This is a genomic window from Nocardia implantans (genome assembly GCF_035544775.1).
GTDB lineage: Bacteria > Actinomycetota > Actinomycetes > Mycobacteriales > Mycobacteriaceae > Nocardia > Nocardia implantans.
This window is the reverse complement of sequence record NZ_JAYKYQ010000004.1, coordinates 284,102-340,470: the sequence shown is the minus strand read 5'-3', so window position 1 is coordinate 340,470 and position 56,369 is coordinate 284,102. Positions and strand designations below refer to the sequence as shown.

Annotated in this window: 52 protein-coding genes, 2 tRNA genes and 1 riboswitch (2 of these 55 running past the window's edge); of the genes, 24 read left to right on the top strand and 30 right to left on the bottom strand. The window is 69.4% G+C overall.

Going from position 1 to position 56,369, the window contains the following annotated elements; genetic code table 11:
* From U3653_RS12110 to U3653_RS12075, 8 genes are all read left to right on the top strand, one after another.
* A protein-coding gene (locus tag U3653_RS12110; protein WP_195078693.1) for a hypothetical protein crosses the window boundary here: on the top strand, positions 1–123 show its 3' portion. Its footprint begins 21 nt before the window's first position; only the last 123 of its 144 coding nucleotides appear in the window; its start codon lies off the left edge, out of view; it ends in the stop codon at positions 121–123.
* A 10-nt stretch (positions 124–133) separates the two neighbouring features.
* Positions 134–2,719, top strand: a complete 2,586-nt coding sequence (locus tag U3653_RS12105; protein WP_195078692.1) for an ATP-binding protein — start codon at positions 134–136, stop codon at positions 2,717–2,719.
* Positions 2,720–2,750: 31 nt separating this feature from the next.
* Positions 2,751–3,455, top strand: a complete 705-nt coding sequence (locus U3653_RS12100; RefSeq protein WP_323124206.1) for a response regulator — start codon at positions 2,751–2,753, stop codon at positions 3,453–3,455.
* Positions 3,456–3,553: 98 nt separating this feature from the next.
* Positions 3,554–4,021, top strand: a complete 468-nt coding sequence (locus tag U3653_RS12095) for an OsmC family protein (RefSeq protein ID WP_195078691.1) — start codon at positions 3,554–3,556, stop codon at positions 4,019–4,021.
* Complete coding sequence (locus U3653_RS12090; protein ID WP_195078690.1) at positions 4,021–4,299, top strand: acylphosphatase; 279 nt, start codon at positions 4,021–4,023, stop codon at positions 4,297–4,299. The genes U3653_RS12095 and U3653_RS12090 overlap by 1 nt, the downstream gene beginning before the upstream one ends.
* A 31-nt stretch (positions 4,300–4,330) precedes the next feature.
* Positions 4,331–5,101, top strand: coding sequence for a hypothetical protein (locus tag U3653_RS12085; protein ID WP_323124205.1), 771 nt, complete (start codon positions 4,331–4,333; stop codon positions 5,099–5,101).
* Positions 5,102–6,268 (top strand): glutathionylspermidine synthase family protein, encoded by a 1,167-nt coding sequence (locus U3653_RS12080; protein WP_195078689.1) that lies wholly within the window; start codon positions 5,102–5,104, stop codon positions 6,266–6,268.
* A gap of 64 nt (positions 6,269–6,332) precedes the next feature.
* Positions 6,333–6,788, top strand: coding sequence for a DUF350 domain-containing protein (locus U3653_RS12075; RefSeq protein ID WP_067798388.1), 456 nt, complete (start codon positions 6,333–6,335; stop codon positions 6,786–6,788).
* Between the two features lie 349 nt (positions 6,789–7,137).
* Here the strand turns inward: U3653_RS12075 and U3653_RS12070 are convergent, their stop codons facing one another.
* From U3653_RS12070 to U3653_RS12025, 10 genes are all read right to left on the bottom strand, one after another.
* Positions 7,138–9,249 (bottom strand): amylo-alpha-1,6-glucosidase, encoded by a 2,112-nt coding sequence (locus U3653_RS12070; RefSeq protein WP_195078687.1) that lies wholly within the window; start codon positions 9,247–9,249, stop codon positions 7,138–7,140.
* Positions 9,250–9,269: 20 nt separating this feature from the next.
* Positions 9,270–10,457: a glycosyltransferase family 4 protein gene (locus tag U3653_RS12065; protein ID WP_195078923.1), complete on the bottom strand. Its 1,188-nt coding sequence runs from the start codon at positions 10,455–10,457 to the stop codon at positions 9,270–9,272.
* 333 nt (positions 10,458–10,790) lie between these two features.
* Positions 10,791–12,317, bottom strand: coding sequence for a PstS family phosphate ABC transporter substrate-binding protein (locus U3653_RS12060; protein WP_195078686.1), 1,527 nt, complete (start codon positions 12,315–12,317; stop codon positions 10,791–10,793).
* A gap of 100 nt (positions 12,318–12,417) precedes the next feature.
* Positions 12,418–13,455: a PHP domain-containing protein gene (locus U3653_RS12055; protein ID WP_195078922.1), complete on the bottom strand. Its 1,038-nt coding sequence runs from the start codon at positions 13,453–13,455 to the stop codon at positions 12,418–12,420.
* 28 nt (positions 13,456–13,483) lie between these two features.
* A complete protein-coding gene (locus U3653_RS12050; RefSeq protein ID WP_195078685.1) occupies positions 13,484–14,065 on the bottom strand; it encodes a dihydrofolate reductase family protein in 582 nt (193 codons plus the stop codon).
* A 65-nt stretch (positions 14,066–14,130) separates the two neighbouring features.
* On the bottom strand, positions 14,131–14,991 hold the full coding sequence (gene mutM / locus U3653_RS12045) for a bifunctional DNA-formamidopyrimidine glycosylase/DNA-(apurinic or apyrimidinic site) lyase (RefSeq protein WP_195078684.1): 861 nt from the start codon (positions 14,989–14,991) through the stop codon (positions 14,131–14,133).
* A 1-nt stretch (position 14,992) separates the two neighbouring features.
* Positions 14,993–15,706 (bottom strand): ribonuclease III, encoded by a 714-nt coding sequence (gene rnc, locus U3653_RS12040; RefSeq protein WP_067797422.1) that lies wholly within the window; start codon positions 15,704–15,706, stop codon positions 14,993–14,995.
* 22 nt (positions 15,707–15,728) lie between these two features.
* Complete coding sequence (gene rpmF, locus U3653_RS12035; RefSeq protein WP_039799574.1) at positions 15,729–15,911, bottom strand: 50S ribosomal protein L32; 183 nt, start codon at positions 15,909–15,911, stop codon at positions 15,729–15,731.
* A gap of 52 nt (positions 15,912–15,963) precedes the next feature.
* Entirely contained in the window at positions 15,964–16,593 is a 630-nt protein-coding gene (locus U3653_RS12030; protein ID WP_195078921.1) for a YceD family protein, read from the bottom strand.
* An 88-nt stretch (positions 16,594–16,681) separates the two neighbouring features.
* A complete protein-coding gene (locus U3653_RS12025; protein ID WP_195078683.1) occupies positions 16,682–17,428 on the bottom strand; it encodes a DivIVA domain-containing protein in 747 nt (248 codons plus the stop codon).
* Positions 17,429–17,814: 386 nt separating this feature from the next.
* Here U3653_RS12025 and U3653_RS12020 point away from each other — a divergent pair, with 386 nt between their 5' ends.
* Positions 17,815–18,333: a GtrA family protein gene (locus U3653_RS12020; RefSeq protein WP_195078682.1), complete on the top strand. Its 519-nt coding sequence runs from the start codon at positions 17,815–17,817 to the stop codon at positions 18,331–18,333.
* A 16-nt stretch (positions 18,334–18,349) separates the two neighbouring features.
* On the opposite strand, the gene coaD is transcribed toward U3653_RS12020, so the two are convergent.
* Genes coaD through U3653_RS12005 form a run of 3 tightly spaced genes read right to left on the bottom strand, consistent with a single transcriptional unit; the run spans position 18,350 to position 22,853 of the window.
* Positions 18,350–18,835, bottom strand: a complete 486-nt coding sequence (gene coaD / locus U3653_RS12015) for a pantetheine-phosphate adenylyltransferase (protein WP_195078681.1) — start codon at positions 18,833–18,835, stop codon at positions 18,350–18,352.
* Between the two features lie 53 nt (positions 18,836–18,888).
* A complete protein-coding gene (gene rsmD / locus U3653_RS12010) occupies positions 18,889–19,452 on the bottom strand; it encodes a 16S rRNA (guanine(966)-N(2))-methyltransferase RsmD (protein ID WP_195078680.1) in 564 nt (187 codons plus the stop codon).
* Positions 19,449–22,853, bottom strand: a complete 3,405-nt coding sequence (locus tag U3653_RS12005; protein ID WP_195078679.1) for a pyruvate carboxylase — start codon at positions 22,851–22,853, stop codon at positions 19,449–19,451. Before U3653_RS12005 ends, rsmD begins: the two co-directional genes overlap by 4 nt.
* Before the next feature lie 528 nt (positions 22,854–23,381).
* A riboswitch (cobalamin riboswitch) is annotated at positions 23,382–23,611 on the top strand.
* Between the two features lie 147 nt (positions 23,612–23,758).
* Between U3653_RS12005 and metE the strand changes: the two genes are divergently transcribed.
* From metE to U3653_RS11990, 3 genes are all read left to right on the top strand, one after another.
* Entirely contained in the window at positions 23,759–26,020 is a 2,262-nt protein-coding gene (metE, locus tag U3653_RS12000) for a 5-methyltetrahydropteroyltriglutamate--homocysteine S-methyltransferase (protein WP_195078920.1), read from the top strand.
* A gap of 362 nt (positions 26,021–26,382) precedes the next feature.
* Positions 26,383–26,760 (top strand): hypothetical protein, encoded by a 378-nt coding sequence (locus tag U3653_RS11995; protein WP_323124204.1) that lies wholly within the window; start codon positions 26,383–26,385, stop codon positions 26,758–26,760.
* Between the two features lie 76 nt (positions 26,761–26,836).
* Complete coding sequence (locus U3653_RS11990) at positions 26,837–27,079, top strand: hypothetical protein (RefSeq protein WP_323124203.1); 243 nt, start codon at positions 26,837–26,839, stop codon at positions 27,077–27,079.
* Between the two features lie 5 nt (positions 27,080–27,084).
* Here the strand turns inward: U3653_RS11990 and U3653_RS11985 are convergent, their stop codons facing one another.
* Positions 27,085–27,456 carry a nuclear transport factor 2 family protein gene (locus U3653_RS11985; RefSeq protein WP_195078678.1) on the bottom strand — a complete coding sequence of 124 codons (372 nt, stop codon included), beginning with the start codon at positions 27,454–27,456 and terminating at the stop codon, positions 27,085–27,087.
* Between the two features lie 227 nt (positions 27,457–27,683).
* Between U3653_RS11985 and U3653_RS11980 the strand changes: the two genes are divergently transcribed.
* Entirely contained in the window at positions 27,684–29,105 is a 1,422-nt protein-coding gene (locus U3653_RS11980) for a short-chain fatty acyl-CoA regulator family protein (protein ID WP_195078677.1), read from the top strand.
* A 737-nt stretch (positions 29,106–29,842) separates the two neighbouring features.
* Here U3653_RS11980 and recG read toward each other — a convergent pair.
* Both recG and U3653_RS11970 read right to left on the bottom strand, forming a co-directional pair.
* Positions 29,843–32,125: an ATP-dependent DNA helicase RecG gene (recG, locus tag U3653_RS11975; RefSeq protein ID WP_195078676.1), complete on the bottom strand. Its 2,283-nt coding sequence runs from the start codon at positions 32,123–32,125 to the stop codon at positions 29,843–29,845.
* Between the two features lie 3 nt (positions 32,126–32,128).
* Complete coding sequence (locus tag U3653_RS11970) at positions 32,129–33,880, bottom strand: DAK2 domain-containing protein (RefSeq protein ID WP_195078919.1); 1,752 nt, start codon at positions 33,878–33,880, stop codon at positions 32,129–32,131.
* Between the two features lie 333 nt (positions 33,881–34,213).
* Between U3653_RS11970 and rpmB the strand changes: the two genes are divergently transcribed.
* The 3 genes from rpmB to U3653_RS11955 all read left to right on the top strand — a co-directional run bounded on the left by rpmB (position 34,214) and on the right by U3653_RS11955 (position 35,917).
* Positions 34,214–34,405: a 50S ribosomal protein L28 gene (gene rpmB, locus U3653_RS11965; RefSeq protein ID WP_039799620.1), complete on the top strand. Its 192-nt coding sequence runs from the start codon at positions 34,214–34,216 to the stop codon at positions 34,403–34,405.
* An 88-nt stretch (positions 34,406–34,493) separates the two neighbouring features.
* Positions 34,494–35,030: a GNAT family N-acetyltransferase gene (locus U3653_RS11960; protein WP_323124202.1), complete on the top strand. Its 537-nt coding sequence runs from the start codon at positions 34,494–34,496 to the stop codon at positions 35,028–35,030.
* Between the two features lie 98 nt (positions 35,031–35,128).
* Complete coding sequence (locus U3653_RS11955; protein WP_195078675.1) at positions 35,129–35,917, top strand: enoyl-CoA hydratase/isomerase family protein; 789 nt, start codon at positions 35,129–35,131, stop codon at positions 35,915–35,917.
* A 7-nt stretch (positions 35,918–35,924) separates the two neighbouring features.
* Here U3653_RS11955 and U3653_RS11950 read toward each other — a convergent pair whose 3' ends face one another.
* The 4 genes from U3653_RS11950 to thiL are packed head-to-tail and all read right to left on the bottom strand — an operon-like array spanning position 35,925 to position 38,872.
* A complete protein-coding gene (locus tag U3653_RS11950) occupies positions 35,925–36,788 on the bottom strand; it encodes an alpha/beta fold hydrolase (protein WP_195078674.1) in 864 nt (287 codons plus the stop codon).
* Positions 36,789–36,846: 58 nt separating this feature from the next.
* Positions 36,847–37,086: a hypothetical protein gene (locus U3653_RS11945; protein ID WP_195078673.1), complete on the bottom strand. Its 240-nt coding sequence runs from the start codon at positions 37,084–37,086 to the stop codon at positions 36,847–36,849.
* Positions 37,087–37,136: 50 nt separating this feature from the next.
* A complete protein-coding gene (locus tag U3653_RS11940; protein ID WP_067797457.1) occupies positions 37,137–37,820 on the bottom strand; it encodes a uracil-DNA glycosylase in 684 nt (227 codons plus the stop codon).
* A gap of 11 nt (positions 37,821–37,831) precedes the next feature.
* A complete protein-coding gene (gene thiL / locus U3653_RS11935; RefSeq protein WP_195078672.1) occupies positions 37,832–38,872 on the bottom strand; it encodes a thiamine-phosphate kinase in 1,041 nt (346 codons plus the stop codon).
* Between the two features lie 168 nt (positions 38,873–39,040).
* On the opposite strand from thiL, the gene U3653_RS11930 reads away from it, so the two are divergent.
* Positions 39,041–39,784, top strand: coding sequence for a DUF3515 domain-containing protein (locus U3653_RS11930; RefSeq protein ID WP_195078671.1), 744 nt, complete (start codon positions 39,041–39,043; stop codon positions 39,782–39,784).
* Between the two features lie 294 nt (positions 39,785–40,078).
* On the opposite strand, the gene U3653_RS11925 is transcribed toward U3653_RS11930, so the two are convergent.
* Together U3653_RS11925 and U3653_RS11920 are read right to left on the bottom strand one after the other, a co-directional pair.
* Complete coding sequence (locus U3653_RS11925) at positions 40,079–41,182, bottom strand: D-alanine--D-alanine ligase family protein (protein ID WP_195078670.1); 1,104 nt, start codon at positions 41,180–41,182, stop codon at positions 40,079–40,081.
* 76 nt (positions 41,183–41,258) lie between these two features.
* Entirely contained in the window at positions 41,259–42,254 is a 996-nt protein-coding gene (locus U3653_RS11920; RefSeq protein WP_195078669.1) for an NAD(P)H-dependent glycerol-3-phosphate dehydrogenase, read from the bottom strand.
* A 31-nt stretch (positions 42,255–42,285) separates the two neighbouring features.
* On the opposite strand from U3653_RS11920, the gene cofC reads away from it, so the two are divergent.
* From cofC to U3653_RS11905, 3 genes are all read left to right on the top strand, one after another.
* Entirely contained in the window at positions 42,286–42,969 is a 684-nt protein-coding gene (gene cofC, locus U3653_RS11915) for a 2-phospho-L-lactate guanylyltransferase (protein WP_195078668.1), read from the top strand.
* Between the two features lie 71 nt (positions 42,970–43,040).
* Positions 43,041–45,212, top strand: a complete 2,172-nt coding sequence (locus tag U3653_RS11910) for an RNA degradosome polyphosphate kinase (RefSeq protein ID WP_195078667.1) — start codon at positions 43,041–43,043, stop codon at positions 45,210–45,212.
* Positions 45,209–46,174, top strand: a complete 966-nt coding sequence (locus U3653_RS11905) for an NUDIX hydrolase (RefSeq protein ID WP_195078666.1) — start codon at positions 45,209–45,211, stop codon at positions 46,172–46,174. The genes U3653_RS11910 and U3653_RS11905 overlap by 4 nt, the downstream gene beginning before the upstream one ends.
* A gap of 183 nt (positions 46,175–46,357) precedes the next feature.
* On the opposite strand, the gene U3653_RS11900 is transcribed toward U3653_RS11905, so the two are convergent.
* The 3 genes from U3653_RS11900 to leuC form a co-directional block, all read right to left on the bottom strand.
* Positions 46,358–47,011, bottom strand: coding sequence for an HU family DNA-binding protein (locus U3653_RS11900; protein ID WP_195078665.1), 654 nt, complete (start codon positions 47,009–47,011; stop codon positions 46,358–46,360).
* A gap of 156 nt (positions 47,012–47,167) precedes the next feature.
* A complete protein-coding gene (gene leuD, locus U3653_RS11895) occupies positions 47,168–47,776 on the bottom strand; it encodes a 3-isopropylmalate dehydratase small subunit (RefSeq protein ID WP_195078664.1) in 609 nt (202 codons plus the stop codon).
* A 39-nt stretch (positions 47,777–47,815) separates the two neighbouring features.
* Complete coding sequence (gene leuC / locus U3653_RS11890) at positions 47,816–49,237, bottom strand: 3-isopropylmalate dehydratase large subunit (RefSeq protein ID WP_195078663.1); 1,422 nt, start codon at positions 49,235–49,237, stop codon at positions 47,816–47,818.
* A 155-nt stretch (positions 49,238–49,392) separates the two neighbouring features.
* On the opposite strand from leuC, the gene U3653_RS11885 reads away from it, so the two are divergent.
* The 3 genes from U3653_RS11885 (at position 49,393) to U3653_RS11875 (ending at position 50,953) form a co-directional block, all read left to right on the top strand.
* Positions 49,393–50,094: an IclR family transcriptional regulator gene (locus tag U3653_RS11885; protein ID WP_195078662.1), complete on the top strand. Its 702-nt coding sequence runs from the start codon at positions 49,393–49,395 to the stop codon at positions 50,092–50,094.
* 33 nt (positions 50,095–50,127) lie between these two features.
* Positions 50,128–50,628, top strand: a complete 501-nt coding sequence (locus tag U3653_RS11880) for a pyridoxamine 5'-phosphate oxidase family protein (protein WP_195078661.1) — start codon at positions 50,128–50,130, stop codon at positions 50,626–50,628.
* Between the two features lie 145 nt (positions 50,629–50,773).
* Positions 50,774–50,953, top strand: coding sequence for a DUF5302 domain-containing protein (locus U3653_RS11875; protein ID WP_195078660.1), 180 nt, complete (start codon positions 50,774–50,776; stop codon positions 50,951–50,953).
* A 561-nt stretch (positions 50,954–51,514) separates the two neighbouring features.
* Here U3653_RS11875 and U3653_RS11870 read toward each other — a convergent pair.
* The 4 genes from U3653_RS11870 to U3653_RS11855 form a co-directional block, all read right to left on the bottom strand.
* Positions 51,515–51,587, bottom strand: a tRNA-Glu gene (locus U3653_RS11870).
* Positions 51,588–51,733: 146 nt separating this feature from the next.
* Positions 51,734–51,805 (bottom strand) — tRNA-Gln (locus tag U3653_RS11865).
* Positions 51,806–51,920: 115 nt separating this feature from the next.
* On the bottom strand, positions 51,921–53,411 hold the full coding sequence (gene gltX, locus U3653_RS11860; protein WP_195078659.1) for a glutamate--tRNA ligase: 1,491 nt from the start codon (positions 53,409–53,411) through the stop codon (positions 51,921–51,923).
* Between the two features lie 13 nt (positions 53,412–53,424).
* Positions 53,425–54,198: a fumarylacetoacetate hydrolase family protein gene (locus U3653_RS11855; protein ID WP_195078658.1), complete on the bottom strand. Its 774-nt coding sequence runs from the start codon at positions 54,196–54,198 to the stop codon at positions 53,425–53,427.
* A gap of 204 nt (positions 54,199–54,402) precedes the next feature.
* Here U3653_RS11855 and U3653_RS11850 point away from each other — a divergent pair, with 204 nt between their 5' ends.
* Positions 54,403–55,584, top strand: coding sequence for an MFS transporter (locus tag U3653_RS11850; RefSeq protein WP_195078657.1), 1,182 nt, complete (start codon positions 54,403–54,405; stop codon positions 55,582–55,584).
* A 157-nt stretch (positions 55,585–55,741) separates the two neighbouring features.
* Here U3653_RS11850 and U3653_RS11845 read toward each other — a convergent pair whose 3' ends face one another.
* Positions 55,742–56,369: the 3' portion of a 3-isopropylmalate dehydrogenase gene (locus U3653_RS11845; RefSeq protein WP_195078656.1), read on the bottom strand. It continues 380 nt past the right edge of the window; 628 of the gene's 1,008 nt are visible here — the last part of the coding sequence; its start codon lies off the right edge, out of view — the gene reads right to left on this strand; it ends in the stop codon at positions 55,742–55,744.

Sequence of the window (56,369 nt, the reverse complement as noted above, 5' to 3'; positions counted from 1 at the left end):
GTCGCCTTCGTTTGCTGCGCGCTGGTCATCCGCGCGATCGGAACTCGTGCGCGGGCACCGCGGCCGCAACCGGTGGCGCTCGAGGCGGATGATGCGCGGCGGTGGGGCGCCAGCGCGCCGTGACGAACGCGGGATGCTCGGCCGGAGCGGCGCGACGCGCGATGATGAAGGCGTGAAACGCGGTCGGCTGCGGATCTACCTGGGCGCCGCGCCGGGAGTCGGCAAGACCTACGCCATGCTCGGCGAGGCGCACCGGCGACTGGAGCGGGGTCGCGACGTGGTGGCCGCGGTGGTCGAGACGCACGGCAGGGAGAAGACCGCGGAACTGCTCGACGGCATCGAACGCATCCCTCCGAAGCTGATCGAATATCGCGGCAGCACCTTCCAGGAAGTCGACGTCGACGCGGTGCTGCGCCGCGCCCCCGCGGTGGTGCTGGTCGACGAGCTGGCGCATACCAACGCGCCCGGCAGCGCGCACGAGAAGCGCTGGCAGGACGTGGCGGAACTGCTCGACGCGGGCATCGACGTGATCTCCACGGTCAACGTGCAGCATCTGGAGAGCCTCAACGACGTCGTCGAGCAGATCACCGGCATCCGGCAGCGCGAGACCGTGCCGGACGCGGTGGTGCGCGGGGCGGACCAGGTGGAGCTGGTCGACATCACCCCGGAAGCGTTGCGGCGCAGGCTTTCCCACGGCAACGTGTACGCCGCCGAGAAGATCGACGCGGCGCTGCGGAACTATTTCCGCGCGGGGAACCTCACCGCGCTGCGCGAACTGGCGCTGCTGTGGCTGGCCGATCAGGTGGACGCCGCGCTGGCCAGGTACCGGGCCGATCACCGGATCACCGAACTGTGGGAGGCCAGGGAGCGCGTCGTGGTTGCGGTGACCGGCGGGCCGGAATCGGAGACGCTCGTGCGCCGGGCCAGCCGGATCGCCACCAAATCCAGCGCCGATCTGGTGGTCGTGCACGTGGTGCGCGGCGACGGCCTGGCCGGGGTCTCCACCGAACGACTGGCGCGGTTGCGTGAGCTCGCGGCCAGCCTGGACGCCTCCCTGCACACCGTCACCGGGGACGACGTGCCCTCGGCGCTGCTCGAGTTCGCCCGCGAGGTGAACGCCACGCAGTTGGTGCTCGGCACCTCCCGCCGCTCGCGCTGGGCGCGCATGGTCGATGAAGGCATCGGCTCCACAGTGGTGCAGCGCTCCGGCAAGATCGACGTGCACATGGTGACGCACGAACAGGCCCACCGCGGATTCCGGTACGCGGCCCTGCACCCGCGCCGCCCCGTGGCCGCGTGGCTCGCCGCCGTTCTGGTGCCGGCCCTGGTCTGCGCGATCAGCGCCGCCTCCCTCGACGAGGTGCTGGATCTCGGCGGGATCAGCGCCGTGTTCGTGGTCGGCGTGGTCGCGGTGGCGCTGCTCGGCGGCGTGGTGCCCGCGTCGTTCTCGGCGCTGTTGTCCGGGCTGCTGCTGAACTGGTTCTTCGCGCCGCCGCGCTACAGCCTGACCATCGCCGAGCCGAACAGCTTCATCACCGTGGTGGTGCTGCTCATCGTCGCCGTCGCGGTGGCGGCGCTGGTCGACCTGGCCGCGAAGCGAACCGCTCAGGCGCGCAAGGCCTCTCGGCAGGCCGAACTGCTCACCATGTTCTCCGGCGCGATCCTGCACGGCGCGGACCTGCCCCGGCTGCTCGAACAGATCAGAGAAGTCTTCGCGCAACGCGCGGTCGGCCTGGTGGAAGGCGACCACGTGCTCGCCGAAGTGGGTGCCGACCCGCCGCGGCAGCCCTCCGACGCGGACACCGTGGTGGAAGCGGGCGACGCCCGCCACCGGCTGCTGCTGGCCGGTCGCCCGCTGGCGGCCGCCGACCGTCCGGTGCTCAACGCGGTCACCAACCAGGCCGTCGCCCTGGTCCGGCAGGCCCGCCTGGCCGAAGAGGCGAGTGCCGCCGCGGCCCTGCTGGAGGCCGATCGCCTGCGGCGGGCGTTGCTCTCGGCGGTCGGCCACGACCTGCGCACCCCACTGGCCGGCGCCAAAGCGGCGGTTTCCAGCCTGCGCAGCGACGACGTCGAGTTCTCCCCGCAGGACACCGCCGAACTGCTGGAGACCATCGAGGAATCGGTGGATCAGCTCACCGCGCTGGTCGGCAATCTGCTCGACTCCTCCCGGCTCGCGGTCGGAGTCGTCACGCCGCAGCTGCGGCGGGTCTACCTGGACGAGGTGGTGCACCGCGCCCTGGTGAGCGTCGGGATGGGCGCGCGCGGGTTGCGGCGTGCGGCGATGGACCGGGTCCGGGTGGAGGTGGGCGACGTCTCGGTGCGCGCCGACAGCGGCCTGCTGGAACGGGTGCTGGCCAACCTGCTCGACAACGCGCTGCGCCACGCCCCGCGCGCGGGCACGGTCCGCGTCACCGCCGAACGCGCGGGCGACCGGGTCGCGATCGCGGTCATCGACACCGGGCCCGGCATCCCGCACGGCGCCGAGGAGCAACTGTTCGAACCGTTCCAGCGCCTCGGCGACCGGGACAACACCACCGGCGTCGGCCTCGGCCTGTCGGTGGTGCGCGGGTTCGTCGAGGCGATGGGCGGCACCGTGCACGCCGAGCCGACACCCGGCGGAGGATTGACCATGCTGGTCGAGCTGCCCGGCGGCGAGCCGTCCGAGACCGACGGCACGGGCGGCGCCGTGGCACACGAGACGACGAGCGCGGGTGAGTGAGGTGTCCGCGACGACACAGGAGGCGGCGGTTGTGACGAAGACGCCCGATGCGGTGGCGACGAAGGTGCTCGTGATCGACGACGAACCGCAGATCGTGCGCGCGTTGCGGATCAATCTCTCGGTCCGCGGCTACGAGGTGATCACCGCCGCGACCGGCGGCGCGGCCCTGCGGGCGGCGGCCGACCGGCATCCGGACGTCGTGATCCTCGACCTCGGCCTGCCCGACATGGACGGCATCGAGGTGCTCGCCGGATTGCGCGGCTGGACCTCGGCTCCGGTGATCGTGCTGTCGGCGCGGACGGATTCCGCCGACAAGGTCGAAGCGCTCGACGCGGGGGCCGACGACTACGTCACCAAACCGTTCGGCATGGACGAGCTGCTGGCCCGGTTGCGCGCCGCGGTCCGGCGCGGCGCCACCGATCCCGACGCCTCGGCGCCCGTGGTGACCACCGACTCGTTCACCGTCGACCTGGCCGCCAAGAAGGTCACCAAGCGCGGCGAGACCGTCCACCTGACCCCCACCGAGTGGGGCATGCTCGAGATGCTGGTGCGCAATCGGGGCAAGCTGGTGGGGCGGCGGGAGCTGCTGCGCGAAGTGTGGGGCCCCTCCTACGCCACCGAGACCCACTACCTGCGGGTCTACCTGGCGCAATTGCGCCGCAAACTGGAGGACGATCCGTCGCGTCCCAAACACCTGCTCACCGAGGCGGGTATGGGCTACCGGTTCCAGGAGTAATCCCGGCCACGGGCCGCCGACCGTGCGGAATGGCCGGTCCTGGCGCGGCGTTGCCAGGCCCGCGAGCTGATTGCGACGACAATGGCAGGATCGAACCCATGGCTGAACAGACCGCTACATCCGTCACCGCCACCGCGGCGCCGAGCGCGCCGGAGCCCACCACGTTGTGGGTGGAGCGCACCGGAACCAGGGCATACACCGGGCGCAGCTCCCGAGGCGCCGAAGTCCTGATCGGATCGCAGGGCGTTCCCGGTGTGTTCACCCCCGGCGAATTGCTGAAGATCGCGCTGGCCGCCTGCTCCGGCCTCAGCGCGGACTTCCCGCTGTCGCGCAAACTCGGCGACAACTTCGACGCGACCATTCGCGTCTCCGGCGACGCCGATCGGGAGAACGAGGTCTACCCGCACCTGGAGGAGGTGTTCGAGCTCGACCTCAGCGAACTCGACGACGAGGCCCGAGAACGGTTGCTGGTGACCGTGCAGCGTGCCATCGACAAGGTCTGCACGGTGGGACGGACGTTGAAGGCGGGCACGAAGGTGACGCTGTCGTTCGACATCGAGGCCTGATGGACCAGGCCGTTCGGTTGAGCGCCTGGGTGCACGGCCTGGTCCAGGGCGTGGGTTTCCGCTGGTGGACTCGGTCGCGGGCGTTGGAACTGGGACTGGCCGGGCACGCGACGAATGCCAGGGACGGCCGCGTGCACGTGGTGGCCGAGGGGCCCCGACCGGCTTGCGAGCGGTTGCTGAGCCTCTTGCGTTCCGGGGACACACCTGGTCAGGTCAAGTTGGTTGTGGAAAGCTGGGAGCCCGCGCGGGGTGATTTGACCGGTTTCGAGGAGCGGTAGTGGTGGTTCGGGCGAGGAGGGGGTCGCAGCGATGAGCACGCGAGATCCGGGTGACGAGCGCCGGGACGAGCCCGCGCGGCCGTCGGAGCCGCAGCGCCCGGCCGAGGACCGGCCCACGCCGGCGCCCGGCGAGGAACAGGACCGGTCGACGCCCGCGCCCGCTCCGGACGCCGCCGATCAGCCCGGAATCGATTGGTCCGCGCCCACTTCGGCACAGTCCGGCGGCACGAGCGGTCCAGACCGCCCATCCGCCGCGCCGCCGCGCCCCGGCAGCATCCAGCGCCAAGAAGCGGGCGTGACCCGGCCCCGCCCGCCCACGGTGGCCGAGGCGCGGGCGCGGGAGAAGGCGCGCAAGCGCGCCGAGGAAGCGCAGCAGGCGGCCATCGCGGCCGAGGAGGCCAAGAAGCGCACCCGCAAGCGCGTGATGATCGGCGGCGTCGCCATCGTCGGCGTCGCGGCCTTGGTCGGCGGCGGCTATCTGGCCTATCGCGCCCTCGCCGCGCCGGACCGGGTCACGGCCCAGTGCGTGAGAACCGAGAACGGTCAAGAGATCGTGGTCGACGATTCCTATTGCGGCGACGGCCGTCCCGGTTTCGTCAACGACACCGGCCTCAATCCCGGTCTGATCATCCTCGGCGGCGGGCCGCAGTACCGCTACTACTACGGCGGCACCGGTTCCATCGGCAAGCCGCCCACCGGCGGCACCACGATCAGGCCGAAGAGCGCCGAGATCAAGACCAAGAGCGGCACCACCATTCAGCGCGGCGGCCTGGGCAGCAAGAGCACCGGCGGAGGGTCATAGATGCGACGCGTACGGGACACGCCCCGGCCGGGCTGGCAGCAGATCATCGAAAGCCAGGGCCTGGTCTACGGTTCCCCGGGACGGGACGCGAGCGGTCAGCCGCGGCCGTACTGGGACGAATCGGTGCACTACGAGTTCGAGATGTCGGAGATCCTCGCGCTGGAGGCCGACGTCGAACTCCTGCACTCGATGTGCCTGAACGCGGTGGAGCACATCGTGCTCACCGAGCGGTACGCCGATTTCGGCCTGCCCGAGTGGAGCTGGGGCCCGATCGCCGAGTCCTGGCGGCGCTCCGACCCGCACGTGTACGGGCGTTTCGATCTGCGCTACGACGCGCGACGTCCGGCGAAGCTGCTGGAGTACAACGCCGACACCCCGACCTCGCTGCTGGAGGCGGCGATCGTGCAGTGGCACTGGCTGACCGACCGCTACCCCGGCGGCGACCAGTGGAACTCGTTGCACGAGAAGCTGGTCGAGCGGTGGGGCGAACTGCGTGACGCGCTGCCCACCGCGCAACTGCATTTCACCTGGTCCGGCGCCGACGCCACGGGCGAGGACAACGTCACCACCGCCTACCTGCAGGAGACCGCGGCCGAGGCGGGCTTCGACACCGTCGCGCTGCCGATCGAGGAGATCGGATTCGATTCCGAGCTGGAACGTTTCGTCGACCTGGCCGAGGCGCCGATGGAGGCGGTCTTCAAGCTCTACCCCTGGGAATGGGTGCTCGACGACGATTTCGGCAAACGCGTCGTGGACAGCCTGCCGGAGACCATGTGGATCGAGCCGCTGTGGAAGACGCTGCTGAGCAACAAGGCGATCCTCGCGGTGCTGTGGGAGATGTACCCGGGCCACCCGAATCTGCTGCCCGCCTATCTCGACCAGCCCAACGAGCTCACCGAGTACATCCGCAAACCGAAGCTGGGACGCGAGGGCGCCAACATGACGATCGTCGGCGCCGGACTGGAGACCGCGACCGGCGGCGTCTACGGCGAGGAAGGCTACGTGTACCAATTGCTGGACCCGCTGCCGGAATTCGACGACATGCGCCCGGTGCTCGGCGCGTGGATCGTCGGCGACGCCGCGGCCGGGCTCGGCATCCGCGAGACAGCGGGACTGATCACCGACGACGGCTCCGCTTTCGTCCCGCATCGCATCACCAGCGACTGAGCAGCGTCCTCGTCGAGCACCAATCCATCTCGGCCGCACGCCGACCCGTCCCGGAAGGATCAAGATGACCGCAGTCGCCCTGGAATCGGGGTACTGGAACTCGCTCGGCGAGGGTGTGGGAGCGATCGTCCTCTACGCCCTCGTCGGCTTGGTGCTCATGCTCGTCGGCTTCTACGCCATCGACCTGACCACGCCGGGAAAGTTGCGCAAACTGGTGGTCGCGGGGAAGCCGAACGCCATCATCGTCACCGCGGCGGGCATGATCAGCATGGCGTTCATCGTCGTGCTCGCCATCTTCGCCGTCGGCGGTGGCGGCAAGCTCTCCGAGGGCCTGATCGCCGCGCTGGTGTTCGGCCTGGTCGGCATCGTGGCCCAGGTCGTCTCGGTGCGCGTCATCGAACGGGCGCTCGGCATCGACATCGGCACGGCGCTGCACGCGGACACCTACACCACTGAAGTGCTCGTGGTGGCGGCCGCGCATTTCGCGCTCGGGCTCGTGGTGGCCTTCGCGATCCTGTAGACCTCACGCCGAGACCAGGCATCGGGCAGGACGCTCGGTGCTCTTGCGGCGTGCAAGCCGTTGGCTCAGTGCTCGTCCCCGTGGGCGAGGCAGTACGCCGCCGCCGCGAGGTACTGGCGGCACTCCGGGCCGTGACCGGCGTGCACGCTGCGGATGAACAAGGCGCGATCCATGTCGAGATCCGTCGACGGCTCCGCGGAACAATCCCGGTACCGGCTCCGCCACAGATCCTGTGTGTCCAGCGATGTCTGCATCGTGCACCTCCCGTGCTGCGTATCAGTGCGAGAAGGCTTGCAATATCCCTACATCGGGGGCGTACCCGCTTCCGCCGCGCGGCAACCTGTGCGGGTCACCTGGTCACCAACCGCCAGTCGTCGGGCAGGCGCGCCGCGGTGATCTGCGCGCCCTCGGCTTCCAGGTCGACGGTGGTGGCACCGAGCCGCAACGCGCGCAGCGAGAGCCTGCCCCACCGCGCGGGCAGTTGCGGCCGGACCGTGAGCGTCCTGGTGGGCGCGTCGGGGTCGAGCCCGAGGAACGCGCGCACCAGCAACAGCGGCGCCGCGCTCGCCCACGCCTGCGGCGAACAGGAAGTCGGATACGGCACCGGCGTGGCGAAGCGCGACCGGGGAAAGCCGCAGAACAACTCCGGCAGACGCCCGTCGAACACCGCCGCGGCGTCCAGCAGGCCGGTGGCCAGCCGAGTCGCCAGCTCCACCGCGCCGGGCACATGCCGGTAGCGCAGCAGGCCCGCCACCGCGATCGCCGTATCGTGCGGCCACACCGAGCCGCAGTGGTAGCTCATCGGGTTGTAGGCGCCCATGTTCGACGCCAGCGTGCGCAGCCCGAAGCCGGAATCCATCTCCGGAGCCGACATCCGCGCCACCAGCTCAGCCGCGTGCTCGTCGGTGGCGATGCCCGACCACAGGCAGTGCGCCACATTGCTGGTCAGCGCGTCGACCTGCCGCTTGCCGCCGTCCAGCGCCACGGCGTACCACCCGCGGTCGGCCAGCCAGAACTGTTCGGCGAACTTGACGCGCAACTCCGCGGCGCGTTCCCTTAGCTGTCCGGCCAGGCGCGGGTCGTCGAAAGCCTCCGCCAGTTCGGCTCTGGCCAGCATCGCGGCGTGCACATACCCCTGCACCTCGCACAGTGCGATGGGCGCTTCGGCGATGTGGCCGGTGGCGTCGTTGATTCCGTCGAAGCTGTCCTTCCACCCCTGGTTGATCAGGCCGCGGTCGGTCGCGCGGCGGTACTCGACGAAGCCGTCGCCGTCCCGGTCGCCGTAGTCGGTGATCCAGTGCAGCGCGGCGTCGGCGGCAGGCAGCAGTTGCCGGATCGCCTCGGAGTCGGCGCCCCAGCGATGGCATTCGGCCAGCAGCATCACGAACAGCGGTGTGGCGTCGGCCGTTCCGTAGTAGATGTTGCCGCCGAACACTTGCCCGCCCGCGGGCCCGCGGCGCATCTCGTGCATGATGCGGCCGGGTTCCTCCTCGGTCAGCGGGTTCACGTCCTGCCCTTGCAGTTCGGCCAGCTGCTGCAGCGTGCCCAGCGCCAGATCGGCCTCCAGCGGCAGCGCCATCCACGCGGTGAGCAGGCTGTCGCGGCCGAACAGGGTCATGAACCACGGCGCGCCCGCGGCGACGAAAGGCCGCGCGTCGCCGGATTCGTCGCGCATCTGCAACGCACCCAAGTCGCTCTCGGTGCGGCGCAGCACCCGGGTGAGCACGGGGTCGGACGCGGCGATGTCGGTGGCGGTGTCGCGCCAGGCCTCGATCTTTCGGCCCGGCGCGCTGACGTTGTAGTGCTCCCCCGGCGAGATGGCCTGGAAACGCTGGTTGCCCACGGTCGGCTGGGCGATGATCTCGGTCTGCCAGCATTCGCCGACCGGCACGATCACCCTCCACAGCAGCGAACCGGGCATGACCTCGGGTTCCACGGTCGCCGAAATCGAGATGCCCCGGCTGCGGTCGGCGTGATCGTGCAGCACCAACTCCCCGTCGGCTACCGTCACGTCGGCCCGCCCGTGACCGGCGCGGCCTTCCTTCACCGCGAACAGATCGACGAAGTCGGCGTCCACGTGCAATTCCAGCAGCACCGCGGTGGGCTCGCGGCCCATGTTCTCCAGCGTGATCAGCTCGTGCATGCCGTCGGCGACGATCCGTTCGCGCACCACCAGCAGCGTGCTGTCGGCCAGGCCCGCCTGCGGGGGCCTGCGCAACACGAACCTGGCGGCGAACGCCTCGGGACTCAATACCGAAAGCGACTCGGCGGGTTTGCCGTTCACCAGCAACTCCCAGCGCGACAGCACGCGGGCGTCCCGGAAGAACAAGCCGTGCGGCTTGCCCGGTTCGACGTCGCCGAGCCGATTGGACAGGCAGAACGTGCCGCCTTCGACCAGGGTCACCGAGCCGCACCCCCCGAACCCGGCGGGCTCGCCGGAGTTCAGGGGGGCGTGGCTCACGGGCGCGGAATCGGTCACGCCTAGCCGCTCGCCGCGATCCGGATCGGCGAGCCGGACGCCGGGGCGTCGAGCGGCGTGGCCACGGACGCCGTGGTGACCAGCGGCGCGGCGCCGGCCCGCTGCTTCGAGCGCAGCACCCGGCGATACACCTGCTCGTAGCCGAAGCCGAGTGTGTCGGAGCCGAACTTGGCCTGCACGTGCGCCCGGCAGGCGTACGGATCCATCGACCGGACCTCTTCGATGGCCGAGGGCAATTCGGCGGGATCCTCGCAGATGCGGCCGGTCACGCCGTCGACGATCACCTCGGACACCGCCCCGCCGCGCAGCGCGACCACCGGCGTGCCACAGACCATGGATTCGATCATCACCATGCCGAACGGTTCCTCCCAGCGAATCGGGAACAACAGGCAACGCGCGTTCGCAAGCAGCTTACGCTTGGCCGTCGCGTCGGCGAGACCGAACACGTGGTCGTTTTCCGTCAGCAGCGGCCGCACCTTCTCCTCGAAGTAGGCCTGCTCGGGACGTTCGCTGCACTTGCCTGCCAGCACCAGCGGGATGCCTGCGGCGTGCGCGGCTTCCAGCGCCAGATGCGGAGCCTTGCACTCGTTGAACCGGCCGAGGAACAGCGCGTAGTCGTCCTTCTCGACGCGGAACGGCCAATCGTCGACGTGCAGCGCGTTGTGCACCCGCCCGGACCAATTGAGACCCTGCGCGAGTTCGCGCTGACGGTCGCTGATCGCCACCAAGGCGACCTCGTCGCCCAGATCCTGGTAATAGCGGTAGATGTCGTCCTCCACCGGCCCGTGCACGGTCAGCACCGTCGGCAGGCCCATGTTCTGGAAGACGGTCGCGTTCAGCGGCCCCGCGAAGGTGTGGTCGTGCACCAGGTCCACACCCGAAGTGGCCATGAGCTTCTCGATCGCGCGACGCACCCGCAGCGCGTGCACCACCTCGGGGAACGGCTCTCCGAGGCGTTCGGGCAGCGCTCGGTCCCACACCGGCACGAACTTGGCCTTCGTCCCCGGCTCACCCGCGCCCAACAGCGTGACGTCGTGGCCGCGGGCCACCAGCGCGTCGACGAGGTCGGCCACCACGGCCTCGACACCGCCGTACGCCTTGGGCGGGACGTCGAAGTACGGCGGCACGACCATCGCGATGCGGAACGGGCCGCTGGAACGATCTGTCGACAGGTAGTCGGACGACGGCATCTCCAGATCAGACGACGCCTGCGCGGAAATCGGCACGGAAAGCGCGCTCATGACCCTCCTTCCAGGGACAACCAAGTAGCACTCGCATTCACCCAGCACTCGGAGTACCGGGCGCCGAACTGAACTAAGTGGCCGCCGCGGCGGGGGTGAAGACCTAGCTGCACCGCCGTCCATGGGGCTTGGTTGGCCTGGTCACGCCTCCGGCATGATCAGGGGGGCCGAGTGGGAGGTACCTCAGCGGGCGTCGTTCAAACCAAACAGTTCGGGAAAAATCGCCGCACCCAGCGTTCGTTCGGCTACCGATGGGTAGTCCGGTGTCCCCGCCTTGCCGGTTCACTGATCGGGCAGGCAGCGGCCGGGGTCGGGCAGGTCGGCGCACGGCGCGTTGCCGTGTGCGCGCAGCACCTCTTTGCCGGTCCTATCGGTCAGGAAGTGCAGGAAACTCGCGGCGAGCGAACCACCGGGCAACTCGCCGTTACTGTATGCGTACTCCACGCCCCAGAAGGGATAGGCGCGCCGCACGGCGGCGTCCCGGCTCGCGCCGACGCCATCGATCGCGATCGTCGGCAGACCGGCGGCGACGGCCTCGGCGAACTCGGAATAGCCGACCGCCCCTGGTATTTCCGCCACCGCCTTGCGCATGTCTGCGGTGACCTGCACCTCGCACTGCGCGGGCGCGGTGGTGACGGTGCCCTTCAGCGCCGTGCAGCTCACGTGCGGGCGCTCCGGCTGCGCGCCTTCCAGCAGCCTGCGTTCGAAAATGGTGCGCGTTCCGGAGCCGGGGATCCGGTTGACCAGCACCACCGGCAGGTCCGGACCGCCCACCTCGCGCCAGTTGCCGACCTTGCCCCGGTAGAGATCCCGGATCTGGGCGAGGGTGAGATCGCGGACGCCGACGCCGGGATGCGCGATCATGGTGAACAGCGACAACGCCAACGGCCGGTGCACCAGCGCCGGGTAACCGCCGCCCTTGGCGCCGTCGGTGATGGCGATCAGGCCGGAATCGCCCGTACCCTGCTCGGCGAGCCGGTCCAATCCACGCTCGGACCCCTCGAAGCCGTACGCGAAACTGGCTCCGGCGCAACTCTTGCGGTATTGCTCGGCGGCGTCTTTTATCACCTGGGCGAACGCCGTCGACCCGAGCACGGTCAGTTTGCCCGAGGCGCAGTCCAGCGGCGTCGGCGACGGCTCCAAAGCGGCCACCACCAACTGGACGATGATCACCAGCACCAGGAACACGGTCAGCGCGACCATCATCAGGGGAACGCCGGTGCGGCTACGGGTCTCGGTGATCCGCCCGCCTTTGATGCCGCCACGCAGCACGGGCTGCGGGTATTCGCCCATCCCTTCCGAACGCTGCAGGATCGCCAGGATCTTGTAGTGATCGCCGGGGGCGAGCGGCACCTTCGGCAGATCGATCACGCCGATGTGCCCGCCGGTGTCCTCGCGCACCGCGATGCCGGAATCGGCGTCGAGATTGTCGGCCAAGGCCGGATCGCTGAGCTCGTTCACCGCCATGCCGATCACGCGGCGTTGCGGAAAACGCAGGTGCAAACCGATCCGCGCGGCGTCCGGCGCCTTGTAGTCATGACTGTCGATGGTCGTGATGCCGCTGTTCTCGACGCGCACCAGAACGACCGAGATGTCCTTCAGATCCGGGCTCGCGCCGTCCGCTGAGGGGCGCAACTGCGGCAGCACACCGGGGAACACCGATTCGATCTCACCGGTGACCGGCGTGTCCATCTGCACCCGGTAGCCGAGGCGTCTGCGGCCCGCGAGGACGAACTCCCACAGGAACGCGCCGATGGGCACCGCGATACCGATGAGCGCGAGCACGATCTCGAGCGGAAAGTCGCCCACCAGTCAATCCCCCCAGCAATCCGTGTGGCCCTTATTCTCGGCGGCAAGAGCCTTCCGGCACAGGCGAAGTCGCAGTGTTCGGCAACAGTTAACCCGACGGTCACGCTTGCGCGCGAGTCCAGGCCAGCAGATCCGCCAGCGGCCAGGTGTTGATCACCCGTTCCGGCGCGACGCCGTTCGCGAGCGCGCGCTCACAACCGTACCCTTGCCAGTCGAGCTGCCCGGGCGCGTGCGCGTCGGTGTCGATCGAGAAGTGACATCCCATCTCGGCGGCCAGGCGCAGCAATCGCGAAGGCGGATCGAGGCGTTCGGGTCTGCTGTTGATCTCCACGGCGGTGCCGTAGGCGCGGCACGCCTCGAACACCACCTCGGCGTCGAACGTGGATTCCGGCCTGGTGCCGCGTCCTCCCGTGACCAGGCGGCCGGTGCAGTGGCCGAGCACGTCTACGTTGGGGTCGGCGACCGCGTACGCCATGCGCTTGGTCATCGTCGCGCTGTCGTCGCGCAGCCGCGAGTGCACGCTGGCCACCACGATGTCCAGCCGGGCCAGCAGATCCGCCTGCTGATCGAGGGCGCCGTCGTCGAGGATGTCCACCTCGATGCCGGTGAGGATACGGAACGGCGCCATCCGCTCGTTGAGTTCGGCGACCACGTCCAGTTGCCTGCGCAACCGGTCGGCGGACAGGCCGTTGGCCACGGTCAGGCGCGGGGAATGGTCGGTCAGGGCGCAGTATTCGTGCCCGAGCGCGGCCGCGACCCGCATCATCTCCTCGATCGGGCTGCCGCCGTCGGACCAGTTCGAGTGGGTGTGCAGATCGCCGCGCAAGCGCTCCCGCAACGGCTTGCCCGGCGCCCCGATCGGCTGCGCCGCCGCCCGCAACTCGGCCAGGTACCGCGGCACCACGCCGGCGTACGCCTGCTCGATGACGGCGGCGGTCTTGGGGCCGATGCCGGCGAGCTCGGTCCAGGTGCCCGCCGCCCGGCGCGCCGCGCGCTCGTCGGCGGACAACCCCGCGACGACATCGGCGGCGCGCCGGTAGGCCTTCACCCGGTGGGTCTCGGCCCTCGAGCGCTCCAGCCAGAAGCCGATCTCGCGCAGCGCCGCCTCCGGACCGGGCGCCGCGGCGCCGTCCGGCATCCCGGTCGGTTCCTGGCCGGGCACCGGGTCAGTGCACCCGGCTGTATTTGACGAAGGCCACTCCGTCTTCGAACACCGTGCTGGTGATCACCCGGAATTTGGCCGGTTCCGGCAGCCGTGACCCGGCGCCGAACAGCGCGCGACCGCTCCCGAGCACGATCGGATAGAGCTTGAGAAAGATCTGGTCGATCTCCGGCAGCAGCGCCTGCGCCAGCTCACCGCCGCCGCACAGCCAGATGCCGAGCCCGCTTTCCCGCTTCAGGGCACGAACCTTCTCGATCGGGTTCTCCGAGATCAGCTCGACGGCCGGATCGGGACTCTCCGGCAGCGTGGTCGAGACCACGAACTGCCGCAGATGCGCGTAAGGGGTCGAGGTGCCGGTGCGGACGCCGAAGTCGTGCGTCTTGCGTCCCATCAGCACCGTGTCGAAGTAGCGATTGCGCTCCTCCAGCCCGATCGCCTCCCGCACCTTGGTGGGCAGCGTCTCGGGGTACTGCGCGTTGATCGAGGGACCGTGGTCGCCGCCGACCGGGAAGAAATCGACCGAGCCGTCCTCGGTGGCGATGAATCCGTCAATGGTCGACGCGACGTAATAGGTGAGCTTGCGCATGCTTCCCTTCCTCACGGTCGGCTGACAATTCCGAACCGCCCTGAGGAAACGGTAGCTCGCCCGCGCTAACGACGCCGAGGCTTCGGCTGGCAGCGCGGGCAGGAGTAGGACGAGCGGTTCATGAACCGCTCGCGGATGATCGGCGCACCACACCGGCGACACGGCTCGTGCTCCCGACCGTATACGGCGAGAGACCGTTCGAAGTAGCCCGACTGGCCGTTGACATTCACATAGAGCGCGTCGAAGGACGTACCGCCCGCGGCGAGCGCTTCGCCCATCACGGCCGCGACTTCGGCGAGCAACCCGCGCACCGCGGGCCTGGACAGCCCCGATGCGGGCCTCCCACCGTGGATCTTGGCACGCCACAGCGCCTCGTCGGCGTAGATGTTGCCGATGCCGGAGACGACGCCTTGGTCGAGCAGCACGCGTTTGATCTCGCTCTGCTTGCCCCGGATCACGGCGACCACGGATTCGACGTCGAACCGCGGATCCAGCGGGTCACGGGCGATGTGCGCGACCGGCTCCGGCACCAGGGTGCCGTCCACTTCGACCAGCGGAGCGAGCGTCCAACCACCGAACGTGCGCTGGTCGACGAAGCGCAACTGGGTGCCGTCGCCGAGAGTGGCGCGGATGTGGGCGTGCTTCTCCAGCGGCGCGTCGGCGGGCTGCACCAGCATCTGGCCGCTCATGCCGAGATGCACGACCAGCGCCGCTTCCGGATCGTCGAAGGTGAGCCAGAGGAATTTGCCGCGACGCTCGGCCGAGGCGACCTTCAGGCCGGTCAGCCGCGCGGCGAGATCTGCGGCGCCTTCGAGATGGCGACGCACCGAGCGAGGATGGGTGATCGCCACCGATTCGATGATCCGGCCGACCACGTGCTCGGCGAGCCCGCGCCGCACGACCTCGACCTCGGGAAGTTCGGGCACGTCAGGTTTCGGCGGTCAGCGCCTCGTAGGCGGCCCCCGCGGCCTTCTGCTCGGCTTCCTTCTTCGACCGGCCGACGCCCTGCCCGTAGGCCCGGCCGCCGATCACCGTGGTGGCGGTGAACTCCTTGTCGTGGTCCGGCCCGGTCGAGGTGATCTCGTAGCTGGGCACGCCGAGACCACGCTCGGCGGTGAGTTCCTGCAGGCTGGTCTTCCAGTCCAGGCCCGCGCCCATCCGCGGGCCGCGCTCGAGCAGCTCGGCGAACAGGCGAAGCACCACGGAACGAGCCACCTCGATGCCGTGCTCGAGATGCACGGCGCCGAGCAACGACTCCATGCCGTCGGCGAGGATGCTCTCCTTGTCCCGGCCGCCGGTGAGTTCCTCGCCCTTGCCCAGCAGCAGGTGGGCGCCGAGCCCGCCCTCGCCGAGGCCGCGGGCGACCTCGGCCAGCGCGCGCATGTTCACCACGCTCGCGCGCAATTTGGCCAGCTCACCCTCGGTCTTCGAGGGATGCTCGTGATACAGCCGTTCGGTGATGCTCAGCCCGAGCACGGAGTCGCCGAGGAACTCGAGACGCTCGTTCGTCGGCAGGCCGCCGTTCTCGTACGCGTAGGAACGATGGGTCAGTGCGAGACGCAGCAGATCCGGCTGCAGGTCGACGCCCAACGCGGCGAGAAGGCTCGCGTGTTCACCGGACGAGTCGGGTTCGTCGGTCACGTCGCTACGACAGGTCGTACGGTCAGACCGCCGCCGTGACCTGGCGGCCCTTGTAGGTGCCGCAGGACGGGCAGGCGATGTGCGGCAGGGTCTTCTCGCCGCAGGCGCGGTTCGGGCAGGTGATCAGGGTCGGCGCGGCGGCCTTCCACTGGCTGCGCCGCGACCTGGTGTTGGAACGGGACATCCGGCGCTTGGGAACGGCCACGACTACTTCTCCTCTGTCTAATTGCTCTGCCGGTTTCGGCTGACGGTCTTGCTCAGCGGTCTCGGTCGGCCGCACCCTCGTCGGGGCTGCCGGTGCCGGGCGATCCGGAGGCGAATTTAGCCAGTCCGGCCCAGCGAGGGTCAAGTATCTCATGCCGATGGTCGGATCCCGCAATCGCCATCCGTACGCCGCATTCCGGGCACAGTCCCGCGCAATCCGGGGTGCACAGCGGCTGCAGCGGCAACTCGAGCCCGACGGCGTCGATCACCACCGGCTCGAGATCGATGAGGTCGTCGTCCATGCGATAGACCTCGTCGTCCTCGGTGGTCTGCTCGGTGGTGCTGTCCGGGTAGGCGAACAGCTCGGTCACCTGGAGGGTGACGGCATCGGTGAACGGCTCGAGGCAGCGCGAGCACTCGCCTTCCAGCGGCGCCGAGACCGTCCCGGTGACCAGCACTCCCTCGGACACCGCCTGCAACTGCAGGTCGAACTCCACCTGCGCGCCGACGGGAACGCCGATCAGATCCAGACCGATCCGCTCCTCGGTGGTGACGGTGCGGCGCAGCTCGCGCATCGTCCCCGGCCTGCGGCCGAGGCTGCGGGTGTCCAGCACGAAACCCGCGTCCGGCGAGCGGCGCTTGGCCGACTGGGGACGCGAGGCGGAACCGGAACCGGCGGACATCACGAACTCACTCACGATCGGGGGGATACGGGCAACCACTCAACAATACGCGATCACACGGTGCACGCCCAAACGCAGCCCACCGCCGCTACCTGCGGAATTCGGACGCGTAGTCGGGTGCGCCCGCCCCGCTGCGCAGCTGATGGCGGCCCCGCCCGACCGTGCGCAGCGTGCTGGTCAGCGTCTCCTCGAAATCGGCGAGCCTGGAGTCGACGTAGTGATCGCATTCCTCGCGCAGGCGATCCGCCTCGGCGTGCGCGGCGTCGATCACCCTGGCCGATTCTGCGTGCGCGGCGCGGACCACCTCGGTCTGCGTGACCAGCCGCTCCTGTTCGGCGAGCCCGTCGGCGACGGAGCGGTCATAGGCGGCCTTGCCCGCCTCGATCATGCGCTCCGACTCCAGCCGCGCCCGCCCGGTCACCGCCTCGTACTCGGCGTTGCCGTCGGCGACCACCCGGTCGGCCTCCTCCTGGGCGGAGGCGACCAGGCGATCGGCGTGCGCGCTCGCCTCGGCGACCATCCGGTCGGCGTGCGCCTTGGCGTCGGCGAGGATGCGGTCGGCTTCCTCGCGCGCCGAGCTGATGGTGCGCTCGGCCTGCTCGTTGGCCCCGGTCACGGCGGTCTCCGCGGCGGTCCTGGCATCGGAGACGATCTTGTCGCGATGGTCGAGCACGTCCTGGGCGTCGTCGAGTTCGCCGGGCAGCGCGTCGCGGACGTCGTCGAGTAGTTCGAGCACATCGCCGCGCGGCACGATGCAGCTGCGGGTCGGGGGGATGCCGCGCGCCTCTTCGACGATGGCGACCAGTTCGTCGAGCGCTTCGAATACGCGATACATGCTCACTACCCTCCTGCGGACTCACGGCGAAACTCTCCGCCCGACGCCCAGTGTGCCCCTCGTCACCGCTCGTGCCGAGTCACTTTCCGGTGTGTCGTGCAGGTGTCTCGCACGCCACAGAAATCAAGTGGAGACCGCCTCTCCGCTTCGTGTTACATTTTTCTGGAAGGTCTACCAAGATCTTCAGCACCTACCGCGTTCCCCGGATCGCGGACAAGGAAGCCGGAGGTACGGACAACCCGCCGTCGAATGTTGACAGGCGCCGACACGTCAGCCAGTGCCCGATACGGGCCGACGAACGGAACCTGCCAAGAGTCGACGGGGGAAGCCACGCGAGCACCATCGCCGTTGTCCCCGCCGAGGGCTTGTGTTCGATCGGAAAGACGATGACCCTACTGGAACTGCCGCGACCCGGAGGAGTAAGCGCCACCAGCTTCTTCGTGCCCTGGGTCGGCCCCTCCCCGGTACTGCCGACGACCTCGGTGACGGCCGGGTTCGGCCGGCTCGCCCGGTATCTGCGCGGTGATCGCGCCTTCGCCCAGCTGATCCGGTTCGCGCTGGTCGGCGGCTCCAGCAACATCGCCTACGTCCTGTTGTTCCTCGCCATGCACGGCGTCGGACCGCTGATCGCCAACGTCGTCGGCTCGATCGTCAGCACCGTGATCGCCAACGAGCTGCACCGCCAGCTCACCTTCCACGCGGCGGAACGAGTCGGCTGGTTCACCGCGCAATGGGAAGGCGGCGGCCTCGCGCTGGTCGGACTCGGCGTCAGCACGGCGGCGCTGGCCGCGCTGGGCTTGTGGGCTCCCGGGCTCGGGGACACCGCTCAGGCCGTCGCGATCCTGGCGATCACCGCCGCGGTCGGCGGCATGCGCTTCCTGGCCCTCCGCGGTTTGGTGTTCTGAACCGCCTCTCCGTACGTCAGCTCTTTCGTTCGGCCAAGCGGTCGAGGAGGCGCTTGTGTACCGACGGGGGCAGCATGTCGGCGACGTCGCCGCCGTACGTGGCGACCTCCTTGACCAGCGAGCTGGACAGGAAGCTGAAGGCGGGGTTGGTGGCGATGAAGAAGGTGTCCACCCCGGACAGCTTCTTGTTCATCTGCGCCATCTGCAGTTCGTAGCCGAAGTCGCCCGCGTCGCGCAGGCCCTTCACGATCGCGGTGATGCCCTGCTCGCGGGCGAAGTCCACGGTCAGGCCCTGCCACGACTCCACCCGGACGTTGCCCAGGTGCGCGGTCGACTCGCGCAGCATCTCCATGCGCTCATCGACGGTGAACATGCCCTGCTTCTTCGGGTTGATCATGACGGTGATGACGACCTCGTCGAACTGGGCCGCCGCCCGGGTGAAGACGTCGAGGTGTCCGTAGGTCACGGGGTCGAACGACCCGGGGCACAGTGCTCCTGCCATGAGGCGACGCTAGCAGGACACACCCGGCCCGGCACGAGTGGCCGCACCCGCTCCTATTCCTCCGGATCGAACTCGGCCAGCTCGATGCGGGTTTCGCCGTACCGGCGCGACTTGGCCGGGACGAAGCCTGCAGGCCAGGCTGTTTCGGGCGAACGCGCCGAGCGCTCCAGCACGATCAGCGCACCGGGACGCAGCCAACCGCGTTCGGCCAGCGCGCTCAGGTCGGCCAGCACCGCGGCGTTGTCCACCGCGTAGGGCGGGTCGGAGAAGACCAGGTCGAACTCGCCCGCCCCGCCCGATTGCAGCACACTGGCCACCGTCGCCACCCGCAGTTCGGCGCCCGGCAGGCCGAGATCGGCGATATTGCCGCGAACCACGGCCGCCGCCTTGCGATCGGATTCGACGAGCAGCGCGTGCTCGGCGCCGCGCGAGAGCGCCTCCAAGCCCAGCGCGCCGGAACCCGCGTACAGGTCGAGCACCCGCGCGCCCGCGAAGTCCAGCCGGGCGTCCAACGCGCTGAACAGCGCCTCCCGGACGCGATCGGAGGTCGGACGGGTGCCGGACGGCGGCACCCGCAGGCGCCGTCCGCCCGCCGTCCCCGCGACGATCCGCGTCATCCGGCCGACGACTCCCGTACCGCCAGTTCGATGAGCAGGTCACCGCCTTCGACCTGCTGCACGGCGCCGATGGCGACGCGGCCGACGATGCCGGCGCGCGGCGCGGTGATCGCGGCTTCCATCTTCATGGCCTCGATGGTGCCGATGGTGTCGCCCGCCGCGACCGAATCGCCCTCGGACACCGCGAGAGTGACGACACCGGCGAACGGCGCCGCGACATGACCCGGGTTGGCCTTGTCGGCCTTCTCCGCCGCCGGGATCTCGCTGGCGATCGACCGGTCGCGCACCGACACCGGCCGCAGCTGCCCGTTGAGGATGCACATCACCGTGCGCATGCCGCGCTCGTCGGGCTCGGAGATCGCTTCCAGGCCGATGAGCAGGGTGACGCCCTTCTCCAGCTGCACCCGGTGTTCCTCGCCGCGGCGCAGGCCGTAGAAGAACTGGTTGGCCGACAACCCGGAGGTGTCGCCGTACTTCTCGCGGTGGGCGAGGAATTCGGCCGTCGGGCCGGGGAACAGCAACCGGTTCAACGTCGCCCGCCGCTCCTCGGAGCTGCCTGCGAGGCCCTTCTCGTCCGCGGGCGTCAACGGGGTTTCCGGCTTGGCCGCGCCGCGCCCGGCCAGCGCCTTGGTGCGGAACGGTTCGGGCCAGCCACCGGCGGGTGTGCCCAGTTCACCGCGCAGGAAGCCGATCACCGAATCCGGGATGTCGTAGCGGCCCGGGTCGGCGGCGAAGTCCTCGACGTCGACGCCGGTGCCGACCAGGGCCAGCGCCAGGTCGCCGACGACCTTCGAGGACGGGGTGACCTTCACCAAACGGCCCAGCAGCCGGTCTGCGGCGGCGTACTTCGCCTCGACCTCCTCGAACCGGTCGCCCAACCCGAGCGCGATGGCCTGCTGGCGCAGGTTGGACAGCTGCCCGCCGGGGATCTCGTGGGTGTAGACCCGGCCGGTCGGCGCGGGCAGACCGGACTCGAACGGCGCGTACACCTTCCGCAGCGCCTCCCAGTACGGCTCCAGGTCGCACACGTTCTGCAGATTCAACCCGGTGTCGTACTCGCTGTGCGCCGCCGCGGCGACGATCGCCGACAACGCGGGCTGGCTGGTGGTGCCCGCCATCGCCGCGCTGGCGCCGTCGACGGCGTCGGCTCCGGCCTGCCACGCGGCCAAGTAGGTGGCCAGCTGGCCACCGGGGGTGTCGTGGGTGTGCACGTGCACCGGCAGATCGAAATTGCTGCGCAACGCGGTGACCAGCTTGGTCGCGGCCGGGGCGCGCAGCAGTCCGGCCATGTCCTTGATCGCCAGCACGTGCGCGCCGGCGTCCACGATCTGCTCGGCCAGCTTCAGGTAGTAGTCCAGGGTGTAGAGCGACTCGTCCGGATTCGCCAGATCCCCGGTGTAGCTGATCGCGACCTCCGCGATCGCGGTGCCGGTCTCGCGGACCGCGTCGATGGCCGGACGCATCTGGTCCACGTTGTTGAGGGCATCGAAGATACGGAAGATGTCGATGCCCGTGGCGGTCGCCTCCGAGACGAACGCGCGGGTCACCGCCTCCGGGTACGGGGTGTAGCCGACGGTGTTGCGGCCGCGCAGCAGCATCTGCAGACAGATGTTCGGAATCGCCTCCCGCAACGCCGCCAGCCGCTCCCACGGGTCCTCGTACAGGAACCGCAACCCCACGTCGTAGGTGGCACCGCCCCAGCACTCCACCGAAAGCAGCTCCGGCGTCAACCGCGCCACATGCCCCGCCACGCCCAGCAGGCCGTTGGTGCGCACCCGGGTGGCCAGCAGCGACTGGTGCGCGTCGCGGAAGGTGGTGTCGGTGACGCCGACCGCCTTCTGCTCGCGCAACGCCCGCGCGAAACCCTCCGGACCCAGCCGCAGCAGGCGCTGGCGGGAGCCGTCCGGCGGCGGCACGCTCAGATCGATCGCGGGCAGTTTGTCGTGCGGGTACACCGTGGTCGGCCGCTCGCCGTGCGGCTTGTTCACCGTGACGTCGGCCAGGTAGTCGAGGATCTTGGTGCCGCGGTCGGCGGACCTGCGCAGGGTCAGCAGCTGCGGACGCTCGTCGATGAACGAGGTGGTGATCCGCCCCGCCCTGAAGTCGGGATCGTCCAGCACCGCGAGCAGGAACGGAATATTGGTGGCCACGCCGCGAATCCGGAATTCCGCCAGCGCCCGGCTCGCCCGCGCCACCGCGGCGCTGAAGTCGCGGCCCCGGCAGGTGAGCTTGACCAGCATGGAGTCGAAGTAGGCGCCGATCTCTGCGCCCAGGTTCGCGCCGCCGTCCAGGCGGATGCCCGCGCCGCCGGGCGTGCGGTAGGCGGTGATGCGGCCGGTGTCGGGGCGGAATCCGTTGGCCGGGTCCTCGGTCGTGATCCGGCACTGCAAGGCCGCGCCGCGGATCGTCACGGCGTCCTGGCTCAGACCCAGTTGCTCGAGCGTCTCGCCCGCCGCGATGCGCAGCTGCGACTGCACCAGGTCGACGTCGGTGATCTCCTCGGTCACCGTGTGCTCCACCTGGATACGCGGGTTCATCTCGATGAAGACATGGTTGCCGCGCTCGTCCAGCAGGAATTCCACGGTGCCCGCGCACGAGTAGCCGATCTGCCTGGCGAAGGCGACCGCGTCCGCGCAGATCCGCTCGCGTAATGCGGGGTCCAAATTCGGCGCGGGCGCCAGCTCGATCACTTTCTGGTGCCGCCGCTGCACCGAGCAGTCCCGCTCGAACAGGTGCATGACATTCCCGTGCTGATCAGCCAGGATCTGCACCTCGATATGGCGGGGGTTCACCACGGCCTGCTCCAGGAACACCGTCGGATCGCCGAACGCCGACTCCGCTTCCCGCGAGGCCGCCTCGATCGATTCGCGCAGCTGGTCGGGCGCGGCGACCCGGCGCATTCCGCGCCCGCCGCCACCGGCGACCGCCTTGACGAAGATCGGGTATTCCAGTTCCCGCGCCGCCGCCAGCAACTCTTCCACGTCCGACGACGGTGCGCTCGAACGCAACACCGGCAACCCGGCGGCCTTCGCCGCCTCGATCGCCCGCGCCTTGTTACCGGCCAGTTCGAGCACTTCGGCCGACGGTCCGATGAAGGTGATGCCCTCCCGCGCGCACGCCGCCGCCAGATCCGGGTTCTCCGACAGGAACCCGTAGCCCGGGTAGATCGCGTCCGCGCCCGCCGACTTGGCCGCCTCGATGATCGCCTCGATCGACAGGTAGGCCCGCACCGGATGGCCCGGCTCGCCGATCTGGTACGACTCCGCCGCCTTCAACCGATGGACCGAATTGCGGTCCTCGTACGGGAACACGGCGACCGTCCCGATGCCGAGTTCGTAGGCCGCGCGGAAGGCGCGGATGGCGATCTCGCCACGGTTGGCAACCAAGACTTTCGAGAACATTGACCTAAGGTACCCGGCCGCGTGAACCGCACCGACACAGAAGCCCCCTTCGCAAACCTCTTCACAAGACCGACTAGCACCGTTGCGAAGTTGCGTTCACCGGCCCGACACATGGGCGCCGCGGCAGCAACCGATGTGCTGTCCGGAGGCCGGGATCGGTGCGGAGGTCCGAGGGCGTGGGCCGTCGAACAGGTGCCCGATGGCCGAGCGCGGCATCGAGCCGAGTTCGCCTGACCCGCGTCCGCACCTGCGGACCAGGCGAACGGCGAGTTCGAGAAGGTGGTTACCGGATGGCCCGACGTCCGGATGGCCGATGGAGCGATCCGAGTCCGCATGCGCGGGCGGGCCGATAGCCGGAACGGGAAGCAGGCGCCCGATCGCTGCGCGTCGCGCGGGCCGGGCAATTGCCGGCGTGACATCCCTCGCGATCTGCTCGCCTCGCCGCGTCCTATGCTGAGTGGGCAGCTGGTTCACCGCAGCACGACGAGATGGAGCCCCGACGTCGCGCGACGGAGTCGAGCCCGCCCGTGCGGCGACGTCACGGCGGGTGAGAGGGAACCCGGTGGGAATCCGGGACTGTCCCGCAGCGGTATGCAGGAACGACCGCCGTCACCAGGCACTGAGTTCACCGAGCCGGAAGGCTCCGCGACTCGGGAAGCGACGGCCAGTAGGTCGGCCATCGGGAGCTATCCGGCGTATGCCGGCCCGCACGGCCGGTGCCCGCGAGTCCGAAGACCTGCCAGCCGTGCCGGGTACGCCGTATCCGGCGGCCACCGCCTCGTGGATTGGGCGCGCGGATCACCAGCTGACGTGTCGGGCTCCTCGGCCGGGAACATCACCGGCATGTCACCGGGTTCTCCGCCTGCCCGTATGGCGATGGCTTTCGTCCTCAGCAATGGAGAAACATCGTGACTGTTGCACAGCAAAAGCCGTTCACCGCGACGGTTCTCGGGCTTCCACGAGTGGGGCCGCGGCGCGAACTGAAGCGGGCCACCGAGGCCTATTGGGCAGGCAAGATCGACGCCGGTCGGTTGCACGCCGTGGCGCGCGAACTCCGGCACGCCCAGTTCGCCGAATTACAAGCCGCGGGCTTGGACTCCATTCCGGTCGGTACGTTCTCCTACTACGACCAGATGCTCGACACGGCCGAGTTGCTCGGCGCGTTGCCGCCCCGGGTCGCAGGGATCACGGACCCGCTGGAGCGGTACTTCGCCGCCGCACGCGGCACCGACGCCGTCGAACCCTTGGAGATGACCAAGTGGTTCGACACGAATTACCACTACCTGGTACCGGAGATCGGCCCGGACACCTCCTTCTCGCTGCACCCGGACAAGCTGCTGGCGGAACTGCGCGAAGCGCTCGAACTGGGCGTGCCCGCGCGTCCGGTGGTGATCGGGCCGATCACCTTCCTGAAGCTGGCGAAGGCGACCGGCGGTTCGGCGCTGGCCCGGCTGATCGAGTTGCTGCCGTTGTACCGGGAGCTGCTGCGCAGGCTCGCCGTCGCCGGCGCCGAGTGGGTGCAGATCGACGAGCCTGCGCTGGTCACCGACCTCACGGCGGAGGAGATCGGCTTGGTGCAGGTCACCTACGAGGAACTGGCCGACGCCGCCGAGCGCCCTGCGGTGCTCGTCGCGACCTACTTCGGGCAGCCGGGTGCCGCACTGCCGGCGCTGGCGAGCACGGGGATAGAGGGGGTCGCCCTCGACTTCACCGCGGGCGCCGACATCTCCACCATTTCCGCGCTGGCGGGCAAGCTGGTCGTCGCGGGGGTCGTGGACGGTCGCAATGTATGGCGCACCGATCTCGACCGGGCCGTCGCCACACTCGGCGCCTTGTCGGAATCCGCTGCGCCTGTGGCGGTTTCGAGTTCCTGCTCGTTGCTGCACGTACCGTACTCGCTGGCCGCGGAAACCGGGCTGGACGAGCGACTGCGGTCCTGGCTGGCGTTCGGCGCGGAGAAGGTCGCGGAGGTACGCCTGCTCGCGACCGGATTGACCCAGGGCACGGAGGCGATCGCCGCCGAGTTGGCCGAGGTGCGCGCGGCGCTGGCGTCGCGCAGGTCGGATCCGCGGCTGAACGATCCGCGGGTGCGGGCCGCACTGGCCGCGCTCGGGCCGGACGCCGACCGCCGCGCGCCCGCCGAACAACGCCGGGAACTGCAACGGGACCGTTTGCGGCTGCCCGCGCTGCCGACCACGACGATCGGTTCCTACCCGCAGACCTCGGCCATCCGGTTGGCGCGCGCCGCGCTGCGCAAAGGCGAGATCGATCGAGCGGAGTACGTGCGCCGGATGCGCGCGGAGATCGCGGACGTCATCGCGCTGCAGGAGGAGCTGGGGCTGGACGTGCTCGTGCACGGCGAGCCGGAACGCAACGACATGGTGCAGTACTTCGCCGAGCAACTCGACGGGTTCGCGACGACCGAGCAGGGGTGGGTGCAGTCCTACGGGACGCGCTGCGTGCGTCCGCCGATCCTGTTCGGAGACGTCGCGCGGCGCGAGCCGATGACCGTCGAGTGGATCGGCTACGCGCAGTCGCTCACCGCCAAACCGGTGAAAGGCATGCTGACCGGCCCGGTGACGATCCTGGCGTGGTCGTTCGTGCGCGACGATCAGCCGTTGGACGAGTCCGCCCGCCAAGTGGCGCTGGCGATCCGGGAGGAGACCGTGGACCTGGAAGCGGCCGGCATCCGGATCATCCAGGTCGACGAGCCCGCCTTGCGGGAACTGCTCCCCCTGCGCGCGGCCGATCAGCCGGGATACCTCGATTGGTCGGTGCGGGCGTTCCGGCTGGCGACCTCCGGGGTGTCCGACGCGACGCAGATCCACACGCACCTGTGCTATTCGGAGTTCGGCGAGGTGATCGACGCGATCGCCGGGCTGGACGCCGACGTCACCTCCATCGAGGCGGCACGCTCGCGCATGGAGGTGCTCGACGACCTCAACGCGGCGGGATTCGACCTCGGCGTCGGCCCCGGCGTGTACGACATCCATTCTCCGCGTGTGCCCAGCGTGGACGAGATCACCGCATCGTTGCGCGCGGCGCTGAAAGCCATTCCGGCCGAACGACTGTGGGTGAACCCGGACTGCGGCTTGAAGACCAGGGGACGCACCGAGGTGGAAGCCTCGCTCCGCAATATGGTCGCCGCGGCGGCGGCCGTGCGGTGATCCTGCCCGCCGATCGCTGATTCGGTGCCCCCTTCGCCTGTCGAAGGGGGCACCGATCTTCCGCATCTCAGCTGGACTCCGGTTCCGGCCGAGGCGGTTGCCGCCGCCGTCGGGTGTACCGATCACACGGTTCTTCCCGCCGCGTCACCGGCAACTCCCGCGCCCGCGCCCGCATCCCTCGCCGCCACGCCGTATGACACCCGGAACAACGCTCCATCGGCTACCCCTCCTCACAAGTCGACTACGACACCGTCTTTCCCCTCTTGCCTACCTTCGACGCGCCTGCCCTCGATTCGGTTCCATCGATATGAAAATTCACTTCACAAATCCGAATGTCGCTGCGCCCTACTATCTTTCATCTCATGCCGACACAGCAGCACGAAGTGCTCGTAGAGATGTTCCGGTCGCGGCCGATTCTGGCGGCCGGTCTACTCACCGACGCGTTCGGCATCTCCCTACCCGAGTACGCCGACGCGCGCACGGGGTCATCCGACTACACGGACGTCGGCCCCACCGAGTTCCGGGGCGATGTCGCCTTGATCTGCACCGATTCGGCAGGAATCGCCGTGGCCGGCATCGTGCTGGAAGTGCAGCTCGGTCGTGACCGCTCCCGACAGTGGGCTTGGCCGGTGTATGTCAGCACTCTCCGGGCTCGATTGCAGTGCCCGGTCTTCCTGATGATCGTCGCACCGGACGCTCAGGTGGCCGCGTGGTGTCGCCGGACTGCAGAGTACCGATGACGAGCGGGCGAAAATGTACTATGACCTTGTTGTCGCGGCACTGTCGAAGACGGCCCGGCATCGACTGGAGGAACTGATGACGTCGACCTTCAAGTACGAGTACCAGAGCGATTTCGCCCGTAAGTACGTGGCGCAAGGACGCGACGAGGGGCGGACCGAAGAAGCGGTGCGAGCTCTCTTCCTTGTATTGGAAGCACGCGGGATCGACATCCCGGCGAGGACCCGAGCCGAGATCGCCGGGTGCACCGATCTCGACCAGCTCGAGTCCTGGACGCGCAAGGCGGCTACGGCCGAATCCGCGAACGATCTTTTCGGCTGAGGCTCCTACAGGCCGAAAGCGCGGTTGATGGCGGCCATGTCGAAGTAGTCGCGCCAGGTGGTGATGACGCCGTCGGCGACTTCGAAGAAGCCCATGACCGCGAGCGGGGTCTCGCGCCCGGCGGAGCGGAGGGTGTCGGTGCGCTCGTTCATCACCACGTTGCCCGCGGCGATCTGGTGGTGGATGTCGAAATCGATGGCCTCGAAGGTGGTCAGGAAGCCTGCGATGAAGTCGCGGATGGCGGCGCGGCCGACAATGGGCTCCATCGGAATGTTGTGGTAGACGGCGTCCTCGGCGAAGTACGCGCTGATCCGGTCCGGATCGGGATCGGACCAGCTTCGGCACATCGCACGCACGAGTTCGTCGGGATCGGGCATTCGTTCTACTCACTTCCTGGCGCCGGAGCGGGATACCGGAACCGATCGATTGAACCAAGCAATCGTTCGGTAGGGAAGGGTGTCCTCGACTTCCGCGACGGCAAAACCTCTCTTCGCACGCTACGCAGATCGAATGCATTGCTGGACACCTGGCAAAAGCAGAGTTTTGTGTGTAATAACGCGCGTTATTGCGATGATTGCAAATAATCGCAGCTACCATCGTGCACGTGCGCAAGATGTATGCGGGCGCCCGGCTTCGGCGATTGCGTGAAGAGCGGAGGATGACTCAGGCGGCTCTGGCGAAATCGCTGGATCTGTCGCCGAGCTACCTCAATCAGCTCGAGCGCGACCAGCGCCCCCTCACCATTCCCGTACTGCTGAAACTGAATTCCACCTTCGATCTGGATGTCCAGTTCTTCGCCGCGGATTCCGACGCCCGGCTCGTCTCGGACCTGCACGAAGTGCTGGTCGACGCCGCGGGCGGGCACACCGCGCCGCTGACGGAGGTGGAAGAGCTGGCGACCCGCCAACCGGAAGTCGCCAGGATCGTCGTCGCCATGCATCGCCGACTACGCGCCGCCACCGACCAGCTCGACCTGCTGTCGGCGCGGGTGTCCGCGCCTGCGGGCGCGCCCGGTGTGCCCATGCCTTACGAGGACGTGCGCGACTTCTTCTACGACCACCACAACCACATCCCACAACTGGACATCGCCGCCGAGCAACTGTTCGAGAACTCCGGGCTGACCATCGGCTCGCTCGACCGCCAGCTCGCCCGCATCGCCGAGGAGCGCGCCGGCGTCACCGTTCTGGTGCGCGGCGACGGCGCCGACCCCACCGTCCCCAAGCGCCACTACGACCCGGAGACCCGCACGCTCACGCTCGCTCGCCGGTTGCGTCCTGGCCAGCGCGCTTTCCAGATCGCGACGACGCTCGGCCTGCTGCTGTACGGGGCCGAGCTGGATGCCGTGCTGGCCGAGAGCCCCTCGCTCACCGGCGAATCCCGCACGCTGGCGCGCATCGGGCTGGCCAATTACTTCGCGGGCGCGCTGGTGCTGCCCTACGGCCGATTCCTGCGCTCGGCCGAGGAACTGCGCTACGACATCGACCTGCTCGGTCTGCGTTTCGAGGTCGGGTTCGAGACGATCTGCCATCGGCTCAGTACCCTGCAACGGCAGGGCCAGCGTGGCGTTCCGTTCTTCTTCGTCCGTACCGACCGGGCCGGCAACATCTCCAAACGCCAGTCCGCGACCGCGTTCCACTTCTCCCGGGTCGGCGGCAGTTGCCCGCTGTGGGTGGTGCACGAGGCCTTCTCCAATCCCGGCCGGATCCTCACCCAAGTGGCCGAGATGCCCGACGGCCGCCGGTATCTGTGGATCGCGCGCACCGCGGCGATCACCCCGCACGGGTTCGGCACCGCGGCGAAGAACTTCGCCATCGGCCTCGGCTGCGATATCGAATACGCCGACCGCTTGGTGTACTCGGCCGGGCTGCAACTGGACGACCCGGCGGCTTCGGTCCCGATCGGCGCGGGCTGCAAAGTGTGCGAGCGCCCGGCGTGCCCACAGCGCGCCTTCCCGCACATCGGCAGTCCGTTGGCGATCGCCGAGCACACCAGCACCGACCTGCCCTACCCGCGGCTCGGGCGCTGACCACTCCGATTCCGGCGAATTGTTCCGGACGACCACGGCGCGGGATCGTCCGGCCCCTCGGCGTGCGCGGACTCGAGACGTGACCTGGTTCCGGTCGGGCTTTTCCAGACGCCGGGCCCGAGACCGCTCCTTCGTGGGCGTAGACGAGGTCGCGGCCTTGAAACGGCCGCAGCGCTGCGGTTCATTCGCCGCCGTCTGACCAGAACACCACACACAACCGCGCCCGCCAGTCCGCCGTGCGGCGCTGAACTCTTCGGCTCCCCCAGTGCGCGTATCGGTGCGCCGCCGCCGCCACACACGGACGCGCACCTCGAAGCAGCGAGCGTAAGGGTATGGCGACGGCACCGCCACGCATGCACCCACACCTCGAACCACAGAGCGTATGGGCGCGGCGACGCCGCCGCCACACACGGACGCGAACCTCGAAGCAGCGAGCGTAAGGGTATGGCGACGGCACCGCCACGCATGCACCCACACCTCGAACCACAGAGCGTATGGGCGCGGCGACGGCACCGCCATACATGGACGCGAACCTCGAAGCGGTGAGCGTATGGGTGCGGCGGCACCACGCACGCATGCACCCACACCTCCAACCGCAGAGCGTATGGGCGCGGCGACGACACCACCACGCATGCACCCACACCTCGAACCGGAGAGCGAGCCGACGATCCGTTGCGGGGAGCAGCCGAGGATTTCGGCATACCGCGCGACCTGTGGCGGGAAGATCGCCCGTGCAGTCAGGACTTCGCCAGGTACTCCAGACGCTCGGAATCCACCGCCGCGTGCATCATTCCCGCGAGGCCGGGATGCCTGCGCAGCCCCGGGTCGGCGGCCACCACCGCGCGGGCGAATTCCTGCGCGGCGGTGATGACCTCGAGATCGTCCAGCAGCGACAGCAGCCGCAGCGACCGGGCCGTGCCGGACTGGGCGGCGCCGAGCACGTCACCCTCGCGGCGGGTCCGCAGGTCGAGCACCGCGAGTTCGAAGCCGTCGGTGGTTGCGGCGACCGCGTCCAGCCGAGCCATGGCCGACCCGCCCGGCGCGGCGTCCGTGATCAGCAGGCACAGGCCGGGGTGCTCGCCCCGGCCGATCCGGCCGCGCAGCTGATGCAGTTGGCTGACGCCGAACCGGTCGGCGTCGACGATCACCATCACCGTCGCGTTGGGCACGTCCACGCCGACCTCGACCACGGTGGTGCACACCAGCACGTCCACCGATCCGTCGTTGAACGCCCGCATCACCTGGTCCTTCTCGTCGGCGGGCAGCCTGCCGTGCAGCAGGCCGACCCGCACGCCGGACAGCGGGCCCGCGCGCAGCATCTCGAACACGTCGAGCACGGCCTGGGTGGTCGGTCCTTCCTTCTCACCGTCGCCGTTCTTCGCGCGCCCGTTGCGGGATCTGCCCGCGGTCTCCTCGTCGTCGCCGATACGCGAACACACCACGTACGCCTGGCGCCCGGCGGCGACCTCCTCCACGATCCGCTCCCAAGCGCGATCCACCCAGTTCGGGTGCTGTCTGCGCGGCACCACCTTGGAGACGATCGGCGAGCGGCCCTTCGGCAGTTCGGTGAGGGTGGAGGTCTCCAGATCGCCGAGCGTCGTCATGGCGATGGTGCGTGGGATCGGCGTCGCGGTCATCACCAGCAGATGCGGACTGGTCCCGGCTTTCGCCTTGGCGCGCAAGGCGTCCCGCTGCTCGACGCCGAAGCGATGCTGTTCGTCGACCACCACCATGCCGAGGTCGAAGAACTCGACGTTGTCCTGGATCAGCGCGTGCGTGCCGATCACGATGCCCGCCTCTCCGGTGACCGCTTCCAGCAGCGCCGCCTTCTTGGCCGCGGCCGACATCGACCCGGTCACCAGCACCACGCGGGTGGCGTGGTCGGCCGCGCCCAGTTCGCCCGCGGCGCCCAACTCGCCGAGCATGCCGCGCAGCGACCGATAGTGCTGCGCGGCGAGCACCTCGGTCGGGGCGAGCAGCGCGCACTGCAGTCCCGCGTCCACGACCTGCAGCATGGCGTGCAGGGCGACGATCGTCTTGCCGGAGCCGACCTCGCCTTGCAGCAACCGGTGCATCGGCTGCTCGCGAGCCAGATCGGCGGAGATCTCCGCGACGACCTGCTGCTGCCCCGCGGTGAGCTCGAAGGGCAGCCGCTGGTCGAACGCCGCGGCGATGCCGTCCGGCCGTGGCGCGCAGGCGCGCGCCCTGCGCCCCGACACCTCGTGCCTGCGCTCGGCCAGCACCAATTGCAGAGCCAGCGCCTCGTCGAAACGCAGCCGATCCTTGGCCCGATCGATGTCACCCTTGCGCTCGGGTAGGTGGATCAGACGCAACGCGTCGGACAAGGTGGGCAGCGCGCGTTCGGCGAGCAGGTCTTCCGGCAGCGGATCGTCGAGCGGATCGAGCTGATCGAGGACCTGACGCACGCAGGCGAGCACGTCCCAGCTCTGCACCTTCGCGGTCGCGGGGTAGACGGGGATGAACTCGCGTTCCATGAAGGAGGTATCCACGCCCGCCGCGCCTTTCGCGCTCTCGGCGAGGCCGCGCAGGTCTCCGCCGCCGCGCACCTTGGTCAGCGCGCCGACCGAGTCGTCCTCGCCCTCGGTCTCCGGCAGGATCAGGTAGCCGGGGTGGCTCAGATTCCACTGGCCGGGACGCCAGTAGTTCACGGTGCCGGACATCATCGCGCGCATGCCTTCGCGGACCACGTACTTCACTTTGTCGCCGTGGAAGAAGGTGACGTCGACGCCGCGACCCGCGCCGGTGTCGAGCACCACCTTCAGCAACGACCCGCGGCGGTTGCGCATCGGCCGCAGTTCGGCCTTGGTGATCCGTCCGATGACGGTGATGTGCGAGCCGTCCTCGGGCGCTTCCTCGGTGAGCGGCTGCCCCTGCGTCGCGTACCGCAGCGGGTAGTGCCGCAGCAGGTCCTCGACGGTCTGCATCCCGAAGGCGTCCGCGAGCGAGGCCGCCGCCTTCGCGCCGAGGATGTGGTCGAGCCGATCGCTCAGTGTCGCCATGCCCTACTCCACTCCGATCTGCACCGAATCACCCTGTTGCCCACCGGAATATACGATCACCTCGACACCGGGAAAGTGCCGCGCGATATACGCCGCCAACTCGTCGCCGAGTCCGTCCGGCGCCGCGGCGCCCATCAGCAGGGTGACCAGCTCGCCACCGAAGGCGAGCAGGCGGTCCAGCAGCGTCCGTCCCGCGGCGCGCACGTCGCGCTCGATCACGACGACGTCGTGCCCGGCCAGGCCGAGCCCATCGCCCGGTGCACAGGTGCCGACCATGGTGAGCGCGCGCTCGGTCGCCACGCGCAGCGATCCCCAGCGCGTGGTGGCGGCCGCCTCCGACATGGCGAAGGCGTCGTCCACCGCGATCCGCCCGCGGTCGTGCACCGCCACCGCGGCCAGTCCCTGCACCATCGACCCACTGGGCAACAGCAGCACGTCGCGGTGGGCGTCACGCGCGGCGACACCGACGGCGACGAGTTCGTGCGCGGGCAGCGCGCCGTTGGGCAGCACCAGCACCTCGCGGTTGGGCATCCGCCGGATCGCGGCCAGCAACGTGGACGCGGTGACGGGTTCGTCCGCCAGCACCACCGCGCCCGCGTCCTCGAACAGCGCCGCCGCGCCCGCGCCCGCGACCACCGCCAGAATCCCGCGATCGGCCGGAACTCCCGCGGGCGCCGCGCTCGGGCCGAGCGCTCCGGCCACCACCTGCGTCGAATCGGCGGCCGGGGCGGACCCCGCGATGCCGTCGACGCGGGTTGCCCCGGTCCCGAACGCACCACCATCGAATGGTTCGCCCGGATCTCGACCCGCGCCCCCACTGCGATCGGCGGCGCCGATGCTCACGTCGGACAGCTCGGCATGCGACGCGAAAGCGACGTTCTCGACGCGGATCCGGCTCAGCCTGCCCGCCGCGATGCCCGCCTCCACCGCCGCACCCGCGTCGGCGCAGTGCACGTGCGCCGACCATGACCCGCTTCCGTCGCCGACCACGACGACCGAGTCGCCGAGTTCGCCAAGACGTGCACGCAGCGCGGCCACTCTCCGCTCGTCGGAGTCGGTCAGCAGGTACATCACCTCGTACTGCGGTTCGGCCTCGCGAGCGGGCGCCGGACGCGCGGACGCCGCGGGCCGCGGGTACTCCGGCCGCGCCGGCGCCTCCCCTCTGGTCACGGCGACCAAGCTGTCCAGCAGCACGACCAGCCCGCGGGCGCCCGCGTCGACGACACCGGCCCGGCGCAGCACACCCAATTGGAACGGCGTGTCACCGAGCGCTTTGGCCGCGCCGTCGGCCGCCGCGAGCGCCACGTCGGCCAATTCCTGGTCGGGGCATCCGGCGGCCGCGGCGGTCGCGCAGTCCAGCACGGTGAGGATCGTGCCCTCGATCGGCACGCTCAGCGCCTCGCGGACCAGTTCCGAGGCCCTGGCCAGCGCGGCGCGCAGGTTGTCGGCCGTGAACGGACCGCGGTGCACCGTGTCGGCGACGCCGCGCAGCACCTGGGACAGGATGATGCCGGAATTGCCGCGGGCGCCGACCGTCGCGCCGTGCGCCATCGCGACGGCGACGGCGCTCGCGCTCCCGTTCGCCCGCGCGGCCCCCTCGCCCGCCTCCACCGCGGCGCGCATGGTGGCGAGCAGATTGGTGCCGGTGTCGGCGTCCGGCACCGGAAAGACGTTGAGCGCGTTGATCTCGTCACGCCGCTGCTCCAGGCCGGCGAGACAGGTGCGGCCCCAGCGCAGCAATGCCGTGCCGTCCATCACGTCTCGCGCTGCGGACACCGTCACCTCACTCCCTTCCGCCACCCACGCGCCACCACCGCCCGCCAGGTTAGCGGGCGGTCCCGACAGGCGACCGGCAAGACCGCGTCATTAGAATGGATATGCCCGGCGACCGATCCGGCACTCGTTCGCGGGGACCGGTTTGGTGGATCGAAGGCGGCACAGCTACCCTTGCAGGGTTGCCTCGCGCGGCCGTCACCGGTCAGCGCTGGCCGGCTCTCCGCCGGCAGGGCACACACTCGACATTGCACGAGGACGCGCCGCACCGCGAAGGCGGCGGTCCCCACCATTGACATGAAGGAGTTCGCGACTATGGCTGCCGTCTGCGACGTCTGCGCCAAGGGCCCCGGCTTCGGGAAGTCGGTCTCGCACTCGCACCGGCGCACCAACCGTCGTTGGAACCCGAACATCCAGACCGTGCGCGCGCAGGTCGCCCCGGGCAACACCCGGCGCATGAACGTGTGCACCTCCTGCCTGAAGGCGGGCAAGGTCGCCCGCGGCTGATCCGCCCTCCGGCTGACCGGCACCGCCGGCACACGCCCCGGCACCCGTATCGGGTGGTCCGGGGCGTCGTCATGAGTGCGGGCCGCGCATGGCCGCGGTGACCGAGCGTCCGTGGCGGGTCCAGCCGCTCAGCGCCGAGCACGTCCACAGCCTCGCCGAATGCCACATCGCCTGCTGGCGCGAGGCGTACCGGGGGCTGGTGCCCGCGCACGTGCTCGACGCCTTCGACATCGGGCGGCGAGCCGAGCAGTGGGAGCGCGACCGGGCGCGCTATCCGGGCCGCACGCAGGTCGCGATCGTCGACGACGTGGTGATCGGATTCTCCAGCGCGGGCCCGCCCGGCGACGCGGACGCGGTGACCCCGCTCGAGCTGCACGCCCTGTACGTGCGGTCCTCCTGGCACGGCAGCGGAGTCGCCGACGAGCTGATTCGCGCCGCGCTCGATCCGGCCGCTCCGTGCTCGCTGTGGGTGTTCGAGCAGAACGCGCGCGCCCAGGCGTTCTACCGGCGGCACGGTTTCGTGCTCGACGGCACGCGCAAGGTCGAGGCATTCACCGCCGCGATCGAGGTGCGCATGGTGCGCACGCCCACGATGCACGCCGACTCCGCAGAGGACAGCCCCTAGGCGACATAATTCGGCCATAGAGTTCGTGTCTCTCCCGCGCCCGGATGCCGCGGACCACCGAGGGCTCGCGCCCGGACGCGCCGATTAAGGTGCAGAACATGACCACCAGCGAGCAAGCCGGGTACGTGACGACCGTCGACGGCGTCCTCCAGATCACCATCGCCACTTCCGCCAACGGCACATCCATGGACTTCGCCGGCATCAACGCGGGCACCGCCGCACTGCGCTCGCTCGGCTCCGAGGTGGGCGCGGTATTGCTGCGCGGCGTGGGCGCGAACTTCTGCGCGGGTGGCGACGTGCGCGGTTTCGCCGCGGCGCAGGACCGCTCGGCGCACATCCACGGTCTCGCCACCGACCTGCACGAATTCGTGCGCGCGCTGGACGCTACGACGGTTCCGGTGGTGGCCGCGGTGCAGGGTTGGGCGGCGGGCGCGGGGATGAGCCTGGTCTGCCTGGCCGACATAGCCCTCGGCGGACCCGGCACCAAACTGCGTCCGGCCTATCCCGGCATCGGCCTGAGCCCCGACGGCGGCATGTCCTGGACGCTGCCGCGCATCGTGGGGCGGGCGCGGGCGCGCGAGATCCTGCTCACCGACGCCGTCCTCGACGCCGGCGACGCGGTGCGCCTCGGCGTGCTGAGCAGGCTGGTTCCCGACGCCGAGATCGCCGAGGAGGCGCAGCGCCTCGCGCGGACCCTGGCCGCCGGGCCGCGATCCACCCACGCGAGCATCAAGTCGCTGTTGCGGCAGTCGGACACGGCGACTTTGAGCGATCAGCTCGACAGCGAGCGCGACGGGATCGCAGCGGCCGCGGGCTCCGCCGCCGGACGCGAAGGTGTCGACGCGTTCGTCGCGAAGCGCAAACCGGACTACGCCGGGCTCGCCTGATCGGGCGTCACTCCCGGGTCGAGAGCACGAATTTCGCCACCGCGTCGGTGAACGAGTCGTTGTCGTCACCGGCCGCGGTGTGCGCGGCGCCGCCGATCTCCACCAGTTGAGCGTGCGGCACGAGCCGTTGGAAGGCTTCGGCTCCCTCGGCGCTCACCACGTCCGAGCGCATGCCGCGCACCAGCAGCACCGGGATGCGCAGCGCCCGCGCCGCGTCCTCCATCGGCTCGATCATCGCGGACGGATCCTCGACCCGGTCGCTGAGCATGTCCGGATCCCAGTGCCAGTACCAGCGACCGTCGCGCTCGCGCAGATTGCGCAGCAGTCCCTCGGGGCTCTTCGGGCGCGGGCGGTGCGGCAGGTACTCGGCGACCGCGTCGGCGGCTTGTTCGAGACTGTCGAAGCCGTCGCGATGCTTGCCGAGGAAGTCGATCACTCGGGCCACCCCTTCCGGCTCGGGCCGGGTCACGATGTCGACGAGCACCAGCGCGGTGATCGCCTCTCCGCCGGGCCGCGCGGTGGCGAGCAGACCGGTGATTCCCCCCATGCTGGCCCCGACGACCACCGCGGGCTCGCCCAGCTGTTCCAGTACCAGCAGCAGGTCGTCGACCATGGTCTGGCGCCGGTAGTCGCGATCCGGCGCCCACTCGCTGTCGCCGTGGCCGCGGGCGTCGACCGTGACGACCCGCATCCCCGACGCGCCGAGCCGGGCGCCGGTCTTCTTCCACGAATGGCGGGTTTGCCCGCCACCGTGCAAGAAGACGACGAGCGGGCCGTCGACCGGGCCGAACTGATCGGCGGCCAGCTCGATTCCGCCCGAACCGCGCAGCCGGAGCCGGGACGGTTCGAGAAGATAGTTCGCATTACTCACGATCCGTAGGATCGCACAACGCCGGGCCGCGCTGGCGCGAACCCGGCGTTTCGAGGGTTCAGCAGGCGAGATTGCCCGCGAAGAACAGGCACGCGATCTTGGCGTTCACCGACGCGGAGATGGTGGAGGAGCCGGTCGAGGTGTATTCCTCGGCAACCGGAGCCGTGGTGGTCTCCGTAGCGGGCTCCAGCCGCAGCGGGGCCGCACTCGCGACGGCGGCGCCGCTGCTGAGAGCGGCGCAGAAGGCCAGGGTCGCGGTCGTGCCGCGCAGCGCGCCGCGGACGGTGGTGTTGTGCATGGAACAGCTCCTCACTCGTTAACTCGGTCGATCACACACAGACGCCCGATTCAGGGCAGGCGCCAGTCAACCGGTTCGGCCCCCAGTTCGTCGAGCAATTCGTTCACTCGCGAGAAGGGGCGGGAACCGAAGAATCCACGAGACGCCGACAGCGGCGACGGATGCGCGGACTCGATGTAGGGCACCTCGGCTTCGGTCAGCAGCGGTTTGAGCGTCGCCGCGTCGCGGCCCCACAGGATCGCGACCAACGGCTCGTCCCTGGCGACCAAGGCGCGGATCGCCTGCTCGGTGACCGCCTCCCACCCCTTGCCGCGATGTGAGGCCGGCTTGCCGGGCGACACGGTGAGCACGCGGTTCAGCATCAGGACTCCCTGATCCGACCACGGGCTCAGATCGCCGCAGGACGGCGTCGGGTGACCGAGATCCTTGCTGTATTCGGCGAAGATGTTGGCCAGGCTGCGCGGGATCGGCGAAACGTCCGGCGCGACGGAGAAACTCAGTCCCATCGGGTGGCCCGGCGTGGGATACGGATCCTGGCCGACGACGAGCACGCGCACCGCGTCGAACGGACGCTGGAAGGCCCGAAGGACGTTGTCACCCGAGGGCAGGTAGCCACGGCCGGCGGCGTTCTCGGCACGAAGGAATTCGCCCATGGCGGCAATCCGATCCGCCACCGGCTCGAGTGCCTTCGCCCATCCCGGATCCATGATTTCCGACAGTGGTTTCGCGCCCATGACCGCACAACTTAGCGTGGCCGGTCGCCGGATGACGAGTCCGCCCCACGGAACGATTCCCACCCGCCGTCGCCGGTCTGCGCCACACCGTCGACGGTGAGCCCGCGACCGGCCACAACCCGCCCGATCGCGACCCATCCGGGCGGTAGCGCGCGGCCCGGCGCCCAGACGCCCGCGAACGCATGGTCCTCGCCGCCGGTCAGGATCCATTGCGCCGCATCGGCTTCCAGCAGGGCCGCGACGGATTCCAGCGCCGGGTCGCGCAGGGCGGCCGAATCCAGGTCGATGGCGACACCCGAGGACGACGCGATGTGACCCAGATCCGCGAGCAGCCCGTCGGACACATCGGTCAGCGCGTGCAGGCCGATATCGGGGGCATCGGTCTCGGCAGGCGAAATGCGCTGCGCTATAGAAAGTTTCTTTCCTCCCTGTCGCCCGCGTCCCAGCGCGTCCAGCACGAGCGCGTACGGCGGTTGCGGAACACGATGCGCCGCAAGGGCTTCCGCGACTTCGGGTCCGGTCGCTCCGGCGGTGAAGGCGGCCAGTCCAGCGGCCGACCAGCCGAGGCGGCCCGCCACCGCGACGACATCGCCCACGCGCGCTCCCGCCCGGGTGACCGGCGCGCCGCGGCCGGGATCGCCGAAGGCGGTGACGGAGACGACCAGTTCACGGCTGCGAACCAGGTCGCCGCCCGCGATGGACGCCCCCGCCCTTGCGGCTTCGGCCCACATGCCGTCGGCGAGGCCGTCGATCACCTCGAGCGGGGTGTCGGCCGGGCAGCCGAGCGCTACGACGAACGCGGTCGGCGTCGCCCCCATGGCCACCACGTCGGCGGCGTTCTGCGCGATCGCCTTGCGGCCGACGTCCTCGGGACCGGACCAGTCCAGCCGGAAGTGCCGGTCCTGCACGAGCATGTCGGTGGTGACCACGAACCGGCCGTCCGGCGCCGCGACCAGCGCCGCGTCGTCGCCGGGGCCGAGCAGGACACCCGGTGCCTGCACGCGGCCCGCGTTGATGCGCTCGATCAGCGCGAACTCGCCCAGTTCACGCACTGTCCTCGGGGCCCTGCTGGCGCTGATGACCGATCCTTTCCGGCGCGCTGCTTGCTGGAACGAGCCCGACGGTACCCTTTCGGAGGCACTCGAGTACCACCCGGCCCCTCGCCCTGCGGCGGGGGCGGCGACCAGCGCCGACGCGCGAGGAAGAAAGGATCGGTGAGCATGGCGGCGGATTCGTCGGACCGTGATTCGGCGGAGCCCGGGCACGAACACACCGATGCGACGGACCCGGGGAACGCCCCGAGGGAGCCCTCGTCCTCGAGCGGCGCGGACGATGACACGCAGACCGCTGCCGCCTCCGCCGCGAAGAGCGCGGACAGCGAGAAAGCCGGCGTCGCCGAGCCGGACAGCGAACCCGCGCCGGCCCGGGCACACCAGTACCCGCCCGCGCTCATCGCCACGGCGGTGGCGCTTCCGGTCGTGCTGGTCGTCGCGGTGCTCGTGGCCGCCGTGCTCGCGCGCCGGGCGCCCGTCGAGCGGGAACCGCTGGTGCTCGGCCCCGTCCCTGCTCCGGCGGCGGAGGGCCCGGCCTGCGCCGCCCTGCTGCCCGCCCTGCCTGCGGACCTGGGCGAGTTCACGAAATCGACCCTGGTCGAACCCGCTCCACCGGCCACCCGCGCGTGGCAGCGCGCCGAAGGCGGCGACCCGATCGTGCTGCGCTGCGGGCTGGATCGCCCGCTGGAGTTCAACCGCGCTTCGCCGCTGCAGGTCGTGAACGGCGTGCAGTGGTTCGAGGTCCGCGACCAGGCCGCCGAAGCGAGCACGTGGTTCGCCGTCGACCGGGGGACCTACGTCGCGCTCACCGTCCCCGACGGATCGGGTCCGACCCCGCTGCAAGAAGTCTCCGACACCATCACCGCCAACCTTCCGCCCCAGCCGATCGACCCGGGACCGCTGCCCAACTGACGCGCCTCGCGCAGCGCTCGCTGCCCGGTCCCGGCGTGGATGTCGAGCATGCCGCGGACGTCGCGCGCGGGATCGCGTTTCCCGCGTCCGCCCGATCATCCGGAGATTTCGAGTGGCGATTCTTCAGCAACCGTCGGGCCCCGGGTCGCAGCCGACGAAAGATGTCCGATGCGCTGCGGGAGCTCGTACTGATCTCCCGAGGACTCCGCGCGGTCCCGCCCGATTCCACGTATCGCCGATAACTGGCCGGGCACCCGGTGATTGCTCGCCGGATCGCTACCGCGCCGCCGCGCCCTAGCGCAGACCGGTGCCGCGGACGAGCGCGGTTTCGATGAGGGTGGAGACGAGCGCGGCGTAATCGATGCCGGTGGCCTCCCACATGCGCGGGTACATGGAGATCGCGGTGAATCCCGGCATCGTGTTGATCTCGTTGATCACCGGCCCTTGCTCGGTGACGAAGAAATCCACCCGCGCCAAGCCCTGGCAGTCGAGGGCCCGGAACGCGCGCACGGCCAATTCCCGGATCCGGTCGGACACCTCGTCGTCCAGTTTCGCGGGGACGTCGAATTCGCAGACGTCGTCGAGGTACTTGGTGTCGAAGTCGTAGAACCCGGGGCCGTCGGTGGTGACGCCGGTCTCCGGCATCCGGATCTCCGCGACCACGCTCGCCTCGACCCGGCCGTCCGGGAATTCCAGCACCCCGCACTCCACCTCGCGTCCGACGATCCCCGCTTCGACGATCACCTTCGGGTCGTGCGCGCGTGCGGCGGCGATGGCCGCGTCCAGCTCGTTCCAGTCGGTGACGCGGGTGATGCCGATCGAGGATCCGCCGCGCGCCGGTTTGACGAACACCGGCAGGCCCAAGCGCTGCCGGTCCTCCTCGCCGACCGTCGCGTCGCCGGGCCGCAACACCACCTGGGTGCCGACCGGCAGCCCCTCCGCCGCGAGCAGTTTCTTGGTGAATTCCTTGTCCATGCCCGCCGCGCTGGCCAGTACGCCGGGGCCGACATAGGGGATTCCGGCGAGTTCCAGCATTCCTTGCAAGGTGCCGTCCTCACCGAACGGTCCGTGCAGGATCGGGAACACCACGTCGACCGAACCGAGCGCCGCGCCGGGATCGTCCAGCGCGATCAGCGCCCCCGAGCGGCTGGGGTCCGCGGCTAGTGTCAGTGCCGTGCCGGTGGCGTCCACCGAGGGCAGGGCGCGATCGTGGATGCCGAGCGCGGCCACGTCCGAACCGCCCAGCACCCAGCGACCCTCCGCGGTGATGCCGATCGGCACGACCTCGTACTTCTCCTGATCCAGGTGGCGCAGCACGCTGCCGGCCGATACGCAGGACACGGCGTGCTCGTTGCTGCGCCCGCCGAACACCACAGCCACCCTGATCCGGTTCGTCATGCCCCGAACCGTACCCGTTTCGGAACGCGATCCCACCGCTGACCGTCCCGGACACTCCCGCCACGGCGAGCCGGGATCACTCCGGCTTCATCCGCCGCCCGAGCAGGTTGCCGACGGCTTCGCGCACGGAGAGCCCTTCGTGACAGACCTGATGCACCGCGGTGGTCAGCGGCATCTCGACACCGTGCCGCTCGGCCAGCGCGCGCACCGATGTGCAGGACTTCACACCCTCGGCGACTTGGCCATGAGTCGCCGACTGGGCAGCGTCCATGGAACCGCCCGCGCCGAGCACATGACCGAACGACCGGTTGCGCGACAACGGGGAAGTACAGGTGGCGACCAGATCGCCGACTCCGGCCAGGCCCGCGAGCGTCACCGGCTCCGCGCCGAGGGCCACCCCGAGCCGGATGATCTCCGCCAGCCCTCGGGTGATCAGGCTGGCGATCGAGTTGTCGCCCAGACCCATCCCCGACGCGATACCGCAGGCGAGCGCGATGACGTTCTTGCAGGCGCCGCCGATTTCGCAGCCGACCACATCGGTGTTGGTATAGGGCCGGAAGTATCCGGTCGCGCAGGCGTGCTGCACCGCGACCGCGCGCTCGTTGTCCGAGCAGGCGACCACGGTCGCGGCGGGCTGGCCCACCGCGATCTCGCGCGCCAGGTTCGGCCCGGACAGCACCGCGATCCGGCTCGCATCCGCGCCGCTGACCTCCGCGATCACCTCGCTCATCCGCAGCAGCGTGCCGGTCTCGATGCCTTTCGCCAGGCTCAGCAGCGTGGCGTCGCCGGGGATCAATCCCTTCCATTCCGCGAGGTTGGCCCGCAGCGATTGCGACGGCACCGCCAGCACGACGATGTCGGCTCCCTCCAGCGCCACCGCCGGGTCGTGGGTGGCCGCGACCGGCGGCAGCGGAATATCCGACAGGTAATCGGGATTGCGATGTTCGGAGGCCAGCGTCGCGGCGACCTCCGGCCGCCTGGCCCAGATCGTGACCTCGGTTCCCGCCTCCGCCAACACCTTCGCGAACGCGGTGCCCCACGATCCCGCGCCCAGCACAGCCGCCCTCGTCATCAGCCCAATATGCCATGGAAGGATTGCCCGCATGCGCCCGCACGCCGTGCATGCCGTGATCGCGGTCAAGAGCCTCGATCGGGCCAAGAGCCGACTGGCCGACCGGCTGCGCCCGGAGCACCGGGCCCGGCTGGTGCTGGCGATGCTCGCCGACACCGTGACCGCCACCGCCGCGGTCGGCGAGGTCGTGTCGGTCACCGTGGTCACGCCCGACCCCGCCGTCGCCGATCTGGCCCGCACGCTCGGCGCCGAAGTCCACCCGGAACCGCGTCAGCAGCACGCCGACGGGCTCAACACCGCGCTCGCCGCCACCGCCGCCGCGCTGCGCGGCGCGCACGGCCCGATCGATCTGCTCGCGTTGCAAGCCGATCTGCCCGCGCTGCGCCCGGAAGAACTGTCGGACATGCTCGCCGCCGCCCCGCGCGGACTGCGCTCGATCGTGATCGATCACGAGGGCAGCGGCACCGCCGCGCTGGTGGTCCGCGACCCGGTCGCCGCGCTCGATCCCCGTTTCGGCCCTGGCTCGGCACGCAGCCATATCGACGCGGGCGCGGTCGATCTCGCCGGGGACTGGCCGGGCCTGCGCCTGGACGTCGACACCCCCGCCGACCTCGACCGCGCGGTGGCCCTCGGGGCCGGAAACGCGACGCGTGCTGTCCTGCACGACATCGGCTGGCCGGGCGGCGTTCACGAACCCGTTCCACACGTGTGCTAGCCGGTCGCCATGGTGGCGTGAGACACATGACGATCCCGGTCGCGGGATGCACATGACCTCTCCGGTAGGGGATGATCGTTGGCGTGAGCGATACGGAAACCGTCAAGCAGCAGCCGTTGCTTCCCACGCCACCCCCAGCGGCGACACCCCTGTCGGCCGACTCGTCGGCGGTGCGGTTGCCCCGCGATCGCTACCTCAATCGCGAATTGAGCTGGCTCGACTTCAACGCCCGCGTGCTCGCCCTCGCCGAGGACGAGTCGCTGCCGTTGCTGGAGCGTGCGAAGTTTCTGGCGATCTTCGCGTCGAATCTCGACGAGTTCTACATGGTGCGGGTGGCCGGGTTGAAACGCCGTGCCGAGACCGGCCTGCTGGTGCGCTCGGCCGACGGCCGCTCCCCCGGCGAGCAGTTGGAATTGATCGCCACGCGCACCCAGGAGATCGCGGTGCGGCATGCCCGCGTCTTCCTCGACAGCGTGCTGCCCGCGCTGACCGCGGAGGGCATCGCGATCATCGACTGGAGCGATCTGGACGAGGACGAACGCCTGCGCCTGTCCGGCTACTTCCAGGATCAGGTCTTCCCGGTCCTCACCCCGCTCGCGGTCGACCCCGCGCACCCCTTCCCCTACATCAGCGGTCTGAGCCTCAACCTCGCGGTCACGGTCAAGGATTCCGCGACCGGCGGCGAGCACTTCGCCCGCGTCAAGGTCCCCGACAACGTCGATCGGTTCGTCCGCGTGCGCCGCACCGAATCCGGCTCCCCGATCGCCGCTTTCCTGCCGATGGAAGCGCTCATCGCCGCGCACCTCGACCTGCTGTTCCCCGGCATGGACGTGGTCGAGCACCACTCGTTCCGGATCACCCGCAACGCCGACTTCGAGGTCGACGAGGATCGCGACGAGGACCTGCTGCAAGCGCTGGAGCGGGAACTGGCGCGGCGGCGGTTCGGTTCGCCGGTGCGACTGGAAGTGTCCGACGACATGACCGAGCACATGCTCGATCTGCTCCTGCGCGAGCTGGACGTCGATCCCGGTGACGTCATCCAGGTGCCCGGCCTGCTCGACCTGTCCTGCCTCTGGCAGGTGTACGGCGTCGACCGGCCGAACCTGAAGGACACCCCGTACGTCCCGGCGACGCCGCCCGCCTTCGGCGAGCGTGAGACGCCGCGCAATGTCTTCGCCGCCCTGCGCGAGGGCGATGTGCTGGTGCACCATCCGTACGACTCGTTCTCCACCAGCGTGCAGCGATTCATCGAACAGGCCGCTGCGGACCCGCAGGTGCTCGCCATCAAGCAGACGCTCTACCGCACCTCCGGCGACTCCCCGATCGTCAACGCGCTCATCGACGCCGCCGAGGCGGGCAAGCAGGTCGTCGCCTTGGTCGAGATCAAGGCGCGCTTCGACGAGCAGGCCAATATCAAGTGGGCCCGCGCGCTGGAACAGGCCGGCGTGCACGTGGTGTACGGCCTCATCGGCCTGAAGACCCACTGCAAGACCTGCCTGGTGGTCCGCCGCGAGGGCGCCACCATCCGGCGCTACTGCCACATCGGCACCGGCAACTACAACCCGAAGACCGCCCGCCTCTACGAGGACGTCGGATTGCTCACCGCCGCACCGGATATCGGCGCCGATCTGACCGACCTGTTCAATTCGCTGACCGGTTACTCGCGCAAGGAGAACTACCGCAATCTGCTCGTCGCCCCGCACAGCGTGCGCTCCGGCATCATCGAGCGCATCCAGCGCGAGACCGAGCTGGCGGGTCAGGGGCAGGACGCCCGAATCCGGATGAAGGCCAACGCCATCGTCGACGAAGAGGTCATCGATGCGCTGTACCGGGCCTCCCAAGCCGGCGTGCCGGTGCAGATCGTGGTGCGCGGCATCTGCGGCCTTCGCCCCGGCGTGCCGGGCATGAGCGAGAACATCGAGGTGCGCTCCATCCTCGGCCGGTTCCTGGAGCATTCCCGCATCATGCACTTCCAGGCGCAGGACCAGTACTGGATCGGCAGCGCCGACATGATGCACCGCAACCTCGATCGCCGGGTCGAGGTGATGGCGCAGGTGAAGGATCCGCGGTTGACCGAACAACTCGGCGGGGTCTTCGACTCGGCCCTGTCGCCGACCACGCGCTGCTGGGTGCTGCAACCGGACGGCACGTGGCGGGCGTCGCCGGGCACCTCCGGCGACGGGGACAAGATCAGAGATCATCAGGAGTTCTTGATGCGGCTGCGGAGGCCAGATCAGCAGTGAACGCCAAAACGGGGTTCGAGCAGGAAGGGGGCCCCTTCTGGGATCCCCGCGTCACCGCCAATATCCACGCCGCGGGAGCGGTGCTGTGGCGTGAGTCGTCCACGGGTGCGATCGAGATCGCCCTCGTCCACCGTCCCAAGTACGAGGACTGGTCGCTGCCGAAGGGCAAGCTCGACCCTGGTGAGACGCCGGTGCTGGCCGCGGTCCGCGAGGTCAGGGAGGAAACCGGGCTGGAGAGCAGGCTCGGCCGCTACCTCGGCCACGTGACCTACCCGATCCCCGGTCATCGCAAGCTGAAGCGGGTCGACTATTGGGCCGCCGAACAGGTGGGCGGGGAATTCACGGTCAACTCCGAGGTGGACGTGCTCAGCTGGCATCCGCTGGATCGGGTGATGGACCAACTGTCGTATCCGATGGACCGGCAGGTGGTGCGCGCCTTCACCCGGCTGCCCGCGCGTACCCAGACCGTGCTGTTGGTCCGGCATGCCAAAGCGGGCCGCAGGGACCGCTTCAACGGTCCGGACGATCAGCGTCCGCTCGACCGCGACGGCGAGGCGCAGGCGCAGGCCCTCACGTCGAATCTGTTGGCATTCGGCGCATCCGAGGTCTACTCGGCTCCCCCGCTGCGTTGCGTGCAGTCCGTGGCGCCGCTGGCGGAGAAGCTCGGTGTCGAAATCATCGAGGAGCCATTGCTTTCCGAATCCGGGTACGCCGAAAACCCGGACCAGGCCCGGGAACGTTTTCGAGCCCTGGTGTCGGACAACGCCATTCGCGTGGTCTGCAGTCAAGGCAAAGTGATCCCCGATCTGCTGGGATGGCTGGCCGAACGCGACGGGATCGCGCTGCCGTCGGCGCGCAATCGCAAGGGCAGTGTGTGGGTGCTGTCGTTCGTCGGCCATCGCCTGGTGGCCGCCGACCATCTGGATCGATCGCTGTCAGCCTACGTGGTGCGGTCCGATTAGACCGGAACCTTCCGCGTCACCGCGCGGGTCGGCGGGCGCCGAGCGGCGGCCACGGCCGTGAGTTCTCGGTAGGCGGACAGCCGAAAACGGCCCCGGGTGTCTCCCGGGGCCGTCTCGACGTTGAGGCGAATGGGCCCAGTCGTGGGGCCACGCATTCAGCGCCGATCCGGCGGTGGCTCGAGATCAGCGGGCGCCGCGAGCCGGGGCCTTCTTGGCCGCGGTCTTCTTCGCGGTGGTCTTCTTGGCGGCGGTGGTGGTGGACTTCTTGGCCGCCGTGGCCTTGGTGGCCGTCTTCTTGGCCGGAGCCTTCTTCGCGACCGCGGTCTTCTTCGCGGGCGCCTTCTTCGCAGCGGTCTTGGTAGCGGTCGTCTTGCGCGCGGTGCTCTTGGCCGGGGCCTTGGCAGCGGCCTTGCGGGCCGTGGTCTTGGCGGGCGCCTTGGTCGGCGTCGACTTCTTGGCGGCGGTCTTCTTGGCCGCCGTCTTCTTGGCCGCCGCCTTCTTCGCCGACACCGGCGCATTCACCCCGCGCTTGACGGCGGGCCCGGTCGCGGCCAGTTTCTGCTTACCCGCGATCACCGCCTTGAACTGGGCTCCGGGGCGGAACGCGGGCACCGAAGTGGGCTTGACCTTCACGGTTTCGCCGGTACGCGGGTTCCGTGCGACGCGAGCCGCACGCTTACGCTGTTCGAACACACCGAAACCGGTGATGGTGACGCTCTGACCCTTGTGCACCGCGCGCACGATGGTGTCGACCACATGCTCGACTGCCGCGGTGGCCGTGCGCCTGTCCGTACCCAACTTTTCGGTCAGAACGTCGATCAGTTCCGCCTTGTTCATTGAATCCTCCGCAGACTAATGGCCCGTCGTCGGACCGACTAGGTACCACGGTAAACCCACTTTGGGCAAGAGTCTATGTGCCACGCCAAAATTCATGTGGTTTAGCACACGTCCAGCTACCACAACTCCGGCTGCCCAGCTAACCGGCGGGGGTGATTACGTCTGCGAAATATGTGCTGGCAGGGTAGTGGGTTTCCATGTTGGCCTTGCCTTTTCGAACCGGGCGATCGCGTCCTCCCGGCGCAGCGTCAGCCCGATGTCATCCAATCCCTCCAGCAGACGCCACCTGGTGTAGTCATCAATATCGAACGGCAACACGACGGTTGCGGCCGTCACCGTGCGCGCCTCGAGGTCCACAACCAATTCCAAGCCGGGCTGTTCCTCGAGCAACTTCCAGAGCATTTCGACATCGTTCTGTGACATCTGAGCGGCGACCAGACCGCCCTTGCCCGCATTGCCGCGGAAGATGTCGGCGAACCGGGATGAGATGACCACCCGAAAGCCGTAGTCCGACAGCGCCCAAACAGCGTGCTCACGTGACGATCCGGTACCGAAATCCGGACCCGCCACCAAGACACTACCCCTGTTGTAAGGCGGGATGTTCAGAATGAAGTCGGGATCGGTCCGCCATGCGGCGAACAAGCCGTCCTCGAATCCGGTCCGCGTCACCCGCTTGAGGTAGACCGCCGGGATGATCTGATCGGTATCGACATTGGAGCGGCGCAGCGGCACCCCGATGCCCTTGTGCACAGTGAAGGCTTCCATAACGAATCTCCTGGGTTTGATTGAGGGAATCGGGGGCGGTCAGTCCAGATCCGCAGGCGACGACAGTGTTCCGCGGACCGCCGTCGCGGCCGCCACGAGAGGAGAAACCAGGTGCGTACGGCCGCCTTTGCCCTGCCTGCCCTCGAAGTTGCGGTTCGAGGTGGACGCACAACGCTGGCCCGGCTCCAGCTGGTCCGGATTCATTCCCAGGCACATTGAACAGCCCGCTTGCCGCCATTCGGCGCCGGCCGCGGTGAAAATCTCCCCGAGTCCTTCTTTTTCCGCCTGCGCGCGAACCCGCATCGACCCCGGTACAACCAGCATTCGCACCCCGTCGGCGACATGTCGTCCCTTCAAAATCCCGGCCACCGCACGCAAATCTTCAATGCGTCCGTTGGTGCAGGAGCCGACGAATACGGTGTCGATCGGCACTTGTCGAAGCGGAGTACCCGGCTCCAAGTCCATGTAACGCAGAGCTTTCTCCGCCGACTCCCTGGCCACCTCGTCGGCGATGGTGGCGGGATCGGGCACGGCCTCGCCCAGCGGGGCGCCCTGACCCGGATTGGTGCCCCAGGTGACGAACGGGGTGAGCGCGGAGGCGTCGATGTGCACTTCGGCGTCGAAAACGGCGCCCTCGTCGGTCTTCAGCGCCTCCCAGGCGGCCACCGCGGCGTCCCAGTCGGCTCCCTGCGGCGCGTGCGGCCGCCCTTTGAGGAATTCGTAGGTGGTCTCGTCCGGCGCGATCATGCCGGCCCGCGCGCCCGCTTCGATGGACATGTTGCAGATCGTCATTCGGGCCTCCATCGACATGGCCCTGATGGCCTCGCCGCGGTACTCCAGGACGTAGCCCTGGCCGCCGCCGGTGCCGATCTTCGCGATGACGGCCAGGATCAGGTCCTTGCTCGTGACGCCGGGGGGCATGACGCCGTCCACGGTGATCGCCATCGTCTTGAACGGGCGCAGCGAGAGGGTCTGGGTGGCAAGCACATGCTCGACCTCGGAGGTGCCGATGCCCATCGCCAGCGCGCCGAACGCGCCGTGCGTGGAGGTGTGGCTGTCGCCGCAGACCACGGTCATGCCCGGCTGGGTCAGGCCCAGCTGCGGCCCGACCACGTGCACGATGCCCTGGTCAAGGTCGCCCATCGGGTGCAGCCGCACACCGAATTCCGCGCAGTTGCGCCGCAGCGTCTCCACCTGGGTGCGCGAAATCGGGTCGGCGATCGGCTTGTCGATATCGATCGTCGGGACGTTGTGGTCCTCGGTCGCGATCGTGAGGTCGGGCCGCCGCACCGCCCTGCCCGCCGCGCGCAGCCCGTCGAAGGCCTGCGGGCTGGTCACCTCGTGGACCAGATGCAGGTCGATGTAGATCAGGTCCGGTTCGCGCGAGGCACCCTCGCCCTCCCCGCGAGCGACGACATGCTGGTCCCATACCTTCTCGGCCAGCGTGCGCGGTTCGGCCATTGTCGATCACCTTTCGGACGAAGCAGCCGTTCCGCGATCTGGACACCGATGCGGCGACGGTTGCACAAGTTGGGATAGCTGCGCCTGGTCCGAACGCTGAGAGAAGGGATCCACGAAGGTGGATTTCTCAACATCCGAGACGCTAGTATCGTTCTATGAGACAGCATAGCGGCATCGGCGTCCTCGACAAAGCAGTGGCGGTCCTCTACGCCGTAGCCGAGCATCCCTCGGGTCTCAACGAGCTGTGCGCGCGCACCGGCCTGCCCCGCGCCACCGCACACCGTCTCGCCGTCGGCTTGGAGGTGCACCGCTTGCTCGCGCGCGACAGCAACGGCACCTGGCGGCCGGGTCCAGCCCTCGCCGAACTCGCGACCAGCGCCAACGACCCGCTGCTCGAGGCGGCGTCGGCCATTCTTCCCCGGTTGCGCGAGATCACCGGCGAGAGCGTCCAGCTGTACTGCCGCGACGGCAACGCCCGCGTCTGCGTCGCGGCGCTGGAACCTCCCGTCGGACTGCGCGACACCGTGCCGATCGGGGCGCGGCTGCCGCTGACCGCGGGCTCGGCGGCCAAAGTACTGCTGGCGTGGGCCGACCCGGAACTGCAGCGCACCATCCTGGCCGACGCGGTGTTCGGCGAGCGCGCGCTGGCCGAGGTGCGCAAGCGCGGGTGGGCGCAGAGCGCGGCCGAACGCGCGGCCGGCGTGGCCAGCGTCTCGGCGCCGGTGCGCGACGCCGGGGGCACGGTGATCGCGGCGGTGTCGGTGTCGGGACCGATCGATCGGATGGGCCGCAGGCCGGGCGCCCGGTGGGCGGCGGATCTGGTCGCGGCGGCCGAGGCCCTGCACAAGCGTCTGTAACACGTTTCAGTCCGGACTCTCTACAGTTGGCCCATGGGAGTCAACCAACGGGCACAGATCGTGATGTCCGACACCGAAATCACCGAGTTCCTGCGGCGCAGCCGGATCGCGACGCTGGCGACCATCGGCCCGAAGGGCACGCCGCACCTGACCGCCATGTGGTACGCGCTCATCGACGGCGAGATGTGGTTCGAGACCAAGGCCAAATCGCAGAAGGCCGTGAACATGCGCCGCGATCCCAGGGTCACCTGCATGATCGAGGAGGGCGACACCTACGACCAGCTCAGAGGCGTGTCGATCGAGGGCCGCGCCGAGATCGTCGAGGACGCCGAGAAACTCTTCGCCGTCGGCGTGAGCGTGTGGGAGCGCTACACCGGCCCCTACAGCGAGGAGCTGCGGCCGATGGTGGAGGCCATGCTGCACAAGCGGGTCGCCGTGCGCGTGGTGCCCGAGCGCACGCGCAGCTGGGATCACCGCAAACTCGGACTCCCGGCGATGCCGCTCGGCGGCACCACCGCGCAGCCGCTGGACTGACCGAGCGTGCTCGGGTAGCGCGACGCGCCCGAAAACCAACTGACACAACCACCCGCACGGGCTAGCGTCGGGTGTTCGACAGCAATCGGCCGGGCAGCGCCGCCCGCGAGGACGCGCCGCGCGGCCGCGACGACGAGGAGCAGCGATGGCGGATTCGGGTAAGTCCCATGGCGCCGACGAGGTGAAGCGCAAGTTCCGGGAAGCACTGGAGCGCAAGAACCAGCAGAACGCCCGCGCGGCCGACCACCTCGACGGACGGTCGAAGGCGTCCGCGGCGCAGTCCGCGGTCGGCCACAAGCGGGAATTCCGGCGCAAGAGCGGATAAGTCCGCACAGTCCCCGCAGGCCCTCCAGCAAGATCGCTGGAGGGCCTTTCTCTTGCCGCTCCCCCGCGACCGCGTCATTCAGAGGGCCATCTCATGTCGGCGAGCGGAACCGAGGGCGGTAGGCACACCCGGCAGGGGGCCGACGCTTCCGGATCGCGGCCGGTGACATCGACTCATCCGCACAACCCGAATGCTGCGCCGCACCGCCGCCGTCGCGGCGCGGCTGGTCGGCCCCACCGCGCCCGGCGTCACCCGGCGGTCGGCGCGTTCGGCCTGGGACACACCCGAGCGGAGCGCCTGGGCGAGATACAACACACAGCAGCCAGTACAGCCGATGACCGCTAGCCGACGCGGCGAAGGCAAACTCGGGAAGGGCGCTCCCATGCGGGCAACGCCCAGATCCGCACCCGACAACCGCACCGGACCACCGCCAGGCGGGGCGAAGCCCTCGCCGGGGGTCCGGGGGCGAAGCTCTCCGGGCGGGGTGTGGGGTTGCACCCCCACAAGACACCGCGAAACGAGAAAGGCCCATGCTCCATGAGCATGGGCCTTTCACTCGTGTAGCCCCGACGGGATTCGAACCCGCGCTACCGCCTTGAGAGGGCGGCGTCCTAGGCCGCTAGACGACGGGGCCAGGACTGCTTCTCGCTGTCGCGAGGAGCGCCATGGTTGATCTTTCGATCAGGAGGCTCGGCTAGCTTATCTGGCCGAGGCCCGGCGACCAAATCGCCAGGTGCTGAGTGATTTCGGCCGCGAACCGAAGTCTTCCAACACTCTCCGCTGGGGTACCAGGACTCGAACCTAGAATGGCTGAACCAGAATCAGCTGTGTTGCCAATTACACCATACCCCAATGACCAGGTCTTTCCGTCTCGCGTCTGGGTGACTCGAGACCGTGTTCCGGGCCGAGAAGAAGAGTACCAAACGGCTACGGGTTAACTACAAATCGCCTGGTCAAAGCCATATTTTCAGCCTTGTGAGCCGGCCTGGGCCGCCTCCTTCCAGTCCACCGCCGCGCGCAGCCGGTCCAGGGTGAGGTCGCGGCCGAGCAGTTCCAGGGATTCGTACAGCGGCGGGCTGATATGCGATCCGGTGACCGCGACCCGGACCGGGGCGAAGGCTTTGCGCGGTTTCAGCCCGAGATCATCGATCAGCGCCTTTTTCAGCGCCGCTTCGATCGCCTCGGTGGTCCACTCGGTCAACGGCTCCACCGCGGTAATAGCGGCCTGCAATACCTCGGTCGCGTCGGGACCCAGATTCTTGGCTCCGGCGGCGGGGTCGATCGCGAACTCTTCCGCGGGCGCGAACAAGAAACGCAGAAGGTCCCAAGCGTCGGACAACACGACAATCCTGGTCTGCACGAGTTCCGCCGCCGCGGCGAACACCCGCTCATCGATTTCGGCGCCGATATGGCCTTGTCCGGTGAGATACTCCCGCAGCCGGTGGGCGAAATCACCCGGCGCCAGCAATCGGATGTGCTCGGCGTTGAGCGCGTCCGCCTTCTTCTGATCGAAACGGGCCGGATTCGAATTCACTTTCGAAATGTCGAAGGCCTCGACCATCTCCGCCATGGAGAACACGTCACGGTCCTCGGACAGTCCCCAGCCGAGTAGCGCGAGATAATTCAGCAAACCCTCGGGGATGAACCCGCGGTCGCGATGGGCGAACAGATTCGACTCCGGATCACGCTTGGACAACTTCTTGTTGCCCTGACCCATCACGAACGGCAGGTGACCGAACTCGGGAGTGAATTCGGCGACCCCGATCCGGCGCAGCGCGGCGTACAGCGCGAGCTGGCGCGGCGTGGAGGAGAGCAGGTCCTCGCCGCGCAACACGTGGGTGATCCGCATCAAGGCGTCGTCGACCGGGTTGACCAGCGTGTACAGCGGCTGGCCGTTGCCTCGGGTGAGCGCGAAGTCCGGGACGCTGCCCGCCTTGAAGACGGTCTCCCCGCGCACCAGATCGTGCCAGGACAGGTCTTCGTCCGGCATCCGCAGCCGGACCACGGCGGGGCGGCCCTCGGCCCGGTAGGCCTCGATCTGCTCGGGGGTCAGGTCGCGATCGTAGTTGTCGTAACCGAGCTTGGGATCGCGCCCGGCGGCGCGATGGCGGGCCTCGACTTCCTCCGGCGTGGAGAACGATTCGTACGCCTCCCCCGCCTCCAGCAAACGCCGGACAACGTCCTGGTGCAGTTCTTTTCGCTGCGACTGGCGATATGGCGCGTAAGGCCCGCCGACCTCGGGGCCCTCGTCCCAAGTGAGGCCGAGCCAGCGCAGCGCGTCGATTATCGCCAGGTAGGATTCCTCGGAATCCCGTGCGGCATCGGTGTCTTCGATTCGAAAGACGAATGTGCCACCGTGGTGGCGGGCGTAGGCCCAGTTGAACAGCGCCGTCCGGATCAGGCCGACGTGCGGTGTTCCGGTCGGTGACGGGCAGAATCGGACCCGTACTTCAGTCATGGCTCTCTTTCGATCAGCGTTTGGCGGCAACGGGATTGGTGAGGGTGCCGATGCCTTCGACGGTCACCGACACCTGCTGGCCCTCGCGCATCGGGCCGACGCCCTCGGGAGTGCCGGTGAGGATGACGTCACCGGGCAGCAGCGTCATCACGGTGGTGATCCACTCGATGAGCTTCGGGATGTCGTGCAGCAGAAGCGAAGTGCGGCTGCGCTGGCGCACTTCGCCGTCGAGTTCGGTGACGATCTCCAGATCCGAAGGGTCCAAGGACGTTTCGATCCACGGACCCAGCGGGCAGAAGGTGTCGTAGCCCTTGCCCCTGGTCCACTGGCCGTCGTGGCGCTGCTGGTCGCGGGCGGTGACGTCGTTGGCGGCGGTGTAACCCAGCACCACGTCCAGCGCGCGGGCGGCGGGCACGTCCTTGCAGGGACGGCCGATGACGATCGCCAACTCCCCTTCGTAATCGACCTGAGACGAGCTGGGCGGCAGGGTGATCGGGGCGTTCGGCCCCACGATCGCGGTGTTCGGCTTGAGGAAGATCACCGGGTCGGCGGGGGCGGGACCGCCCATCTCGGCGGCGTGGGCGGCGTAGTTCTTGCCGATGCAGACCACCTTGCTGGCCAGGATCGGCGCGAGCAGCCGCACGTCGGCCAGGGGCCAGCTCCGCCCGGTGAACGTCGGTGTGCCGAACGGGTGTTCCGCGATCTCCTTGGCCACGCTGTCGCTTCCGTCGCCTTCGATGCTGACGAAGGCGACTCCATCGGGACTGGCAACTCGACCTAGACGCATTCCCGGAGTCTATCGACCCGCCGCCACCTGCTCGAACGCGCCCGACCGGGTGGTACGGATTCCGCCCCGGTCCGGCGACGGCGCGCCTGTGAGCAGTCCGACAGCCACAACCGTCGAATCGAGCCCCCACCGGGTGTACCGTGAGCAGCGAAGTTCACAAAGTGGGAATTGAATCCCAAATAATGAGATTTCGAGGTGAGGTCGATGGCGACCGTTACGCAGATCGACGAGGTTCGGCGCTGGTCCATGCTCGGTCTCGGCGTGTTCGCCCAGGCCTCCAGCGCGGTTTTCATCCACGGCGTCCCGTTCCTGCTGCCCGCGCTGACCGACCGGGGCATGCCGCTGGCGACGGCAGGCCTGCTGGTGGCGATGCCCACCGTCGGCCTGGTGTGCACCCTGATCGCGTGGGGCTATCTGGTCGACCGGATCGGCGAACGCAAGGTGCTGGTCGGCGGCCCGCTGCTGATGCTGGCGGCCGGCTGCGCCGCGGCCGCGACGACGAACGACATCGCCCTGGGCGCGCTGCTGTTCCTCGGCGGCGTCGGCGCGGCCAGCACCAACGGCGCGAGCGGCCGGGTGATCGTCGGCTGGTTCCCGCCGCAGCGGCGCGGGCTGGCGATGGGCATCAGACAGACCGCGCAGCCGCTGGGCGTCGGCGTCGGCGCGCTGGCGATTCCGGCCGTCGCCTCCGCCCACGGCGTGCCCGCGGCGATTCTCGTTCCCGCGCTCATGGCGGGTGTGGCGGCCATGGGTTGCCTGGCGGGCATCGTCGACCCGCCGCGCCCTGACCGGGCGGCCGCCGATCCGGCGTTGCGCGCCAATCCCTATCGCGACAACGCGACGCTGTGGCGCATCCATCTGGTCTCGGTGCTGCTCGTCGTCCCGCAGGGCACCGTGTGGACGTTCGCGCTGCTGTGGTTGCACCGCGACGTCGGCTGGTCGCTGGCCGCCGCGGGTGCGCTGGTGACCGTCACGCAGATCCTGGGCGCACTGGGCCGCATCGGCGCGGGCGCGTGGTCGGACCGGGTCGGCAGCCGGATGGGCCCGCTGCGCACGGTGGCCGTCGCCGCGGTGCTGTCGATGGCCGCGCTGGCGCTGACCGCGTCGACCCACTGGTGGTGGGCGGCCATTCCGCTGCTGATCGCCGCGTCCGTGATCACCGTCTCCGACAACGGCTTGGCCTTCACCGCGGTCGCCGAGATCGCGGGGCCGTACTGGAGCGGCCGGGGTCTCGGCATCCAGAACACCGGGCAGAACCTGGCCATGGCCGCGGTCCCGCCCGTGTTCGGCGCGCTCATCACCGCCAGCGGCTTCCCCGCGGCTTTCCTTCTGGCCGCGGTTTCGGCCGTCGCGGCGGTTCCGCTGGTTCCCCGCGACCCCGACTAGGTTCGCGCGTCGAACGATTGGATTACCTGAACCCTCTGGCGAACGATGCCGTCACCGCCGAAGGCCGCATAATCCAGGGCAAGCACGATCAGGTGCCGGCCCGAACGCAGGAAGGTCCCGTTGCCCAGTGGCAGCGGGACCTTCCGGTGTGACGGTGTCAGAGCGTGGCCGCGATGCGGTCGCCGATTTCCACGGTCGACGCCGCGCCGGAACGCGACTCGAGGTCCTTCGCGACCGCCGACTCGATGCGCGCGGCTGCCTCCGCGTTGCCCAGGTGGTTCAGCAGCAGGGCGACCGACAGGATCGCCGCGGTCGGGTCGGCCTTGGACTGGCCCGCGATGTCGGGGGCGCTGCCGTGCACCGGCTCGAACATGCTCGGGTTGGCGCCGGACGCGTCGATGTTGCCGCTGGCGGCCAGGCCGATGCCACCGCTCACGGCGGCGGCCAGATCGGTGATGATGTCGCCGAAGAGATTGTCGGTGACGATCACGTCGAACCGGCCCGGATCGTTGACCATGTGGATGGTCGCGGCGTCGATGTGCTGGTAAGCCGTTGTGACCTCGGGGAACTCGGCCGCGACCTGGTCCACGGTGCGCTGCCAGAGCGAGCCGGCGAAGGTGAGCACGTTGTTCTTGTGCACCAGCGTCAGGTGCTTGCGCCGGGCCTGCGCCTTGGCGAAGGCGTAGCGCACCACGCGCTCGATGCCGAAGCGGGTGTTGGTGCTGACCTCGGTCGCCACCTCGTGCGGGGTGCCGACCCGGATCGCGCCGCCGGTGCCGGTGTAG

Bases quoted from the DNA above. Each gene is read 5' to 3' on its own strand.
- U3653_RS12105 (WP_195078692.1), top strand. From the start codon at position 134: ATGCTCGGCCGGAGCGGCGCGACGCGCGATGATGAAGGCGTGAAACGC.
- U3653_RS12095 (WP_195078691.1), top strand. From the start codon at position 3,554: ATGGCTGAACAGACCGCTACATCCGTCACCGCCACCGCGGCGCCGAGC.
- U3653_RS12090 (WP_195078690.1), top strand. From the start codon at position 4,021: ATGGACCAGGCCGTTCGGTTGAGCGCCTGGGTGCACGGCCTGGTCCAG.
- U3653_RS12085 (WP_323124205.1), top strand. From the start codon at position 4,331: ATGAGCACGCGAGATCCGGGTGACGAGCGCCGGGACGAGCCCGCGCGG.
- U3653_RS12080 (WP_195078689.1), top strand. From the start codon at position 5,102: ATGCGACGCGTACGGGACACGCCCCGGCCGGGCTGGCAGCAGATCATC.
- U3653_RS12075 (WP_067798388.1), top strand. From the start codon at position 6,333: ATGACCGCAGTCGCCCTGGAATCGGGGTACTGGAACTCGCTCGGCGAG.
- U3653_RS12065 (WP_195078923.1), bottom strand. From the start codon at position 10,457: ATGCCGTCGTCCGACTACCTGTCGACAGATCGTTCCAGCGGCCCGTTC.
- U3653_RS12055 (WP_195078922.1), bottom strand. From the start codon at position 13,455: ATGCCGGACGGCGCCGCGGCGCCCGGTCCGGAGGCGGCGCTGCGCGAG.
- U3653_RS12050 (WP_195078685.1), bottom strand. From the start codon at position 14,065: ATGCGCAAGCTCACCTATTACGTCGCGTCGACCATTGACGGATTCATC.
- U3653_RS12030 (WP_195078921.1), bottom strand. From the start codon at position 16,593: ATGTCCGCCGGTTCCGGTTCCGCCTCGCGTCCCCAGTCGGCCAAGCGC.
- U3653_RS12025 (WP_195078683.1), bottom strand. From the start codon at position 17,428: ATGTATCGCGTATTCGAAGCGCTCGACGAACTGGTCGCCATCGTCGAA.
- U3653_RS12020 (WP_195078682.1), top strand. From the start codon at position 17,815: ATGACCCTACTGGAACTGCCGCGACCCGGAGGAGTAAGCGCCACCAGC.
- coaD (WP_195078681.1), bottom strand. From the start codon at position 18,835: ATGGCAGGAGCACTGTGCCCCGGGTCGTTCGACCCCGTGACCTACGGA.
- rsmD (WP_195078680.1), bottom strand. From the start codon at position 19,452: ATGACGCGGATCGTCGCGGGGACGGCGGGCGGACGGCGCCTGCGGGTG.
- U3653_RS12005 (WP_195078679.1), bottom strand. From the start codon at position 22,853: ATGTTCTCGAAAGTCTTGGTTGCCAACCGTGGCGAGATCGCCATCCGC.
- U3653_RS11995 (WP_323124204.1), top strand. From the start codon at position 26,383: ATGCCGACACAGCAGCACGAAGTGCTCGTAGAGATGTTCCGGTCGCGG.
- U3653_RS11990 (WP_323124203.1), top strand. From the start codon at position 26,837: ATGACGTCGACCTTCAAGTACGAGTACCAGAGCGATTTCGCCCGTAAG.
- U3653_RS11985 (WP_195078678.1), bottom strand. From the start codon at position 27,456: ATGCCCGATCCCGACGAACTCGTGCGTGCGATGTGCCGAAGCTGGTCC.
- recG (WP_195078676.1), bottom strand. From the start codon at position 32,125: ATGGCGACACTGAGCGATCGGCTCGACCACATCCTCGGCGCGAAGGCG.
- U3653_RS11970 (WP_195078919.1), bottom strand. From the start codon at position 33,880: ATGGACGGCACGGCATTGCTGCGCTGGGGCCGCACCTGTCTCGCCGGC.
- rpmB (WP_039799620.1), top strand. From the start codon at position 34,214: ATGGCTGCCGTCTGCGACGTCTGCGCCAAGGGCCCCGGCTTCGGGAAG.
- U3653_RS11960 (WP_323124202.1), top strand. From the start codon at position 34,494: ATGGCCGCGGTGACCGAGCGTCCGTGGCGGGTCCAGCCGCTCAGCGCC.
- U3653_RS11955 (WP_195078675.1), top strand. From the start codon at position 35,129: ATGACCACCAGCGAGCAAGCCGGGTACGTGACGACCGTCGACGGCGTC.
- U3653_RS11945 (WP_195078673.1), bottom strand. From the start codon at position 37,086: ATGCACAACACCACCGTCCGCGGCGCGCTGCGCGGCACGACCGCGACC.
- U3653_RS11940 (WP_067797457.1), bottom strand. From the start codon at position 37,820: ATGGGCGCGAAACCACTGTCGGAAATCATGGATCCGGGATGGGCGAAG.
- U3653_RS11930 (WP_195078671.1), top strand. From the start codon at position 39,041: ATGGCGGCGGATTCGTCGGACCGTGATTCGGCGGAGCCCGGGCACGAA.
- U3653_RS11925 (WP_195078670.1), bottom strand. From the start codon at position 41,182: ATGACGAACCGGATCAGGGTGGCTGTGGTGTTCGGCGGGCGCAGCAAC.
- U3653_RS11920 (WP_195078669.1), bottom strand. From the start codon at position 42,254: ATGACGAGGGCGGCTGTGCTGGGCGCGGGATCGTGGGGCACCGCGTTC.
- cofC (WP_195078668.1), top strand. From the start codon at position 42,286: ATGCGCCCGCACGCCGTGCATGCCGTGATCGCGGTCAAGAGCCTCGAT.
- U3653_RS11910 (WP_195078667.1), top strand. From the start codon at position 43,041: ATGATCGTTGGCGTGAGCGATACGGAAACCGTCAAGCAGCAGCCGTTG.
- U3653_RS11900 (WP_195078665.1), bottom strand. From the start codon at position 47,011: ATGAACAAGGCGGAACTGATCGACGTTCTGACCGAAAAGTTGGGTACG.
- leuD (WP_195078664.1), bottom strand. From the start codon at position 47,776: ATGGAAGCCTTCACTGTGCACAAGGGCATCGGGGTGCCGCTGCGCCGC.
- leuC (WP_195078663.1), bottom strand. From the start codon at position 49,237: ATGGCCGAACCGCGCACGCTGGCCGAGAAGGTATGGGACCAGCATGTC.
- U3653_RS11885 (WP_195078662.1), top strand. From the start codon at position 49,393: ATGAGACAGCATAGCGGCATCGGCGTCCTCGACAAAGCAGTGGCGGTC.
- U3653_RS11880 (WP_195078661.1), top strand. From the start codon at position 50,128: ATGGGAGTCAACCAACGGGCACAGATCGTGATGTCCGACACCGAAATC.
- U3653_RS11875 (WP_195078660.1), top strand. From the start codon at position 50,774: ATGGCGGATTCGGGTAAGTCCCATGGCGCCGACGAGGTGAAGCGCAAG.
- gltX (WP_195078659.1), bottom strand. From the start codon at position 53,411: ATGACTGAAGTACGGGTCCGATTCTGCCCGTCACCGACCGGAACACCG.
- U3653_RS11855 (WP_195078658.1), bottom strand. From the start codon at position 54,198: ATGCGTCTAGGTCGAGTTGCCAGTCCCGATGGAGTCGCCTTCGTCAGC.
- U3653_RS11850 (WP_195078657.1), top strand. From the start codon at position 54,403: ATGGCGACCGTTACGCAGATCGACGAGGTTCGGCGCTGGTCCATGCTC.